This is a genomic window from Paraburkholderia tropica, assembly GCF_914484835.1.
GTDB lineage: Bacteria > Pseudomonadota > Gammaproteobacteria > Burkholderiales > Burkholderiaceae > Paraburkholderia > Paraburkholderia tropica_A.
Genome location: NZ_CAJZAR010000049.1, coordinates 168227 through 221811 on the forward strand (window position 1 = coordinate 168227; position 53585 = coordinate 221811).

At 66.6% G+C, this 53585-nt stretch carries 43 protein-coding genes and 1 pseudogene (1 of these 44 cut by a window edge); 29 read left to right on the forward strand and 15 right to left on the reverse strand.

What is annotated here, in order from left to right; translation table 11 throughout:
• The 12 genes from LDO54_RS16960 to LDO54_RS17015 form a co-directional block, all read left to right on the forward strand.
• A protein-coding gene (locus LDO54_RS16960; protein WP_224011848.1) for a tetratricopeptide repeat protein crosses the window boundary here: on the forward strand, positions 1-232 show its final stretch. 980 nt of this gene lie to the left of the window's left edge; 232 of the gene's 1212 nt are visible here — the last part of the coding sequence; the start codon falls outside the window, past its left edge; its stop codon occupies positions 230-232.
• Between the two features lie 218 nt (positions 233-450).
• The gene (locus LDO54_RS16965; protein ID WP_224011849.1) at positions 451-1026 is read left to right on the forward strand and encodes a helix-turn-helix domain-containing protein; all 576 of its coding nucleotides are present in this window, start codon (positions 451-453) and stop codon (positions 1024-1026) included.
• 363 nt (positions 1027-1389) lie between these two features.
• Positions 1390-4107: a TonB-dependent receptor gene (locus tag LDO54_RS16970; protein WP_224011850.1), complete on the forward strand. Its 2718-nt coding sequence runs from the start codon at positions 1390-1392 to the stop codon at positions 4105-4107.
• A gap of 134 nt (positions 4108-4241) precedes the next feature.
• Entirely contained in the window at positions 4242-6161 is a 1920-nt protein-coding gene (locus LDO54_RS16975) for an extracellular solute-binding protein (RefSeq protein WP_224011851.1), read from the forward strand.
• 8 nt (positions 6162-6169) lie between these two features.
• On the forward strand, positions 6170-7225 hold the full coding sequence (locus LDO54_RS16980) for a microcin C ABC transporter permease YejB (protein WP_065063906.1): 1056 nt from the start codon (positions 6170-6172) through the stop codon (positions 7223-7225).
• Entirely contained in the window at positions 7179-8291 is a 1113-nt protein-coding gene (locus LDO54_RS16985) for an ABC transporter permease (protein ID WP_224011852.1), read from the forward strand. The genes LDO54_RS16980 and LDO54_RS16985 overlap by 47 nt, the downstream gene beginning before the upstream one ends.
• A complete protein-coding gene (locus LDO54_RS16990) occupies positions 8291-9934 on the forward strand; it encodes an ABC transporter ATP-binding protein (protein WP_224011853.1) in 1644 nt (547 codons plus the stop codon). Before LDO54_RS16985 ends, LDO54_RS16990 begins: the two co-directional genes overlap by 1 nt.
• Positions 9931-11367: a TldD/PmbA family protein gene (locus LDO54_RS16995; protein ID WP_224011854.1), complete on the forward strand. Its 1437-nt coding sequence runs from the start codon at positions 9931-9933 to the stop codon at positions 11365-11367. Before LDO54_RS16990 ends, LDO54_RS16995 begins: the two co-directional genes overlap by 4 nt.
• Before the next feature lie 110 nt (positions 11368-11477).
• Positions 11478-12779: a TldD/PmbA family protein gene (locus LDO54_RS17000; RefSeq protein WP_224011895.1), complete on the forward strand. Its 1302-nt coding sequence runs from the start codon at positions 11478-11480 to the stop codon at positions 12777-12779.
• Positions 12780-12947: 168 nt separating this feature from the next.
• Positions 12948-13496, forward strand: coding sequence for a GNAT family N-acetyltransferase (locus LDO54_RS17005; RefSeq protein WP_224011855.1), 549 nt, complete (start codon positions 12948-12950; stop codon positions 13494-13496).
• Positions 13493-14113: a GNAT family N-acetyltransferase gene (locus LDO54_RS17010; RefSeq protein WP_224011856.1), complete on the forward strand. Its 621-nt coding sequence runs from the start codon at positions 13493-13495 to the stop codon at positions 14111-14113. The genes LDO54_RS17005 and LDO54_RS17010 overlap by 4 nt, the downstream gene beginning before the upstream one ends.
• A gap of 15 nt (positions 14114-14128) precedes the next feature.
• Positions 14129-17260 (forward strand): multidrug efflux RND transporter permease subunit, encoded by a 3132-nt coding sequence (locus LDO54_RS17015; RefSeq protein ID WP_224011857.1) that lies wholly within the window; start codon positions 14129-14131, stop codon positions 17258-17260.
• An 87-nt stretch (positions 17261-17347) separates the two neighbouring features.
• Here LDO54_RS17015 and LDO54_RS17020 read toward each other — a convergent pair whose 3' ends face one another.
• Together LDO54_RS17020 and LDO54_RS17025 are read right to left on the reverse strand one after the other, a co-directional pair.
• Positions 17348-17920 (reverse strand): cupin domain-containing protein, encoded by a 573-nt coding sequence (locus tag LDO54_RS17020; protein WP_224011858.1) that lies wholly within the window; start codon positions 17918-17920, stop codon positions 17348-17350.
• A 525-nt stretch (positions 17921-18445) separates the two neighbouring features.
• Positions 18446-18745: a hypothetical protein gene (locus LDO54_RS17025; RefSeq protein ID WP_224011859.1), complete on the reverse strand. Its 300-nt coding sequence runs from the start codon at positions 18743-18745 to the stop codon at positions 18446-18448.
• 144 nt (positions 18746-18889) lie between these two features.
• On the opposite strand from LDO54_RS17025, the gene LDO54_RS17030 reads away from it, so the two are divergent.
• Positions 18890-19810 carry a hypothetical protein gene (locus tag LDO54_RS17030; protein WP_224011860.1) on the forward strand — a complete coding sequence of 307 codons (921 nt, stop codon included), beginning with the start codon at positions 18890-18892 and terminating at the stop codon, positions 19808-19810.
• Positions 19811-20229: 419 nt separating this feature from the next.
• Here LDO54_RS17030 and LDO54_RS17035 read toward each other — a convergent pair whose 3' ends face one another.
• Positions 20230-20424, reverse strand: coding sequence for a hypothetical protein (locus LDO54_RS17035; RefSeq protein WP_224011861.1), 195 nt, complete (start codon positions 20422-20424; stop codon positions 20230-20232).
• Between the two features lie 229 nt (positions 20425-20653).
• Between LDO54_RS17035 and LDO54_RS17040 the strand changes: the two genes are divergently transcribed.
• Both LDO54_RS17040 and LDO54_RS17045 read left to right on the forward strand, forming a co-directional pair.
• Positions 20654-21190, forward strand: coding sequence for a hypothetical protein (locus LDO54_RS17040; RefSeq protein WP_224011862.1), 537 nt, complete (start codon positions 20654-20656; stop codon positions 21188-21190).
• Between the two features lie 95 nt (positions 21191-21285).
• Positions 21286-21901, forward strand: a pseudogene (locus LDO54_RS17045) (IS4 family transposase); the annotation flags it as partial.
• Positions 21902-21961: 60 nt separating this feature from the next.
• On the opposite strand, the gene ilvD reads toward LDO54_RS17045, so the two are convergent.
• Positions 21962-23821 carry a dihydroxy-acid dehydratase gene (gene ilvD / locus LDO54_RS17050; RefSeq protein WP_224011863.1) on the reverse strand — a complete coding sequence of 620 codons (1860 nt, stop codon included), beginning with the start codon at positions 23819-23821 and terminating at the stop codon, positions 21962-21964.
• Positions 23822-24170: 349 nt separating this feature from the next.
• Here ilvD and LDO54_RS17055 point away from each other — a divergent pair, with 349 nt between their 5' ends.
• The gene (locus LDO54_RS17055) at positions 24171-25388 is read left to right on the forward strand and encodes an SfnB family sulfur acquisition oxidoreductase (RefSeq protein WP_224011864.1); all 1218 of its coding nucleotides are present in this window, start codon (positions 24171-24173) and stop codon (positions 25386-25388) included.
• A 292-nt stretch (positions 25389-25680) separates the two neighbouring features.
• A complete protein-coding gene (locus LDO54_RS17060) occupies positions 25681-26034 on the forward strand; it encodes a hypothetical protein (RefSeq protein WP_224011865.1) in 354 nt (117 codons plus the stop codon).
• A 101-nt stretch (positions 26035-26135) separates the two neighbouring features.
• Here the strand turns inward: LDO54_RS17060 and LDO54_RS17065 are convergent, their stop codons facing one another.
• The 3 genes from LDO54_RS17065 to LDO54_RS17075 form a co-directional block, all read right to left on the reverse strand.
• Entirely contained in the window at positions 26136-27611 is a 1476-nt protein-coding gene (locus tag LDO54_RS17065) for an APC family permease (RefSeq protein WP_224011866.1), read from the reverse strand.
• A gap of 81 nt (positions 27612-27692) precedes the next feature.
• Positions 27693-29153, reverse strand: coding sequence for an LLM class flavin-dependent oxidoreductase (locus tag LDO54_RS17070; RefSeq protein WP_224011867.1), 1461 nt, complete (start codon positions 29151-29153; stop codon positions 27693-27695).
• Between the two features lie 5 nt (positions 29154-29158).
• The gene (locus LDO54_RS17075; protein WP_224011868.1) at positions 29159-30424 is read right to left on the reverse strand and encodes an acyl-CoA dehydrogenase family protein; all 1266 of its coding nucleotides are present in this window, start codon (positions 30422-30424) and stop codon (positions 29159-29161) included.
• 301 nt (positions 30425-30725) lie between these two features.
• Between LDO54_RS17075 and LDO54_RS17080 the strand changes: the two genes are divergently transcribed.
• From LDO54_RS17080 to LDO54_RS17115, 8 genes are all read left to right on the forward strand, one after another.
• Entirely contained in the window at positions 30726-32264 is a 1539-nt protein-coding gene (locus tag LDO54_RS17080; RefSeq protein ID WP_224011869.1) for a sugar ABC transporter ATP-binding protein, read from the forward strand.
• Positions 32265-32416: 152 nt separating this feature from the next.
• Positions 32417-33355 carry an ABC transporter permease gene (locus LDO54_RS17085; RefSeq protein WP_224011896.1) on the forward strand — a complete coding sequence of 313 codons (939 nt, stop codon included), beginning with the start codon at positions 32417-32419 and terminating at the stop codon, positions 33353-33355.
• A gap of 96 nt (positions 33356-33451) precedes the next feature.
• Entirely contained in the window at positions 33452-34510 is a 1059-nt protein-coding gene (locus LDO54_RS17090) for a substrate-binding domain-containing protein (RefSeq protein ID WP_436975607.1), read from the forward strand.
• Between the two features lie 160 nt (positions 34511-34670).
• Positions 34671-35741, forward strand: coding sequence for an aliphatic sulfonate ABC transporter substrate-binding protein (locus LDO54_RS17095; protein ID WP_224011871.1), 1071 nt, complete (start codon positions 34671-34673; stop codon positions 35739-35741).
• A gap of 32 nt (positions 35742-35773) precedes the next feature.
• On the forward strand, positions 35774-36700 hold the full coding sequence (locus LDO54_RS17100; RefSeq protein ID WP_224011872.1) for an ABC transporter permease: 927 nt from the start codon (positions 35774-35776) through the stop codon (positions 36698-36700).
• On the forward strand, positions 36697-37464 hold the full coding sequence (locus LDO54_RS17105) for an ABC transporter ATP-binding protein (protein WP_224011873.1): 768 nt from the start codon (positions 36697-36699) through the stop codon (positions 37462-37464). Before LDO54_RS17100 ends, LDO54_RS17105 begins: the two co-directional genes overlap by 4 nt.
• A gap of 124 nt (positions 37465-37588) precedes the next feature.
• Positions 37589-38413, forward strand: a complete 825-nt coding sequence (locus LDO54_RS17110) for a YkgJ family cysteine cluster protein (RefSeq protein ID WP_224011874.1) — start codon at positions 37589-37591, stop codon at positions 38411-38413.
• A gap of 706 nt (positions 38414-39119) precedes the next feature.
• Positions 39120-40298, forward strand: a complete 1179-nt coding sequence (locus LDO54_RS17115) for an aromatic ring-hydroxylating dioxygenase subunit alpha (protein ID WP_224011875.1) — start codon at positions 39120-39122, stop codon at positions 40296-40298.
• Between the two features lie 63 nt (positions 40299-40361).
• Here LDO54_RS17115 and LDO54_RS17120 read toward each other — a convergent pair whose 3' ends face one another.
• From LDO54_RS17120 to LDO54_RS17145, 6 genes are all read right to left on the reverse strand, one after another.
• Positions 40362-40847, reverse strand: coding sequence for a PRC-barrel domain-containing protein (locus LDO54_RS17120; protein ID WP_224011876.1), 486 nt, complete (start codon positions 40845-40847; stop codon positions 40362-40364).
• Between the two features lie 137 nt (positions 40848-40984).
• The gene (locus tag LDO54_RS17125; RefSeq protein ID WP_224011877.1) at positions 40985-41161 is read right to left on the reverse strand and encodes a hypothetical protein; all 177 of its coding nucleotides are present in this window, start codon (positions 41159-41161) and stop codon (positions 40985-40987) included.
• 66 nt (positions 41162-41227) lie between these two features.
• A complete protein-coding gene (gene motB / locus LDO54_RS17130; protein WP_224011878.1) occupies positions 41228-42169 on the reverse strand; it encodes a flagellar motor protein MotB in 942 nt (313 codons plus the stop codon).
• Between the two features lie 74 nt (positions 42170-42243).
• A complete protein-coding gene (gene motA / locus LDO54_RS17135) occupies positions 42244-43113 on the reverse strand; it encodes a flagellar motor stator protein MotA (protein ID WP_224011879.1) in 870 nt (289 codons plus the stop codon).
• Between the two features lie 64 nt (positions 43114-43177).
• A complete protein-coding gene (locus tag LDO54_RS17140) occupies positions 43178-45169 on the reverse strand; it encodes a putative bifunctional diguanylate cyclase/phosphodiesterase (protein WP_224011880.1) in 1992 nt (663 codons plus the stop codon).
• 20 nt (positions 45170-45189) lie between these two features.
• Positions 45190-45375: a hypothetical protein gene (locus LDO54_RS17145; RefSeq protein WP_224011881.1), complete on the reverse strand. Its 186-nt coding sequence runs from the start codon at positions 45373-45375 to the stop codon at positions 45190-45192.
• A gap of 439 nt (positions 45376-45814) precedes the next feature.
• On the opposite strand from LDO54_RS17145, the gene LDO54_RS17150 reads away from it, so the two are divergent.
• From LDO54_RS17150 to LDO54_RS17165, 4 genes are all read left to right on the forward strand, one after another.
• Positions 45815-47722 (forward strand): PAS domain S-box protein, encoded by a 1908-nt coding sequence (locus LDO54_RS17150; protein WP_224011882.1) that lies wholly within the window; start codon positions 45815-45817, stop codon positions 47720-47722.
• A gap of 313 nt (positions 47723-48035) precedes the next feature.
• Positions 48036-48749: a biliverdin-producing heme oxygenase gene (locus tag LDO54_RS17155; protein WP_224011883.1), complete on the forward strand. Its 714-nt coding sequence runs from the start codon at positions 48036-48038 to the stop codon at positions 48747-48749.
• Positions 48750-48848: 99 nt separating this feature from the next.
• Positions 48849-50516, forward strand: a complete 1668-nt coding sequence (locus LDO54_RS17160; RefSeq protein WP_224011884.1) for a sensor histidine kinase — start codon at positions 48849-48851, stop codon at positions 50514-50516.
• A 65-nt stretch (positions 50517-50581) separates the two neighbouring features.
• Entirely contained in the window at positions 50582-50950 is a 369-nt protein-coding gene (locus LDO54_RS17165; protein ID WP_224011885.1) for a nucleotide pyrophosphohydrolase, read from the forward strand.
• A gap of 3 nt (positions 50951-50953) precedes the next feature.
• Here the strand turns inward: LDO54_RS17165 and LDO54_RS17170 are convergent, their stop codons facing one another.
• Positions 50954-51391, reverse strand: a complete 438-nt coding sequence (locus tag LDO54_RS17170; protein WP_224011886.1) for a response regulator — start codon at positions 51389-51391, stop codon at positions 50954-50956.
• 68 nt (positions 51392-51459) lie between these two features.
• On the reverse strand, positions 51460-53585 hold a 2126-nt coding region (locus LDO54_RS17175; RefSeq protein ID WP_224011887.1), incomplete at its 5' end, for an ATP-binding protein.

The window sequence follows — 53585 nt, forward strand, 5'->3', positions numbered from 1 at the left end:
CGATGCGGGCTTCAATCAGGTATTCGCGGGTCAGCAGCAGGCCGGTTTCGCGGCGATGGAAGCGGCGCTCGCCAAGGGCGTCGATCATCCGGATATGGCGCGGTTGCGGCTCGGCGAGGCGTATTACTTCGCGGGCCAGAAAGCGCGCGCGGTGACGGCATTCAAGGCGGTCAAGGGCAATGACGGATCGGCCGATCTCGCGCAGCTCTGGTTATTGATCGCGGCGAAATAAACGCGGAAATGCAGCGGTAAGGGAATCGCAATGTCGTTGCAATGTTATTGCTGACGGCACCCAAAGCAGGCGTTTTACTCAGGACGTTGTTCTCGTTGTGCATTCAAACGGTCGAAATAGAAACGGCTCGCTTTACGGAGCAAGCCGATGGAGGTGTCGCGCCATAAAAAGAGGTTCGATCTCATCAAACAAATTTTGACGCGTTATTTTGTCTTGCTATGGTTTCGCCACTTGACGAGAAGGCCTACGTTGCAGCAACCACCGGCCGCCGCATCCGCGCCTTGCGACAGCGCCTCAGGCGCACGTTGCAGGAGACCGCGGAGCTGGCGGGAATATCCAAGCCTTATCTCTCGCAGGTGGAACGCGGGCGCGCCACGCCGTCGCTGCGTTCGCTGATCGGCATCGCGCGGGCATTGGGCGTGACCTTGCAGTACTTCATCGAAACACCGGCGGAAGAACAGGTCGTGCGCCGCGCCGAGCGCCTGAAGTTTTTTGGCTTCACCGGGTCGGCGAATCAGTATGGACGGCTCACGTCGACGGGCGGCGATCGCAAGCTCGACGCGCAGCTCGTGAGAATGCCGGCCGGTGCGCAACGCTTCGACGTCGTCGCGCAGGCTACGGAAGAGTTCTTGTATGTCATGAGCGGAGAAGTGTCGCTCACGCTGGAAAACACGACGTTCGTGTTGCGCGCGGGTGATACCGCGCATTTCGAATCGGCGGTGCCGCATGCGTGGGCCAATCCCTCCGATACGGAAAGCGTATTCGTCTGGGTGGGTACGCCGAAACTGATTTGAGAAACGCCGTTGCAACAGAACAAAGCGCTTCACGGCAATACAGAAATATTAGTAGTCCAAATGTAATGTGAAGACTTCGCCCGCGCGGCGCGCAAGCATAAACAGGGGTTGCCGCGCGGGCACGAAGGCGTCCGCAACGATTGGCAGGGTAGTGCGATTGCGTGGCGCACATGCTTTGAAAGCCGTTAGTAGTCCGATTTCAAAAGGGGTTTGGGTAGATCGCCGCGACGGACGCAACCGCGCCGCCGGAGCGATTTGCGCAATGGGCGCGACGCGACAGCGTCGTCAATCGACGGCGAGGTTCACAAGACCTCGCTCCGCGTGACGTAAGTGGGCGTGACTGACGAGTGAGAAGGGGAAAAAGTGAAACAGAGGGTTTTGGCGCTAGCCATCAAAAGGATAATCTGGGCTGAACTCGCACTATCGGCGGCCATCGCGGCGCCGGTATTCGCGCAAAGCCAGCCTGCCGCCACGAGCGGCGCGACCGCCGGCGGCGGCACCACCACGGCCGCCGCGCCCACGGGTGCATCGGACGCTGCAACGTCGTCTTCGTCGTCCACGACGACCAAGGCGAACGGCGACAACGTCGCGCAGCTCAAGAAGTTCGAGGTGACCGGCTCGCTGATCCGCCAGTCCGACAAGACCGGCTATCAGGCGGTGCAGACGATCACGCCGGAGCAGATCCAGAATTCGGGCGCGACGAGCGTCTCGGACTACATGCGCACGATCTCGGCGAACTCCGCGAACAGCTGGGGCGAGTCGAACGACGACAGCTTCGCGGCCGGCGGCGCCGGTATCGCACTGCGCGGTCTGAGCGAGAAGTACACGCTCGTGCTCGTGGACGGTCAGCGTGTCGCGCCTTACGGCTTCGCCGTGAACGGCACCGACACCTTCTTCGACCTCAACGCCATTCCCCTGAACGCCGTCGAACGCATCGAAGTGGTCAAGACGGGCGCGGTTTCGCAGTACGGTTCGGACGCGATCGCAGGCGTCGTGAACATCATCACCAAGCACGACTTCCAGGGCCTGCAGCTCGACGGCAGCTACGGCGGCGCCACGCAAGGCGGCGCGGGCACGACCAAGTTCGGCATCCTCGGCGGCTTCGGCAATCTCACGAGCGACCGCTTCAACGTGACGGCCACGGCGAGCTACTACAAGTCGAACGGCTTCACGCTCGCCGACCGCGACACGACCGAAAACCAGGACTTCAGCAACAAGGGCTTCGGCGGCTCGGTCCTCTCGCCGTCATACTGGCTCAATCCGAACACGGGCATGGCCGAAGCGCTGAGCCCCTGCTCGGGCACGGTCCAGCCCTACGGCAGCAACATCATCGCGTCGAACACGGGCGCGGCGTCGGGCGGCACGGTGTGCGGCCGCAACACCGCCGAATCGGGCTCGATCGATCCGTGGACCGAGCGCTGGAACGCCAAGGTTCACGCCGACTTCAAGGTCAACGACAACACCACCGCCTGGGCCGACCTCTGGGAAAGCAACATCAAGACGGTCACCAACGACTTCACGTCGTACCTCGGCAACAAGACGGTCTACGACCCGGCCACCGGCACGCTTTCCGCGTGGCAGGCCGTGGTCCCGGCCAGCAACAAGTACAACCCCTACGGCACTGACGCGACGATCTTCACGACGCTGCCGAACACGGTCTCCGATACCACCGAAGCGAACTTCTACCGCGCGGCGATGGGTATCAAGGGCAACTTCTCGGTCTCGAAGGAAGACTGGGACTGGGCGTTGTCGTACGGCCACTCGCAGAGCACGGTGACCAACACCACGACGGGGCAGCTCAGCGTGGCGGGTGTCGAGAACATGCTCGCGAACAGCACCTACGACTTCGCGAATCCGTCGGCGACGCCTAACGGCCTTGACGGCGTATTCACCGACACCAACAACATCGCGGTGTCGAAGCTCGACGTGGTGGACGCCACGCTGTCCACGCCGAACCTGTTCCACATCCCGACCGGCGACGTGGGCCTCGGCCTCGGCAGCCAGTTCATGCACCAGAGCGAGCGCATCGACCAGGGCGCCAACACGATGGACGGCTCGGTGCTGAGTCCGGCGCTGCAAACGGTGGACGGCGAGCGCAACGTCGCGGCCGTGTACTACCAGGTCGACATTCCGCTCTGGCAGCACATCCTGACCTTCAGCCAGTCGGGCCGCTACGACCACTACAGCGACTTCGGCGGCGCGTTCTCGCCGCGCTTCGCGCTGCGCTTCCAGCCGATTCAGCAGTTGACGATGTACACCTCGTACAACCGCGGCTTCCGTGCGCCGAGCTTCGTCGAGAACACCAACTCGACCAGCACGGGCATCTCGCCGGTCGGTCCGAACGGCGCGGATGAAACCGTCGTCACGACCGGCAACACGGCGCTGCAGCCGGAACGCACGAAGAACTACAACATCGGCTTCGAACTCTCGCCGGCGCGCGGCACCGACATCGGTTTCGACTTCTACAAGATTCACGTGGATAACGCGATCGGTGCGGTGGTCGACCCGAGCAAGACGGTCTACAACTCGGACGGTTCGATCGCCTACATGGTCGAGCCGTACCAGAACCTCGGTTCGTTCGACACGTCGGGCTTCGAAACCACGTTCAGCCAGTCGATCAACACGAAGATCGGCCGCTTCACGCTGTCGGCGGACTGGGCCTACGTCTGGCACTTCAAGATGGACGGCATCGGCGGCGATTCGGGCACGACCGACGGCGCGGGCAACGATGCGACGCTCGCCCAGCCGTTCGGCGGCTCGTTCCCGCGCTGGAAGGGCACGACCGATCTGTCGTGGAACTGGCACAAGTGGAATGCGACGCTCGACTGGCAGTACGTCGGCCCGTATTCGGATGCGCTGGGCTACGACTACTCGACGGGCTCGTACAGCCAGTTCAACCTGAACGTCGCGTACACGGGCTTCAAGCACTGGACGATTTACGGCGGCATCAACAACATCTTCAACAAGGCGCCGCCGTTCGATCCGCTCTGGCTCGGCTCGATCGACCAGACCGGTTACGACCAGTCGCTGTACAACTACGTGGGCCGCTATCTCCAGATCGGCGCGACGTACAAGTTCTAAACGCAGTGGCATAGCAGGAACGGGCCGGGCAACCGGCCCAGTCCTCACGAAGGACGCAGCCAGGCCGCGGCGCGCGCATCATCTGCGCGCGCCGCGTGCCGCCAACGCAAACCATGCGGACAGAAAGACCGAAGATGAGACTGACGAAGTGTGCGCGCGTCGTGGCGGCAGCCCGCGCAGCGCTTGCAGCATGCACGCTCGGAGCGGCGTTTGCCGGCGCCGCGCAGGCGGCCACGGCCATCGCGCAGTACGACTCGCCCAAATATCCGCCCGGCTTCACGCATTTCGATTACGCCGATCCCGACGCGCCCATGGACGGCACGTTGAGCTTCCAGAATTTCGATCAGGCGCAGAGCTACGATTCGCTCAATCCGTTTCTCGTGCGCGGCTCGCCCGCGCCGGACATCAAGAACCTGATGTTCGACACGCTGATGCAGCGTAGCTGGGACGAACTCGCGTCCGAATATCCGCTGATCGCGCAGAGCGTGGACGTGGCGCCCGACCTCACATCGGCGACCTTCCATATCGACCCGCGCGCGCGCTTTTCGAACGGCGATCCCATCACGGCCGCCGACGTGAAGTATTCGTTCGACACGCTCACGAGCCCGCAGGCCTCGCCGCTGTTCAACGCGCAGTTCGAGGTGATCCGCCGCGCCGTGGTGATCGACCCGCACACGGTGCGCTTCGACTTCCGCCGCGCCGAACGCGACGCGCCGCTGATCGCGGGCGACCTGCCGGTGTTCTCGCCGAAGTGGGCGAAGCCGGCCGACGGCAGCACGATTGCGTTCAACCAGCTTTCGAACGTGCCGCCGATTGCGAGCGGCGCGTATCTGATCGAGTCGCGCAAGAACGACAAGCAGATCGTCTATCGCCGCAATCCCGATTACTGGGCCGCGAATCTGCCGACGCGGCGCGGCATGTACCGCTTTCAGCGCATCGTCTTCAATCTCTATCTCGACCTTTATACGCAGCTCGAAGCGTTCAAGGCCGGCGACGCCGACGTGCATGTGGAATACAGCGCGACGCAATGGGCGCGCAAATACGTGGGCAAGAATTTCCGCAACGGCATGCTGGAAAAGCGCGACTTCGCGATCAGCCCCGCGCAGTTCCAGGGCATGCTCATCAACACGCGCAAGGATCGTTTCAAGGACGTGCGCGTGCGCCACGCGCTCTCGCTCGCGTTCGACTACGACTGGATGAACCGCATGATGTTCTACGGTCAGTACACGCGCCTGAAGAGTTATTTCGACGTGAGCCCGTTCGCGGCCACGGGCCTGCCTTCGCCGCAGGAACTCGCGCTGCTCGACCCGTATCGCGCGAGCCTGCCGCCGGAAGTGTTCGGCCCGATGATGCAGTTGCCGAACACGCTGCCGCCCAATTCGCTGCGCGGCAATCTGCGCGAGGCGCGCGATCTGCTCGCGCAGGCGGGCTGGCACTATCGCGACGGCGCGCTGCGCAATGCGGCCGGCGAGCCCATGACCGTCGAGATTATCGACGACGAGCCCGGCATGGATCGCCTGATCCTGCCGTACACGCAGGCGCTCGGCATGCTCGGCATCCAGGCGAATCTGCGCGAGATCGACAGTGCGCTCTATCAGAAGCGCATCGACAATTTCGATTACGACCTGACCACCTATATCTACACGCCCACCACGATTCCGGGCGCGGAACTGGTGCGCCGCTTCGGCAGCGCGGCGGCCAGCCAGGTGGGTTCGGAAAACTATCCGGGCGTGAAGATGAAAGTGGTCGATGCGCTCATCGACGACGTGCAGAAAGCCAGCACGCTCGCCGATCTGGAAACGGCCACGCACGCGCTCGACCGCGTGCTGATGAACGAGTATTTCCTCGTGCCCGAGTATTACGCGCCCAACGAGCGCATCGCCTTCAAGACCACGATCGGGCGCCCGAAGGTCTTGCCGCTGACCTATGTGCCGGAGGAGTGGGCCATCGATTACTGGTTCCGCAAACCCGGCGCGCCCGATCCCGCGCGCGCGGGCGGGGCTTCGTCCACCCAACCCGCCGCGGCCGATAAAACCGCCGCCGCCGCGCAGTAAGGAGCCGCATGTACGCCTATATTCTCAGACGTCTTTTGCTGATGGTGCCGACGCTCATCGGCGTGGTCACGGTCACGTTCATCGTCACGCAGTTCGTGCCGGGCGGTCCGGTCGAACAGGTGCTCACGCAGTTGCGCCACGGCAGCGGCGCGCGCGGCGGCGAAGTGGGCGCGGGCGGTGGCGGCTATCACGGCAGCCAGGGCGTGGACCCGCAGCAGATCGAGCAGATCAAGAAGCAGTTCGGCTTCGACAAGCCGCCGCTCACGCGCTACGTGATGATGCTCAAGGACTACGCGACCTTCGATCTCGGCCAGTCGTACTACCAGCACGCGAGCGTGTGGCAGGTGATCCGCGAGAAGCTGCCGGTGTCGATCTCGCTGGGCTTGTGGACCGTGATCCTCACGTATCTGATCTCGGTGCCGCTCGGCATTGCGAAGGCCGTGCGCAACGGCTCGCGCTTCGACACGGTCACAAGCGTGCTGGTGCTCGCGGGTTACGCGATTCCCGGCTTCGTGCTCGGCGTGCTGCTGCTGATGATGTTCGGCGGCGGCACCTTCTGGCAGGTGTTTCCGATGCGCGGCCTCACCTCCGACAACTTCGACGACCTCAGCGCGATCGGCAAGGTGCTCGATTATCTGTGGCACATGGTGCTGCCGGTCACGGCCTCGGTGGTGGGCAACTTCGCGATCGTCACGATCCTCACGAAGAACACCTTCCTCGAAGAAATCGGCCGCCAGTACGTGCTGACCGCGCGCGCGAAGGGCGCGCCCGAACGCGACGTGCTCTGGAAACACGTGCTGCGCAACGCGGCGATCCCGCTCGTCACCGGTCTGCCCGCCGCCTTCGTCGGCGCGTTCCTCAACGGCAACCTGCTGATCGAAACGCTCTTTTCGCTCGATGGCATGGGCCAGCTTTCGTACGACTCGGTGATCCGCCGCGATTACCCCGTCGTGCTCGGCTCGCTCTTTCTGTTCACGCTGATCGCCCTCGTCACCAAACTCATTGCCGATGTCTGCTATGTCCTCGTCGACCCCCGCATCCAGTTCCACCGGCTGGACCGCTGATTCCGCCACGCTCGCGCACGCGCAGCCGGTTTCGCCGTGGCGTCGCACGTGGCTGCGCTTTCGCGCGCAGCGGCTCGGTTACTGGAGCCTCGTGATCTTCATGGTGCTGTTCGTCGTGAGCCTGTTCGGCGAAGTGCTGTCGAACGACCGGCCGCTCGTGGTGCGCTATGACGGGCACTACTATTTCCCGATCGTGAAGAACTATCCCGAGACCTTGTTCGGCGGCGATTTCCCCGCGCAGACCAATTATCTGGATCCGTACATCCGCTCGAAGCTGACTTCGCACGGCAATTTCGCGGTCTATCCGCCGAATCCGTACCGCTACGACACGATCGACTATTTCGCGGCGCGCCCGTATCCCGCGCCGCCGTCGTCGAGCAACTGGCTCGGCACCGACCAGTTCGGCCGCGACGTGGTCGCGCGCCTGCTGTACGGCTTCCGCCTCTCGGTGCTGATGGCGTTCGCGCTCACGGTCTCGGGCGTGCTGCTCGGCGTGCTCACGGGCGCGGTGCAGGGCTTCTACGGCGGACGCACCGACCTGATCGGCCAGCGCCTGATCGAGATCTGGAGTTCGATGCCGGACCTCTATCTGCTGATCATCTTCGCGTCGATCTTCGAGCCCACGCTGTGGCTGCTGTTCATCCTGCTCTCGATGTTCGGCTGGCTCGTGCTGTCCGATTACGTGCGCGCCGAATTCCTGCGCAACCGCTCGCTCGATTACGTTAAGGCTGCGCGCACGATGGGCCTGACTAACTGGCAGATCATGTGGCGACACGTGCTGCCGAACAGTCTCACGCCGGTCATCACGTTCCTGCCGTTCCGCATGAGCGCGGCGATTCTCTCGCTGACGAGTCTCGATTTCCTGGGCCTTGGCGTGCCGCCGCCGATGCCGAGCCTCGGCGAGCTGCTGCAAGAGGGCAAGAACAATCTCGACGCATGGTGGATTTCGATTTCCGCGTTCGCTGCGTTGGTGATTACGCTGCTGCTGCTGACCTTCATGGGCGACGCGCTGCGCAATGCGCTCGACACGCGCGCACGCGGCTCGGCATTCGGCGGAGGCAAATGATGAGCGCACCGTTGCTGGATATTCAGGACTTTTCCGTGCGCTTCGGCGACAAGCTGGCCGTGCGCGATCTGAGTCTTTCGATCGGGCGCGGCGAGCGTGTCGCGCTGGTCGGCGAGTCGGGTTCGGGCAAGAGCGTGACGGCGCTGTCGATTCTCGGTCTCGTCGCGCAGGCGGAACTAGGCGGGCGCATGCTGCTCGACGGCGTGGACCTGTTGCAGCAAAGCGAGCGCCAGATGCGCGGCATTCGCGGCGGCGACATCGCCATGGTGTTTCAGGAGCCGATGACCGCGCTCAATCCGCTGTTCACGATCGGCAAGCAGATCGCGGAAAGCCTGCGCCTGCACGAAGGCCTGCGCCCGAACGCGGCGCGCGCGCGCGGCATCGAACTCTTGCGGCGCACCGGCATTCCCGAACCGGAGCGCCGCATCGACAGCTTCCCGCATCAACTCTCGGGCGGCCAGCGCCAGCGCGCGATGATCGCGATGGCGCTCGCGTGCCGTCCGCGCCTGTTGCTCGCCGACGAACCGACCACGGCGCTCGACGTGACCGTGCGCCAGCAGATCGTCGATCTGCTGCTCGAATTGCAGGAGCAGGAAGCGGCCGCGCGCGGCATGGCCGTGCTGCTGATCACGCACGATCTGAATCTCGTGCGCCGTTTCGCGCAGCGCGTGGCCGTGATGGAAAAGGGCGTGCTGGTGGAAACCAACACGACCGAGGCGCTGTTTTCGAATCCGCAGCATCCGTACACGCAGCGTCTGCTCGACAGCGAGCCGTCGCGCGCGGTGCAGCCGGTCGCGCCCGACGCGCCCGTGATTCTCGACGTGAAAGATCTGGCCGTCGATTACCGCACGGCGGGCAAAGGCTGGCGCTCGCTGTTCGGCGGCGATACCTTCCGCGCCGTGCACGAAGCGAGCCTCACGCTCAAGCGCGGCGAAACGCTCGGCGTGGTTGGCGAATCGGGTTCCGGCAAATCGACGCTGGCCTCGACGGTGTTAGGCTTGCAGGGCGCGGCGGCGGGCGAGATCCGCATCGACGGGCAGCCGCTCGCCGCGCTGCGCGGCGCGGGCGAACGCCTCTCGCTTTACAAGCGCATGCAGGTCGTATTTCAGGACCCTTTCGGTTCGCTCTCGCCGCGCATGACGATCGAGCAGATCGTCGGCGAAGGGCTCACGGTGCATCAGCCGCAACTGAAGGGCGAGGCGAAGCGCCGCCGCATCGGCGGGTTGCTGGAGGAAGTCGGGCTGCCTGCCGAGTCGATGCTGCGTTATCCGCACGAATTCTCGGGCGGCCAGCGCCAGCGCATCGCGATTGCGCGCGCGCTCGCGGTCGAGCCCGAGATGATCGTGCTCGACGAACCGACCAGCGCACTCGACGTTTCCATCCAGAAACAGGTGCTGACGTTGCTCACGGACCTGCAAAAGCGGTATCGTCTGAGCTATCTGTTTATCACGCACGATCTCGCGGTGATGCGCGCGATGGCGCATCGCGTGATCGTGATGAAGGCGGGGCGCATCGTCGAGCAGGGCGACACGCTCGCGGTGCTCGACGCGCCCACGCATCCCTATACGCAATCGCTGCTCGCGGCATCGATGCTGGCGAATCCCGCCACGCGTCCCGTCGCGCTCAAGGAGAACATTGCATGATCGATGAAAGCTGGACGTTGGCTGCGCGCGGACTGCGCAGCGCGGCCGACTTCTGGTCGGTGCGTTTCGTGGACGAACGCAAGGACGATCACGTCGTGCGCAACGACGTGGCGCTGCCGCTGCGCATCGCGCGCGAACGCGGCGCGATGGTGACGGCGTGGGCCGGCGCGGGTGCGGGCTACGCGGCCACGGCGGACCTCACGGCGAGCGGCCTGCAGCGCGCGCTGGAGATCGCCACGGCGCGCGCGCAGGCAAGCGCGGCGCACGGGCTGATCGACCATCGCGAGATCGCGCGGCCCGCGCAGAGCGGCGAATACGTCTCGCCGAACGCGCAGGCGGCGCTGCCGTCGCGGCGCGAATGGCTCGAACGCCTCGCGCACGAATGCGCGGCGGCGAAGCTCGATGCGCGCATCGTGCAGCGCGTGGCGGGCATGGAAGTCACGCAGAGCGACCAGCTTTACCTGACGAGCGACGGCGTGCGCATCGAGCAGCGCTTCCGCTTTTTGATGCCCAATGTCGCGGTGGTCGCGCACGACGACGGCGACACCCAGGAGCGCACGCTCGGCGGCCACTACGGCACGCTCGCGCAGGGCGGCATGGAAATTCTCGGGCGCTATGGCTTCGACGGCTCGGGCGCGCGCGTCGCGAATGAGGCGCTGCAACTGCTCGCCGCGCCGAACTGCCCCACGGGCAAGCGCGACCTGCTGCTGATGCCCGACCAGATGATGCTGCAGATTCACGAGTCGATCGGCCATCCGCTCGAACTCGACCGCATTCTCGGCGACGAGCGCAATTTCGCGGGCTGGAGCTTCGTGAAGCCGGAGATGTTCGGCAGCTACCAGTACGGCTCCGAACTGCTCAACGTGACCTTCGACCCGGACACGCGCGAGGAAGCCGCCGCCTACGCCTTCGACGACGACGGCAGCGCGGCCAGCAAGCAATATCTGATTCGCGAAGGCGTGCTGGAGCGTCCGCTCGGCGGCGCGCTTTCGCAGCAGCGCGCGGGCCTGCCGGGCGTGGCGAACTCGCGCGCGGCGAACTGGAATCGTCCGCCCATCGACCGCATGGCGAACCTCAATATCGAGCCGGGCGACCAGCCGCTCGACGCGCTGATCGCGGGCATCGAGCACGGCATTCTGATGAGCACCAACACGTCCTGGTCCATCGACGATCATCGCAACAAGTTTCAGTTCGGCTGCGAGTTCGGTCAGCTGATCGAAAACGGCAAGCTCACGGAGATCGTCAAGCGGCCGAGCTATCGCGGCATTTCCGCGAGCTTCTGGCGCAGCCTCGCGGCCGTGGGCGACGCGTCCACGCGCGAGGTCTATGGCACGCCGATGTGCGGCAAGGGCGAGCCCGCGCAGGTCATCCGCGTGGGCCATGCGTCGCCGGCCTGCGTGTTTTCCAACGTCGAAGTCTTCGGAGCCGCCTGATGAGCGACACGCTTTTTGCCGGTAAGGACGCCCGCACCGAGGCCCGCACCGAAGCCCGCACAGGCACGCGCGCAGCGGGCGCGTCGATCGACTGGCACGCCCACTTCGCGATGCTCGCCGACGCCATCGAGCGTCAGCGCCAGCCCGGCGAGACCGTGCTCAGCGCGTTCGCGGGCGAGCAGTCCGATTTCATCCGCTTCAACGCGGGCAAGGTGCGCCAGAGCGGCCAGGTGGAGCAGGGGCGTCTGACGCTGCGGCTCGTGCACGGCGCGCGCCAGGCGTATTCGACGCTCGACCTGAGCGGCGACGCGAACGCCGACGTGCGCCACGTCGCCGAGGCGCTCGCAGCGCTGCGCGAAAGCCTGCTCGACGCGCCCGACGATCCGCACGTGCTGTTCGACACCACGTCGTGGTCGCGCAGCACGCGCCGCAACGGCAAGCTGCCGCAGCCGCAGGCGCTCGTCGAACTCGTCGCGCAATGCGCGCAAGGGCTCGATTTCGTGGGCTTCTACGCGGGCGGCACGCTCTCGCGCGGCTTCGCGTCCACCACGGGCAGCCGCGGCTGGTACGAAGTGGAGAACTTCAATTTCAGCTGGTCGCTGTATCAGCCGAACGGGCGCGCGATCAAGACGCGCTACGCGGGCGACGCGTGGGATGACGCCGTGTTCGCGGCGAAGGTGAGCGAGGCGGCGGCGCGTTTGCCGGTGCTGCTGCGCGCGCCGCGCGTGCTCACGCCGGGCGGCTATCGCGCGTGGCTCGCGCCGTCGGCGCTCGCCGAATTCGTGGAGTCGATGGCGTGGGGCGGCTTTTCGGCGCGCGCCCAGGCGGCCTCGACGAGCCCGCTCTACAAGCTCAACACGGGCGCTGCTGCGTTCGATCCGCGCGTGTCGCTGGCGGAATCGCTCGAACTGGGCATCTCGCCCGCCTTCAACGACGACGGTTATCTGCGCGCGAGCGTGCCGCTGATCGAAGGCGGTCGCGGCGTGGGCCAGCTGACGAGCGCGCGTTCGGCGCGCGAGTATGGGCTCGAACCGAACGGCGCGTTGCCGGAGGAAAGGGCGACCACGGTTTCGATGGCGACTGGCGACCTCGCGCCTGAGGACGTGCTCGCGCGGCTGGGTACGGGGCTTTACGTCGGCAATCTCTGGTACGTGAACTTCTCGGACCGCATGAATTGCCGCCTGACCGGCATGACGCGTTTCGCGACCTTCTGGGTGGAAGACGGCGAGATCGTCGCGCCGGTCGACGCCATGCGTTTCGACGACAGCCTGTACGGCCTGCTCGGCGAGCGTCTGGAAGCGCTGGGCGCAGAGTCCGAACTGCTGCTCTCCGATTCCACCTGGGGACAGCGCGCGACCGGCGGCCTGCAACTGCCGGGCGCGCTAGTTAAGTCGTTCGAACTGGTGTTGTAGCCCGCGCGAGCGGGACGGGAGGTCACGCGGCGCGCACGAGGGCGCGCGCCGCGCGTGCATTTCGGCGGTGGAGGAAAGCAGGAAAGCCGGAAAGCAGAAAAGCAGAAAAGCAGTAAAGAACGCGCAGTACGGAAGTGCAGCAAAACGTAAAACAACAAGGATGCACAGATGTCGAATAACGCAAATCCGCAGACGGGCGGGCCGCTCGTGCTGCGCGGCATACGGGAGCGCGACGCGGAGCAACTGCACGCGCTGATCTACTCGCCGTCGATGGCGCACGGCGATCCGCAAACGCCGTTTCGCACGCTGGAATCCACGCGCGAATGGCTCGCCAAACGCACGCCGCAACTCGTCATGATCGGCGCCTGGATGGGCGAGGAACTGGTCGGCGAAGGCCAGGTGCAGATCGGCCGCATGCGCCGCGCGCACGTGGCCGAAATCGGCGTGGGCGTGCACGGCGACTGGCAGCGGCGCGGCGTGGGCACGCGGCTCGTCGAAGAGATGCTCGATCTGGCCGACAACTGGCTCGGCCTGCGCCGCCTCGAACTCAGGGTCTTCGTCGACAACGCGCCCGCCATCGCGCTCTATCGCAAGAGCGGCTTCGAGATCGAAGGCCGGCTGCGCGGCAACACGCTGCGCGACGGCGCTTACGTCGATTCGTTTCTGATGGGGCGTCTGCGCGCGCCGCTTCCTTACGTCGAAAGCGAGGCGTCATGAATCTTCTCCACGATGCCGCGGCCGAGCGCGCCGCATTCGCGAAAGCGCTGCGCGTGCGCGCCGCCGAAGTCGACGACGCCGACGCGATGGCGGCGCTCATGAACCTGCCGGGCGTGCGTCCCGGCACGCTCTCGCACGGCTACCGCACGGGCGAAGCCGTGCGCGCCTGGCTCGCGAGCCAGAAGGCCGACTCGATGACGGTCGTGGCCGAATACGAAGGGCAGATCGTCGGGCAGTCCGAACTGCGGGCGCACGACGGGCGGCGCGCGCATTGCGGCTCGCTCGGCATTTCGGTGCACGACGCGTATCACGGGCGCGGCGTGGGTTCGCTGCTGCTCGCCGCGCTGCTCGACGCCGCCGACAACGCGTTCGGCCTGCGCCGCATCGAACTGCAGGTGTTCGCCGACAACGCGCCTGCGCTCGCGCTCTATCGCAAGTTCGGTTTCGAGGTGGAGGCGTGCGCCCGCGCGGACGCGATCCGCGACGGCGCGCTGCACGACGTGCTGCACATGGCGCGGCTCGTCGATGCGCCCGCGTTCGCGCCGCCCGCCGACACGACAGGCGAGAACGCAAGCGCAAGCGCAGACACCACCCCGGACTCCCCGACAGCCCTCTAAGCCAGGACGCCTCGCGTGCCCTTCTTCTTTATCGACCGGCCGGTCTTCGCGTGGGTGATCGCGCTCGCCGTCATGGTGGCGGGCGCGCTCGCCATCACGCAACTGCCCATCGCGCAGTATCCGCGCCTCTCGCCGCCGCGCATCGTGATCGTCGCGCAGTATCCGGGCGCGTCGGCGCAAACCGTCGACGACAACGTCGCGAGCATCATCGAGGAGAGTCTCGACGGCGCGGACGGCATGCTCTACTACGAAACCACCAGCGACGGCCTCGGCAATCTCGAGATCGACGTGACCTTCGCGCCCGCCACGAATCCCGACATCGCGCTCGTGGACGTGCAGAACCGCATCAAGCAGATCGAGGCGCGCCTGCCGCAAGCGGTGGTGCAGCAGGGCGTGAATGTGGTGAAGGCGTCGAACACGTTCCTGATGCTGGTGGCGCTCACTTCGACCGACGGCTCGCGCGACTCGGCGCAGCTCGCCGACTATCTGAACCGCTACGTGCTGCGCGAACTCAAGCGCGCGCCCGGCGTGGGTTCGGCGGAGCTATGGGACGCCGACGAAGCGATGCGCATCTGGCTCGATCCGTACCGGCTGCGCGAATACGGGCTGGCGGCCAGCGACGTGACCACGGCGATCAGCGCGCAGAACGCGCCCGTCACGGCGGGCACGATCGGCGACGCGCCGTTCGCGGCGGGCCAGCAGACCAACGCCTCGGTCGACGTGAAAGGCCAGCTGGAGACGCCCGATCAGTTCGGCGAGATCGTGCTCAAGGCGAAAACCGACGGCTCGATCGTGCGTCTGCGCGACATCGCGCGCGTGGAAATCGGCCGCAGCGATTACTCGTTCTTCTCGCGGCTCAACGGACGGCCCGCCGCGACCGTCGGCATTCAACTCGGCCCGCGTGGCAACGCGCTCGAAACCTCGGACGCGATCCGCGCGCGCCTCGCCGAACTCTCGAAGCGCATGCCGCCCGGCATCACCGTCGAGATTCCATTCGACAGCGCGCATTTCGTGCGCGTGGCGATCCGCGAAGTGATCATCACGCTGCTCGAAGCCATCGTGCTCGTGTTCTGCGTGATGTGGCTGTTCCTGCGCGATCTGCGCGCGACGCTGGTGCCCACGGTCGTGATTCCGGTCACGCTGATGGGCGCGTTTCTCACGCTCTATATCGGCGGCATGTCGATCAACGTGTTCACGCTGTTCGGCCTCGTGCTCGCGATCGGCATTCTCGTCGACGACGCCATCGTGGTCGTGGAAAGCGTACACCGCGCGATGCACGAAGAAGGGCTGCCGCCGCGCGAAGCTACGCGGCGCGCGATGTCGCGCATCGGCGGCGCGATCGTCGGCGTGACGGCGGTGCTCACGGCCGTGTTCGTGCCGATGGCGTTCTTCACCGGCAACGTGGGCGGCATTTATCGTCAGTTCGCGGTGGCGATGATCGCGTCGATGCTGGTGTCGTCGTTCATGGCGCTCTCGCTTACGCCTGCGTTGTGCGCAAGTATGCTCAGGAAACCGAAGCATATTGAAGCGCACGGCACCTCGCGCGTGGCACGCGTGTCGCGTGGCTATCGCGGCATCGTGATCAAGCTGCTGCGCCGCAGCCGCCGCGTGCTCGCGATTTACGCGGTGCTGCTGGGCGCGGGCGCGTGGCTCTACTGGCAGATGCCCGAAGGCTTTTTGCCCGCCGAGGACGAAGGCCAGTTGCAGGTCATGATCGAGTTGCCGGCGGGCGCGAATCAGGCGCGCACGCTCGCGGTGCTGCAACGCACGGAGGCCATCCTGCGTAGCGAAAGCGCGGTCGAGAACGTCACGGGCGTGGTGGGCTGGAGCTTCGCGGGCAGCGGGCAGAACGTGGGCATGGCCTTCGTCGATCTCAAGGACTGGGACCGCCGCTCGATCAGTGCGCAGGCGCTGCGCGACCGCCTCAACGACAAATTCGCCGCGATCCTGGACGGCGATGTTGAGGCCACCTTGCCGTCGCCGGTGCCGGGCATCGGCCACTCGGAGGGCTTCACGTTCCGGTTGGAGGATCGCGGCGGCGTGGGCATGGACGCGCTCAAGGCGGCGCGCGGCCAGTTGATCGACGCGGCCACGCGAAGCCCCGTGCTCGCGGGCGTGCATTCGGAGGATCTGCCCGATGCGCCGCGCGTCGATCTCGACATCGACCGCGCCAAGGCCTACGCGTTCGGCGTGCCGTTCGACCGTATCGCCGATGTGCTGAGCACGACCTTCGGCTCGACCTACGTCGACGACTTTCCGGCGGGCGGGCGCATGCGCCGCGTGATCGTCTCCGCTGACGCGAACGCGCGCATGGCCGACCGTCAGTTGCTCGACCTGCCGGTGCAGACCAGCACGGGCGCGACCGTGGCGCTTTCGTCGCTGGCGAGCACGCGCTGGACGCGCGGCCCTGTGATGCTCGCGCGCTATAACGGCTATCCGTCGCTCGACGTGAGCGGGCGCGAATCGCACGGCCACAGTTCCGGCGAGGCGATGGGGGAAATGGAGCGGCTCGCGCTCGATCTGCCTCAGGGCGTGGCCTACGAATGGACCGACACCGCGTTCGAGCAAATCGAAGCGGCGCGCGATACGCCGCTGCTGCTCGGCCTTTCCGTGCTCGCGGTGTTCATGGTGCTCGCGGCGCTTTACGAAAGCTGGATCACGCCGCTCGCGGTGCTGCTGGTCGTGCCGCTCGGCACGCTCGGCGCGGTCACGGCGATGCTGCTGCGCGGCCTGCCCAACGACATCTATTTCAAGGTCGGGCTCGTGACGGTGGTCGGGCTCACGGCGAAGAACGCGATCCTGATCGTGCAGGCCGCGAACGCGCGGCGCGAGCGCGGCATGCGCGTGGGCGGGGCCGTGGTGGCGGGTTGCGCGGAACGGCTGCGGCCGATCGTGATGACGTCGGCGGCCTTTGTGCTGGGCGTGGTGCCGCTCGCGCTTTCGCACAGCGCGGGCGCGGAGAGCCGTCACTCGATCGGCACGGGCGTGCTCGGCGGCGTGCTGGCGGCGACGGTGCTCGGCCTCGTGTTCGCGCCGGTGCTCTATTGCGCGGTGGCCGCGCGCTCGCCAGTGCGGCGCGTGCGCCGTCCGCGACGCCCACGCGGTCCGGCGCGCGGCGAGGCGGTGTTCGAGGAGAACGCGCAGTGAAGGCGCAGTGAGGGCGCGCGAAGGCGCGTGAGTGGAGGCGCGCGAACGCGCGTGCAGCGACGCGCGCGCCCGCGCGCTTCGCGGCGCTTAAAACAGCCGCGGCGTGCCGACCCAGACCAGTACGGCTTCGTCGTCGCGCGCGTTGGTCCAGCTATGCGGCACCGTCGATTCGTAGTGCGCGCTGTCGCCCGCGCCGAGCACGAACGACTTGCCTTCGAGCGTGATCGTCACTTCGCCGCTGAGCACGTGGACGAATTCCTCGCCCGCGTGCGTGGTCACCTCGCTCGGACGCTCGCCGGGCGGCATGCGCACGAGAATCGCCTCGAGCTGGCGGCCGCCCGACTGATTCGACAGCCGCGCGAACAGATCGGCGGAATCGGCGAACGCGAAATACTGCAGGTCCTTGCGGCGGCGCACGCAGCCTTCCTCGGTCGGCGTATCGACGAAATAGCTCACGGGCACGCCCAGCGCCTTCGCGATGCTCACGAGCGAGGTGATGGACGGGCTCGCGTGGTCGCGCTCGACTTGCGAAAGAAAGGGCTTGGAAAGCTGCGAGACGGTCGCGATGTCGTCCAGCGTGCGCCCCTGGCGCTGGCGCAGTGAGCGGATCTTGCTGCCGACGGAGACGACGCTCTGGGTTTCGACGGTTTTCGATGCCATGTTGGGGGCGAGTCGTTGGAATGGGTGCGAGAAGTGGTCATCCGCCTGCCGGCGCGCTAGCGGGAATGATTTGTCTGATGGATGCGAATGCGTGCGCATTCGATGCGGATTGTTGCGCGCAGCGCTGAAAAAAACGCGCATTCCGGCTGGATTTCCCCGCTGCGAATCAATTCGCTTCTCTCCATGGATTTCGTTCTAGTAAATGTGCGCGTAAAAAAACCCGCCGACGCACATTAGTGAAAATCAACGATGTCGTATGCATCGGGATCACTTCACTGTGTCTCAAGCATAACATCGCCATTTTTCTGAGGATATCGGAGTTTGTTTCTTATTCTTTCTCTTACATGTGAGCGATGTGCAGGTTCTTGCGCGCCGACTTTCGCGCCGTTTCTGCCCGCTCCCCGCGAAACGCACGCTGCAAGCCGCATCGCGCGTTATTCGGCAGCGCCTGAATGATAAGTCGGCAGCACCCGCATAAATCGGCAATTCAATCGAACTGAATCTCGTCCCGGTTTCGCCCCGGTTTCACCACAGTCGCGCATATTCTCCGACGAACTGTGTTCCAGCGAACGCCGTTCTGTAATTCGATGTGACAGCCGCGCCGCGCCAATATTCAGATTGATTTTTATTCTGCGCGCTGTCCGCATTGCGGCGCTCAGCGGCGAGGGTTTCATGGGGCGTCATCCAGATCCGCCATCGTGGCCGAATCCGCCGATTGATCTTCACGCGGAAGTGGCTCATATTCGTTTCCACTTTCTCGCCCATCCTCCTTCGCGTTGTTCGCGCATCCGGCGCAGCGGCACGCAAATTGCGGCGCTTCGCCATTCGTCATCCGTCGCATGTCGCCTTCGGGCCGCGGCGGCCCTTGAAGCTTTCGAATCGCTAGCTCTTCCCATGTTTAACGAACCAGGTCGAGGCGCCCCCGGTCCGAGGCAGTGTCCCCACTGCGGCAACCGGCTGAATGCGCCATTGATATTTTGTCCCCAATGCGGCGCGAACCAGCTTGCCGGTGCGTCGCGAGGCGGCGAGGGCGGCACGCCCGAGCGGCCGCGCGTCGTCTCGCAGCGTTTCCATACCGAGCGCGGCGCGGTGCCGGCGGGTTTCGGGCGCGAACGTTTTTACGCCGATTACGACGGCTATCGCGCGCACGAATCGCACGGCGCGCGGCGCTCGCGTCTGCCGCTCTACGCGTTCGGCGCGGTGGCGCTGGTCGCGGCCGCGCTGGCGGGCTATGTGATTTCGCATCGCGATGCGCCGGCGGGCGCGATGATCGGGCAGTCGGTGGAGGGCGCGGTGTCGTCGCAGCAGGACGGCACGCGCGCGCCCTCGGCCACGACGGCCACGGTGCATGCAGCGCCGTTGGCCGGACCCGCACCCGCGCATCGCGACGCGACGGCGCGCGCGGTGCCTTCGGTCGCCGCGGTGCCGACCCAATCGGCTCACGCCGCGCCCACACCGCGTAATGGGGCCGTGGACGCTCGCGCATCGGCGGATCAATCCGCGGAGAAAAACGGCGGTACGGCCACGCGCGCTGATGTCGCGCGCAATCTCGCCGTGGCGCGGACGAATCTCGACAAGAACCGCTTGTGGCCCGCGCGCCGCGCGATCACGAGCGCGCTCGCCGCGCAGCCCGGCAACGCCGAGGCACAGCAGATGAAGGCCGATTTGCAGGCGCGCGAACAAGAGCGCGATGCGCTTCTCGGTTATGGGCGGCTTTGCGCGCGCGAGGGCAAGTGGTCGTGCGCGTGGCAGAACGCGGGCCATGCGGTGACGATCGACGCGTCGAGCCAGGAAGCGAAGCGGCTGCTTGCGCGCTCCATCGCCGCGCAGGGCGTGGGGACGGCGGGCCATATCGATTCGGGCTCGCCGGGACCGGATGACGATCAGTGAGTAAGCGAGCGGGCGCGTGCGCGTAGTTGATGTGCGCTCGCGCCGCTCGATGGCGTGGATGTCTGCGCGATCAGTTGCGCGTGGCGCGCCTGCGTGCGCTCGTCGACGCGCAACGTCTGCGCGGCCACATGCTGTGGCGTGTCGAGCGTGCTGACCAGCGAAAAAAAGCGCAGCAGTTCGCTCGCTAGCTTTAAGCCTGCGCGTCACCCAAGGCTCCATTTCAGATGCGGCAGCATAGATCACCATGAACTGCTCTTGCGTGAGTCACGCTCGGCCGACCTTAAAGTTCGGTTTCTGGTGACGGTCACGGGATTTTTCCCATGTCGGGTTGACTTCTTGTTTCTGCCCAACGAAAGGCGTCGGCTAATATCCCGCGCACGAGGGCAGCCATATTCGAGCCTCGCTCCGATGTTGCGTGCTCAGGGCGGGAGCGTAACGATGGCCGATAGCATGAGGAGATTGGCCGGCGGAACGCCTTTCGGTTTGTTCTCGTCAGTGTAGTCGCGCCACCGATGCGGGCTCTTGAGTCCGAGAATCTGCGCCATCTGAATGGACGAGTAGCCGACCGTTTCCTTCCAGAGCTTGATGATGAATTCCTTTCGGATGCCGGCCACGCGATTGCGCTTCCTATGCCTCGAAGCCCAGGCGGATACCGACTGGGCTTCAAGCGAAACGATGCGCCGGCTTCGGGCGATCGATTCTTTGGGGTCACCAAACCTCCAGGGCACGGTGCCTGCGAATAAATGGTAATCCGCACAATTCGCGCATTCTCTTCCCGTGCGTTGGCATTTGCCGTGTGCTTGCCGATAATCACGGCATCAAACAGCGACTACGGGGCGTGTAATGAAAAAAATATGGAACATTGCGGGGCTTCTCATCTTCTATCTGGCCACGTCTGCTTTGCTCGCCGACGTGGATGAAATCTTTCGAGAACTTACGGAGACATTTGGAGCAAAGATCGTCTTCTATGCCGCATTGATTGCAGCAACGGGAATGCTCTGGGACGTCACGAAAGGGGTTCTGATTGATGAGCTTTCGATCGATGTTGGGTGGTTGCTTGCGATGGTCGGATTTGGTCTCGTATCCATAGGCTTGATGAAGGCCGGGCATCGAATCGGCTTCGGGTTTTTCGCGTTCGTGTGCGGGTGTGCCGGGGTGTCTGTGCTTCGGGGAATCGGGACGGCGCGATCGAATGCCGAGAAGGTAAGGGCGCAGTTCGCGCAAGAGAAATTGATTGAAGAAATCGACGCGGTGATTAATGCAGCCATGCAGGATGAAGGAGTGCAGGCACCACGGAAGCTTCCTCCAACAGCGAAGACCAGCGCGAGTAAGGTCGGCGCCTCGCCTTCGAGATCGATAGCTCTTGAACGTATGTTTTGACCACTCCGGTTGACTTTGTGATGTGCTCAGATTCGGAATTGCTAAAGGGTTGAGCACACCCCCAAAACCGTCCAAGGCCGCTTTGGGGCCTCAGGTCGACCAGCGAGGTGGTCCATTGCTTCGATCCGGTTTTACCCAACGAAGCCACGTTCGTCGGCATGAGCGCTATCGCGCAGGCGCGTCAGCGCCTGGGTGATGCGGCTATGGGCTGGCTCCGCCGGCAGGCCGCTGCGCGCGCGACTTCAAGCGGCTGAGCTTGTGGGCAATGGTCGGCACCACGCTGCGTAACCCGGACAGCTCGGCCAATCACGAGCCCTTCGGCGCCCAGGGTTACGCGGGCGGCAAGGTGGCAAGCTACCCGCAGGTGCGGGCTGTGACGCTGATCTTGATTCCGATACATCTCGTTGCGAACCTTGTATTCGGCCGCTACGACATGAACGGGATGATCTATGCCAGGGCCTTGCTGTGCCTTTGAGGCGAAGTGCGAGCCAATCGAACTCGGCTTTGTGCGTTCCCTCCATCTCATCCGGCACGAGATGATGCGGGCTGCGCGCGCCAGCACTCGCCAAGCTCGCCGCCGTTCTCAAACGACTGCGTGAACACCTCAAGCTGCTCACCAATGGAAAACGGCCCGGTCGACAATGCGACTGGGCCGTCAAGTTCCGTCATGCTCGTTATACCGTTCGATATCTTCGGAAAGACCTCAACTGAACGGCATTACTCCCAAGAGCGGCTTTTTCATCAGCGATCCAGCAAAAGATCGCGCAAGCTTCAGTCGTCGAGCTGCGAAAGATCGCGCACGGCGCCCTTGTCGGCCGACATCACGAGCTTGGCATACGCCTTGAGCGCCGCCGAGACCTTGCGCGGACGCGGCTGCACCGGCTTCCAGCCCTTGGCGTTCTGCTCCTCGCGACGGCGCGCGAGTTCCTCGTCCGACACCAGCACGTCGATCGTGCGGTTCGGAATGTCGATGCGGATCTTGTCGCCATCGCGCACGAGGCCGATCGCGCCGCCCGCTGCCGCTTCCGGCGAGCAGTGGCCGATCGAGAGGCCCGAGGTGCCGCCCGAGAAGCGGCCGTCGGTCAGCAGCGCGCAGGCCTTGCCCAGACCCTTCGACTTGATGTAGCTGGTCGGGTAGAGCATTTCCTGCATGCCGGGGCCGCCCTTCGGGCCTTCGTAGCGCACGATTACCACGTCGCCGGCCTTGACCTTGTCGGCGAGGATGTTCGCGACCGCTTCGTCCTGCGACTCGGTCACGTGCGCCGTGCCTTCGAACACGAGGATGCTGTCGTCGACGCCCGCGGTCTTCACCACGCAGCCGTCGAGCGCGATGTTGCCCGTCAGCACGGCGAGGCCGCCTTCCTTCGAGAACGCGTGCTCGTACGAGCGGATGCAGCCTTCGGCGCGGTCGCTGTCGAGGCTCGGCCAGCGCGTGTTCTGGCTGAATGCGACCTGCGAGGGCACGCCCGCCGGACCCGCCATGTAGAACGTCTTCACGGCTTCGTCGTCGGTGCGCACGATGTCCCACTGGTCGAGCGCGTGCTTGAGCGAAGGCGCGTGCACGGTCGGCACGTCGGTGTGCAGCTTGCCGGCGCGATCCAGCTCGCCGAGGATGCCCATGATGCCGCCCGCGCGATGCACGTCTTCGATGTGGTACTTGTTCGTGTTCGGCGCGACCTTGCAGAGCTGCGGGACGACGCGCGAGAGGCGGTCGATGTCGGTCATGCCGAAGTCGATGCCCGCTTCCTGCGCGATAGCCAGCAGGTGCAGGATCGTGTTGGTCGAGCCGCCCATGGCGATGTCGAGCGTCATGGCGTTCTCGAAGGCCTTGAAGCCCACCGAGCGCGGCAGCACGCGTTCGTCTTCTTCCTCGTAGTACTGGCGCGCCAGTTCGACGATGCGGTGACCCGCGCGCTTGAACAGCTGTTCGCGGTCCGCGTGCGTGGCCACCACCGTGCCGTTGCCCGGCAGCGAGAGACCGAGCGCTTCGGTCAGGCAGTTCATCGAGTTGGCCGTGAACATGCCCGAGCACGAGCCGCAGGTCGGGCAGGCCGAGCGCTCGACTTCAGCGACTTCGGCGTCGCTGTACTTCGAGTCGGCGGCGATCACCATCGCGTCGATCAGGTCGAGCTTCTTGACTTCGATGGCCTTCGTGACCGGGTTCGCGAGGCGCGTCTTGCCCGCTTCCATCGGGCCGCCCGAGACGAAGATCACGGGGATGTTCAGGCGCATGGCGGCCATCAGCATGCCCGGGGTGATCTTGTCGCAGTTCGAGATGCAGACCATGGCGTCGGCGCAGTGCGCGTTGACCATGTACTCGACCGAGTCGGCGATGATGTCGCGGCTCGGCAGCGAGTAGAGCATGCCGTCGTGGCCCATCGCGATGCCGTCGTCGACCGCGATGGTGTTGAATTCCTTGGCGACGCCGCCGGCGGCCTCGATCTCGCGCGCGACGAGCTGGCCCAGATCCTTCAGGTGCACGTGGCCGGGCACGAACTGGGTGAACGAGTTGACCACCGCGATGATCGGCTTCTGGAAGTCTTCGTCTTTCATGCCGGTGGCGCGCCACAGGGAGCGCGCCCCCGCCATGTTGCGGCCGGCGGTGGAGGTTTTGGAACGGTATGCGGGCATCGTGGGTGCTATGAAAAGGTCGAAAAGGTCGCAGGAAAACAGCGGGCCACGGGAATAAAGGCCCTTCGCGCGCCCGTGCGGACAACCTTTTGAGCTGCGCTTTGGGCAAACTCAGCGATTATCCCACACCCGCAGCAGGGCCGCCCGGCCCGCCCGCCGGGGCGTTTTTCGGCGCCGCCGCGCCTTTTTCCCCGCATGCCGCCGCGCATCCCCGAACGGGATTAGTCCCGCGCGGAATATCGATGTGCCAATCGCTCGGTTGGGCCGCGCCGGGCGCGCTGCTAGATTGGTCCCGCGTGCCAGGCGCACGCCATCCATCAACGAACGACCTCATCACGCGGAGCCATCCATGGCAGAGACCGGAGACCGGGCCGCGCGCACGACCGCGCGCGTCATCGCCGACGACAACGAAGCGCTCGACGCCGCGCGCGAACTGGCCGCGCGCCTCGCCGAAGACGCCGCGCTGCGCGACCGCGAGCGGCGGCTGCCGCGCGAGGAAATCGAATGGTTCTCGCAGTCGGGCCTCTGGGGCATCACGGTGCCGAAGGCTTATGGCGGCGCGGGCGTCTCGTTCGTCACGCTGACCGAGGTCGTCAAGTTGATTTCGGCCGCCGACCCGTCGCTCGGGCAGTTGCCGCAGAACCATTTCGGGCTCGTAGACGTGATCGCGCTCACGGGCACCGAGGAGCAGAAGCGCTTTTTCTTCGGCGAGGTGCTGGCGGGCAAGCGCTTCGGCAACGGTTTCTCAGAAAAAGGGACGAAACACGTGCTCGACCTCAGGACGCGCGTGCTGCGCGACGGCGACGATTACGTGGTCAACGGCACCAAGTTCTATTCGACGGGCGCGCTGTTCGCGCACTACGTGCCGGTGCTCGGGCTCGACGCGGACGGGCGCGGCTGGCTCGCGTGGATCCCGCAGGGCACGCCGGGCCTCGCGATCACCGACGACTGGTCGGGCTTCGGCCAGCGCACCACGGCGAGCGGCACGGTCACGCTGGACAACGTGCGCGTCGGCGCTTCGCACGTGTTCCCGGCGCATCGCGTCTCCGAGCAGCCGACGCTGAACGGCCCGGTTTCGCAGATCATCCAGGCGGCCATCGACGCGGGCATCGCGCGCGCCGCCGTCGCCGACACGCTGACGTTTGTGCGTGAGCGCGCGCGTCCGTGGGTCGACAGCGGCGTCGAGCGCGCCGCCGACGATCCGCTCACGCTGCGCGAAATCGGCCATCTGCATATTCAGCTGCACGCCGCCGAAGCGTTGCTCGAACGCGCCGCGAGGCTGTTCGACGCGATCGCCGCACAGGACACGATTAGCGAGGACGACGTTGCGCGCGCCTCCGTCGCCGTGGGCGAGGCGAAGGTGTTGACGACCGAAGCCGCGCTGCTGGCGGGCGAAAAGCTGTTCGAACTGGGCGGCACGCAGTCGACGCTGGCGGCGCACAACCTCGACCGCCACTGGCGCAACGCGCGCACGCACACGCTGCACGATCCGGTGCGCTGGAAGTATCACCTCGTCGGCAATTACTATCTGAACGGGAAAAAGCCCGCGCGCCATGCGTGGAATTGAGGGACGGGCGATCGCGCCGCTCTCGCGCTGAAGGCGCGGGAGCCTGACAAGAACGGCACACGCGGGCGGAATGTCCGTCGCGTGTGCCGTTTGCTTTGGGGCGCATTTTTTGGGGCGGCATGCCGAGGGTTTCCCGCCATATGGCGGCGCGCGGCGCTTTTGCGCCGTCGCTGTAGAATGAGGGCACCCCACGAGCCGTTGAAAGCCGGCCGCCGAATCCCATTTATTCGTCGTGAATTCGCGTATCCCTGACCCCTTGCCGCCCGCGTGGCCGTTCCCGCCGACTCGCGATGTGGCTGGCCGCACCTACGGCCAGCTCGTCGCGCTGCGCTATCGCGGCGCGGACGTGTGGCTCTGGCGCTGCCGCTGCGGCGGCCATGTGAGCGCGCGGCTCGATGCGGTGGAGAGCGGCCAGACGCGCGATTGCGGCTGCCGCGAGCAGCGCCAGGTCTGGCGCTCGCGCCCGGGTTCGCCGTCGTTGAAGGGCGGCGAGGTGTTCGGGCAGTTGACGACCGAGCGCTATGCGGGCGATGGCGTCTGGGTGTGCCGATGCGAATGCGGCGCCGAAGTGACGGTCAGCGCCGGACGCCTGCGGCTCGGCCAGGCGCGCTCATGCGGACGGTGCTCGGGTGCGTCGGCGGCTTGAGTTTTAGGCTGAGCGGCGCCTCGGTCAGCGGATTGGCCGGCGCTTCAATCTGTGCCTGAAGGCGGCGCGTTCAAGCGCCGCGACAAGTCATCAAACCGCCTTCAAGCCGCCGACACGCCACGCGCATCGGCGAGCGTCGGGCCTTCCTCGCGCGTCGAATCCGCATCCGCGAGTTCCGCTTCGATCTCGCGCAGCCGATGCGGCGCGACCACGCGCAAAGCCAGAAACCAGCCGAGTCCCGCCGCGAGCAGCGCGCCGAACACATAGGGCAGCACCGCATACACGCCGGGCGCCGCCGGATAGATGCTGCCGACGAACGGAATGCCGATCAGCACGGTGGCCGCCGCGCTGATCGCCACATGGCGCGGCTTGAGTTCGCCGCGACGGCGCAGGAAGCAGGGCGCGGCGACCGCCACGATCACATAGGTCAGCAGGAAGCCAAACGTGGCGATCGTGCTCAGATAGCCGTACGCGTCGAATAGCGACGTCCCCGCGAACTGGAACGTCACCGCGACGATCAGCGAAAGCACCACGAGCAGCGTGACCGCGACGTGCGGCGTGGCGTTGCCCGCGTGCGCGCGGCCCGTTGCTGCGTGCAGCAGGCCCTGGCGCGCGAAGGTGTAGAGCAGCCGAGCGGCGGCGTTGATCGACGAGAAGAACGCGGCGAAGAAGCTCAGCGCCACGCCCGCGTCGATCAGCACGCCGAGCGCGCCCAGATGAATGCCGTGCGCGACTGCCGAAAGCGGCGCACTCGCCTGGTCGAGCGGCGTGGCCGCGCCCTGGAACAGCGCGACGAGACCATACGATGCGGCGAGAAACAGCGCCGCCGGGCCGAGAATGCTGACGATCACGGCGCGCGGAATCAGGCGGAACGGTTCGCGCGCTTCCGCGCCGAGCGCGGTCACGCTTTCGAAGCCCGTGAAGCTGAAGAAGGCGAGCACCATGCCGAGCCGCAACTGATCGGGCTTCACGGCGGCCAGCGTGAGCTGATGCGTATCGACCCAGCGATGCTGCGCGAACAGCGCCGCGACGATCACGAACACAATCAGCGCCACGGTGCTCAACTCGATCCACAGCGTGGTGCGCGTCGAGAGCCGGATGTCGCGCCACGTGATGAACCACGCGCCCAGCGTCACGAACACGGTGATCGCGACCGTCACGGCGAGCCCCGCGCCCGAGGCCACGCCGATATCCTTGAACAGCACCACGATCTCGTTGACCGTGCCTTGCAGAATGCCCGCCGCGCCCACGCCATAGGCGATCAGCAGCGACCAGCCCGCCACCGCGCCCCAGATCGGGCCGAGGCCGCGCGCGGCATAGGTGTAGAGCGCGCCGGGCGAGGCCGTGCGTTTGGCGAACTGCGTGATGCTCCACGAGGCGAACAGCAGGCCCACGGTCGCGAACAGATAGGCGAGCCAGGTGCCGTTGCCCGCTGTGGCGAACACCGCGGGGATCAGGAGCCCCGCGCCGCCCGCCGCGCCGACGAGTCCGATCGATTGCGCAATCAGTTCGGATAACGAAAGATAGCCGCGACGCAAGGTGCCGTCGCGCGCCGCCGTGGCCGCGAGTTCAGTCATAGGTGTGGTCCGGTGAGTGTAGGTGTCGGGATGAGACGCGCCCGGGCCGCCATGGCGCGGGCGCGTGATGAATCCGGCCGCTCAGGCCGTGGCTTCCGCCTGCACGCTGTTCGCGGATGAATGTGTGGATGACTGCGCGTCCGCTTGCGCGTTCACTTGCGCGGCAGCTTCACGCTTCACCCGCTCGATATCGCGAAACTGCGCCGCAGGATGATCAAGCGGCAGACGCGCATCCGCGCCGAACAGCTTCTCGCGCAGCGTGCCGCTCGCATAGGCGCGCGGATACACGCCGCGCCGCTGCAATTCCGGCACGAGATGCTCGACCACGTCCTCGAAGGTTTCGTGCGCGATGGCATACGCGAGATTGAAACCGTCGACATCGGTGGCCTCGACCCATTGCTGGAGAATGTCCGCGACCGTGGACGGCGAGCCCACGAACACCGGGCCGAGTCCGCCCACGCCGCCCCAGCGCGCGAGTTCCTCGATGGTCCACGCCTTGTCGCCGCCCGCCAGATGCTCGACGGCGGAGACGATCGCATTGGTTTCCACGCGCTTCACGGTATCGGTCGGCAGATACTGGCCGAAGTCGATGCCGGTCCAGCCCGACATGAACACGAGCGACCCGTCGTACGAGACGTGCCGCTGATACTCCTCGAACTTCGCCTGGGCCTTGGCGTCGGTTTCGTCGACGATCACGGTCACGAGGTTGTAGATCAGCAGCTGGCGCGGATCGCGGCCCGCGAGCGCGGCCTGGCGGCGCACGTCGGCCACATAGTCGCGCAGCAGCGTCTGGGTGGGCGCGGCCACGAACACGCATTCGGCGTGTTCGGCGGCGAAGCGCTTGCCGGGACCGGATGCGCCCGCCTGGAACAGCACCGGCGTGCGTTGCGGCGACGGCTCGCACAGGTGATAACCTGGGACTTCGAAATATTTCCCCTTGTGGCCGATTTCATGCACGCGCTCGGGATGCGTGAACACGCGGTTCTCGCGGTCGCGCACCACGGCGCCGTCTTCCCAGCTGCCTTCGAAAAGCTTGTAGAGCACTTCGAGATATTCGGCGGCCACCGCATAACGGTCGTTGTGATCGCGCAGGCCCAACTGGCCCACGTTCTTCGCGCCGCTTTCGAGGTACGAGGTCACCACGTTCCAGGCGAGCCGCCCCTTGGTGTGATGATCGGCCGTGGACAGACGCCGCGCGAACGTATACGGATGCTCGAAACTCGTCGACGCCGTGATGCCGATGCCCAGATGCTCGGTGACCATCGCAATCGGCGCGGCGAGCTGCAGCGGATCGTTCACGGGAATCTGCGCGGCCTGATGCAGCGCGTGATAATTGCCGCCCTGATAGACGTCGTAATAGCCGATCACATCGGCGATAAAGATCGCATCGAAAATGCCGCGCTCGAGAATCTTCGCGAGATCGGTCCAGTATTCGAGGTCCTTGTATTGCCACGAGCGGTCGCGCGGATGCGTCCACAGCCCCGGCGACTGATGGCCCACGCAGTTCATTTCGAAGGCGTTCAGGCGGATGGTTTTACTCATGACGTTCACTTGCTCCCACGGCCCGGACCGTTGCCGATCTGCCAGACGAAGGGCGGCTCGGTGCCATTGATGGCCCAGTCGCCGACGATGCGCGCCTTGTAGACGAGCGGATTGTGCGAGGACACCGTGCGCGCGTTGCGCCAGTGCCGGTCGAGTGCGAGGCGCGTGCTGGTGGCCGAGGCGCCGAGCGCGTCGAACAGATGCGTCGCCGCGCGCAGCGCGAAGTCCGACGCCGTGAGCTGGCTTTGCGCCGACGCGATTTCGGCTTCGACGTTGGCGGCGCGTTCGACCGCTTCGTCGCCGCCGAAGCGCGCCTCGTAGGCGCGTTGCGCGGGTTCGGCCGCCAGTAGCGCGACCGCGCGCGCGGCATAGGCCCACGACGCGATTTCGCCGACCACCTGCTGGATCTGCGCGTCCTCGCTCACGTGCGGCGCGTTGCCGTGGCTGTAGACGCGCTTGCGCGTGCGCACGAGTTCGGCGGCGTCGCGCTGCACGGCCTCGGCGATGCCCGCGAGCGTGGCCACGTGAAAGAGCTGATAGAACGCGGTCTGATACTTGAAGCGGCGCGCGAAGTCGATCACGTTGCGCGGTTCGACCACGGCATCGTTGAAGCGCGTCGTGCCGCTGCCGGTGGTGGTCTGGCCGAAGCCGTCCCAGTCGTCCTCGCGCACCACGCCCGGCTGATGCGTGCTCACGGCGGCGATCACGTCGCTGCCATCGGCTTCGCGCTGCGCGTAGACGTCGATCCAGTCGGCGTAGATCGTGCCGGTGCTGTAGTACTTCGCGCCGTTCACGACGAAGCGGCCGTCGCGCTGCGAGACCTGGGTCTGCACCTGGCCGACGGCCACGTTGCCGACTTCGGACCACGCGCTGCCCACGATCTGGCCGCTCGCGAAGCGGTCGAACCACGCGCGCTGATCTGCGTCGGGCGGCACGTTGAGCCAGTCTTCGACGAAAGCGAAATGCGCGCGCAGCGCTTGCGGCAGATTCGAATCGGCTGCGGCCAGTTCGATCAGCAACTGGAACAATTGCGGAATGGACGCGCCCGCACCGCCGTCGCGCACGGGCAGACGCACTGCGCCGAAACCGGCTTCCTTCAAGGCGGCGATGGCCTCGTGCGGCAAGATGCGTTCGCGGTCGCGTTCGGCCGCGCCGCGCGCGATCTCCGCGAAGATCGGGCGAAAACGCGCGGCGAGCGTTTCGTAGTCCGTGCCGGTCGAGAGCGCGGCGGCGTGAAGGTCGGGAATGGGAGCGGATCGCGATATTGTCATGGTGTTCCTCCGGGTTTCTCCATCGGGACTCGGCCTCGGATGGCGTGAAGGGCCAGTATAGAAATGCGCATCGCGGCGCTCCAATAACGGATTCTCGAATCGATATCGGCGGCGCGTATTTGTGCGCGATGCATCGCGTTATCACGGATAAAACGCCGTAAAAACAGCGCTCGCGGGGTTTTGCCGCGTTCAGCCGCCTTATCGATGGCGCGCGGATCAATATGAGCATCGCTTCGTTGGGCGCAACGAAGCGTCTCGCTACGATGACGCCATCCTGTGCCTGCGAGACCGAGACGCCCGCATGTCCGCTCCGAATTCTTCCGCCCCGATTTTCTCCGCCCGCGCGATCGACAAGCGCTTTGGCGCGACCGTCGCGCTTTCGCATCTGGACTTTTCGATTGGCGCGGGCGAGGTGGTCGCGCTGATGGGCGCGAACGGCGCGGGCAAATCGACCTTCGTGAAGATCGTGAGCGGTGTGCAGGGCGCCGACGCGGGCGCAATGCAGCTCGACGGCCAGCGTTACGCGCCGGCTTCGCCGCTGGCCGCGCGCCAGTTGGGCGTGGCGACCGTGCATCAATCGATCGCCGATGCCGTGGTGCCCGCTTCGTCGATCGCCGATAACCTGCTGCTCGACGAACTCTGCGGCGGCGCGCAAAGCTGGTGGACGCCGCGCGCGACGCGGCGCGAACGTGCCCGTGAACTGGCCGCGCGCGTGGGGCTCGATGCCGATCTCGATGCGCCGCTCGGCACGCTCGCGCTGGCCGCGCAACAACGCGTCGTGCTGGCGCGCGCGCTGGCCACGCGGCCGCGTCTCTTGATCCTCGATGAGCCCACGGCCAGCCTGTCCGCCGCCGAGGCCGCGCGCCTGCACGCGCTCGTCGACACCTTGCGCGACGAGGGCGTGGCCGTGTTGCTGGTCTCGCATCGGCTCGCGGATCTGCGCCGTCTCGCGACGCGCGTGGCGGTGCTGCGCGATGGCCGCGTCGTATCGCAGCAAAGCGCGCCGGTCGACTTCGACGCCGCGCTCGAAACGATGATCGGCCGTCCTTTACCGCCGCCGCGTATTGATTCGTATGACGAACTAAATAATGGAGAGGCGATTCTGCAGTTGCGCCAACTGCGTCTCACCGACCGTACCGCTGCATTCGATCTCGACGTGCGCGATGGCGAAATCGTCGCCGTGGTGGGGCCGGTGGGCGCAGGCAAGTCGCGGCTCGCGCAGACGATCTTCGGTGCGACGCGTGCGTTCGCGGGCGAGATGCGGCTCGACGGCGCGCCGTGGCGTCCGCGCACGCCCGGCGACGCGATCCGCGCGGGTGTGTTTCTCGCGGGCGAGGACCGGTGGCGCACCTCGCTGTTTCCTGATGCCGTGCCCTTCGCCTCGATTGCGGGGACGATCGGCTTTCCGTTTCTGTCGCGCTGGAGCCGGGGCGCCTTCGTCGCGCGCGAGCGCGAGCGCGCCGCCGCGCGTGCGGCCATCGACGCGTTCGGCATTCGCTGCGCGGGGCCGGACGATCGTCTGCCGCGACTGTCCGGCGGCAATCAGCAGAAAGTGCTGCTCGCGCGCTGGCACGCCGAACCCGCGCGCGTGCTGCTGCTCGACGAACCGTTTCAGGGCGTGGACGCGGGCGCGCGCGCCGATATCGCGGCGACGCTGCGGCGCGAAGCGCCGGGCCGCGCGACCCTCGTATTGGTGAGCGATCTGGAGGAGGCGCACGAAGTCGCCGACCGCATCGTGTATTTCGATCGGGGCGCGTTAGACCTTGGCGCGTTAGAGACCGCCGATCCGTTTGAAGCCAGCCATCCTGCCGAAGCCATCGAATCGCAATCGACACACTAAGCAACTCAAAAGCGACCATGAAAAGCGCCGCCACTCCGCTCGTCACCGATGTCACCGATCAACCGCTGCCGCACGCGGCATCCGGTACATCACAACCGCGCCGCCTGCTCGTACTGCTTGAACGCAGCGGCCTGCTGCTCGTGCTCGCCGCCATGCTCGTGCTGTTCACCGCGCGCGAGCCCGCGTTTCTGAACGTCGCGAATCTCTTCAGCATCCTGCAGGCGGTCTCGATCGTCGCGCTGCTCGGCATCGGCGTGACGATCACGCTGGCGGCGGGCGGCTTCGATCTGTCCGTCGGCAGCGTGGCGGCGTCGGCGCAAATGGCGGCCAGCTACGTGCTGGTGGTCTGGCACGGCAACGCGTGGGAAGCGGCGGCGGCCTGCCTCGCGCTGGGCGTGGCGGCGGGGCTGTTCAACGGCGTGCTCATCACGCGCTTGCATGTGCCCGATCAGCTCGCGACGCTTGGCACGCTGTTTCTGCTCGCGGGCCTGCAACTGATCCCCACGGGCGGACGCTCGCTCGCCACCGGCACGATCCTGCCCGACGGCAGCGAAGCGAGCGGCACCTTCCCCGATGCCTTTCTCGCGCTGGGCCGCGCGCGTTTCTTCTTCGACGTGGTGCCCGCGCCGGTGCTCGTGCTCGCGGTGCTCACGGTGTTCGTCTCGGTCGTGATGGCGGCCACGCGCTGGGGCCGCGTGATCTACGCGATCGGCGGCAACGAAACGGCGGCGCGGCTCGCGGGCGCGCCCGCCGCGCGCTATCGCGTGGCGGCGTATGTGGCCTCGGGCGCGCTGGCGTCGCTCGGCGGTCTGCTGATCGCGGCGCGCGTGGGACGCGGTGACGTCAGCGCGGGCCATTCGCTGCTGCTCGACGCCGTGGCGGCCTCGCTGGTCGGCTACGCGGTGTGGGGCGCGAAGCGGCCCAACGTGCCGGGCACGGTGATCGGCGCGGTGTTCGTCGGCGTGCTGCTCAACGGCTTGACGATGCTGAACGCGCCGTACTACTTGCAGGATTGCATCAAGGGCGCGCTGCTGGTGGTGGCGCTGGCGTTCACCTTCAGCATCGGCCGCAGAAACGACGCCCGCGCGTGAAGCGTGGGGTCAGGTAGAGAAAATGCGTTTGAATAAAAAGTGGGTCCGATAAACATAGGAAACCTGAATAACAAGAGGAGCAATATGAACAAGTCGATGTCCCGTACCGGCCGCCGTGCGATCGGCGCAATCAGTGCAATCGCCTTGAGCGCGGCGGCGCTGTTCGGCGCCGTCTCCGCGCAGGCCGCGCCGCTCAAGGGCGCGCCCGCGCCGTTCGACAAGGGCGGCGTGAAGATCGCGCTCGTCAACTATCTCTCGGAAGGCGACTTCTTCCAGGCCTACGAGGCGGGCGCGCAGAAGCAGGCGAAGGCGCTCGGCATCGACCTGCGCATTTACGAAGGACGTCAGGACGCTGCGCAGCAGCGCGATCAGATCCAGCAGGCGATCAATCTGGGCGTGTCCGCGATCATCGTCAATCACGGGCTGCCCGAGTCGCTGAAGGACGTCGTGCAGCAGGCGCTCGACAAGGGCATCAAGGTCGTGGCCTTCGACGTCGATCTCGCCAATCCGAAGATCCCGCAGATCGAACAGAGCGATCACGACCTCGCCACGCTGCTGCTCGGCCAGGCCGTGAAGGACAACGGCAACGCGTTCTCGGCGGGGTATGTCTACGTGGCGGGCTTCGCGCCGCTCGATCGCCGCGACGCCGTGTGGCAGGCGTTCAAGCAGGCGCATCCGGGCGTGCGCGAGCAGGCGCGCTGGGGCACGGTCGACAATCCGATCGCGCAGTCGGTGGCGAATCAGGCGGCGGCCGCGTATCGCGCGCATCCCGACATTCGCGTGGTGATCGCGCCCTACGACGAGTTCGCGCGCGGCGCGAGCCTCGCCGCCGACGAGGCCAACGTCGCCAGCAAGCTGCGCATTTACAGCGCCGATATTTCCACCGCCGATATCGAGGCGATCCGCGCACCGGGCAGCGCCTGGGTGGCGACGGCGGCGACCAATCCCGCCGTGGTGGGCGCGGTCTCGGTGCGCGCGGCGGCGCTCGATGTGGCGGGGCAGCCGCTCGCGCATCACATCGTCGTGAAGCCCACCCTGGTCACGCGCGACGATCTCGTGAAAAACGACATCCACACGATCGCCGAGCTGGGCGCGAAATTCCCGGCGTTCCGCGTCAGCGACGCGGCGACGGCGGCGTGGATTCCGGTGGACTGATCGGCCACTTCTACGCTCCCGCTTCGCGCGGATATTCCTTTCGCTGCTTACGATCTGAGCGATTGTTGGTTCGTTCTGGCGTCCGCGCTTCTTATGCTTGGCGAATTCGGGAGGCACATTGCGTGCCTCCCCATGCAGCCAGACAAACAGGGGAAAGCCGATGCGGGACCACACGATCAACCAATTCACGAACACGCACGACGACGCACGCGGGAACACGCCGCTCTGGCGCCGATTGACTTCCGCGTTGCGCGCCGCCGCCGCGCTTGCGCCGCTGGCGTTGCTCGCCGTGTCGCCCTCGCACGCGCAGGCCGCGAGCGCCGCGCCCGCCGAACTCAAGCTCGATTACGCCTACTACTCGCCCGAAAGCCTCGTCATCAAGCGCAACGGCTGGCTCGAACAGGCCTTCGCGCCCGATCACACGCAGGTGCGCTGGGTGCTGAGCCTCGGCAGCAATCGCGCGCTGGAATACCTCAATAGCGGCGCGATCGACATCGGGTCGACCGCCGGTCTCGCGGCGGTGCTCGGCAAGGCCAACGGCAATCCGATCAAGACCGTTTATATCTTCTCGCGCCCCGAATGGACCGCGCTGGTCGTGCGCAAGGATTCGCCGATCAAGACGCTCGCGGACCTCAAGGGCAAGAAGATCGCGGCGACCAAGGGCACCGATCCGTATCTCTTCACGCTGCGCGCGCTGCATACGGCGGGTCTCACGCGCGACGACGTCGAGATCGTCAATCTTCAGCATCCCGACGGACGCACCGCGCTCGTCAACGGCCAGGTCGATGCGTGGGCCGGGCTCGATCCGCACATGGCCGCTGCGCAGATCGACAATGGCGCGCGTCTGCTGTACCGCAACGTCGACTTCAATACGTGGGGCTTTCTGAACGTGCGCGACGATTTCCTCAAGCAGTACCCGGATACCGTGGCACGCGTGCTCAAGGTCTACGAACGCGCGCGCGTGTGGATCGGCGAACATCCGAACGAGGCGGCGCAGATCGTTGCAGAGGATTCCAAAGTATCGCTCGCGGTCGCGAAGCTGCAACTGAGCCGCAACGATTTCAGCCAGCCGCAGCCGGGCGCGAAGCAGATCGAGGCGCTCGAAGCCGCCGCGCCGATTCTCGCGCAGGAAAACCTCGTGAAGCCGGGGACGAATCTGAACCAGGTGATCGAGTCGCTGATCGATACGCAGGCATCGGAGTCGGCGCTGGCATCGGCGCAGCGCCAGTAAGCGCACATAAGCGCAGGTTAAGAGGATTCGCGATGGCTATCGACGAGTTGAGCGTGCCCACCCTGACGCGCGCCGCCGCCGCGCCGGGCTCGCCGGGCGCTCACGCGCCGCGCGTATTGCAGGGCGGGGCGCATGAGGCCGAGCACGCCGATACGCAAACCGGTCAGCAGGAGCATGCAGCGGCAGGCGCGCCGCGTCGCTGGCGCATCGCGGGCGCGCTGCTGCCGTTTGCGTTTCTCGCACTGCTCGAAGCGCTCGTGCGCGGCGGCGTGCTGCCCGACAACCTCGTGCCCGCGCCCAGCGAAATCGCCCAGGCGCTCTGGCAACTGGGCGGCGCGCGGCTTTCGCTGCATATCGCCGCGAGCACGGCGCGCGTCGCGCTGGGTTTCGGCTGCGGCGCGGCGCTCGCCATCGCGGTGGGCGCGGCGATGGGCCTGAGCCGACGCCTCGACGCCTTACTCGACCCGAGTTTTCAGGCGCTGCGCGCGATTCCGTCGCTTGCGTGGGTGCCTGTGCTGCTGCTGTGGATGGGGATCGACGAAGCGCCGAAAATCACGCTCGTCGCGATCGGCGCGTTCTTTCCCGTGCATCTGAGCGTGGTGTCCGGCATCCGCAACGTGGACCGCAAGCTCGTCGAACTCGGCGCGGTCTACCGGCTGCCGCCGTGGCGTCTGTTCACGCGCATTCTGCTGCCCGCCGCGCTGCCGCAGATTCTCACGGGCCTGCGCACGGGGCTCGCGGTCTCGTGGATGTTCGTGGTTGCCGCCGAACTGATCGCGGCCACGCGCGGCCTCGGCTATCTGCTCAGTGACGGACGCGAAACGGGCCGGCCCGACATCGTGTTCGGCGCGATCCTGCTGCTCGGCCTGTTCGGCAAACTCACGGACAGCGCGATGCGTCTGGTCGAAACCCGCGTGCTCGCATGGCGCGACACGGCACACGACGGAGCGCGCGCATGAACGCCCCCGCATTGCTCGATCTCGACATCCGCAGTAAACGCTATGGCGCGCGGCCGATTCTCGACGCGCTGCGGCTTACGCTCGCGCCCGGCGAAGTGGTCGCGCTGCTCGGCCCGAGCGGTTGCGGCAAGAGCACGCTGCTGCGCATCGCGGCGGGACTCGACCGCGACTACGCGGGCACGGTCGCGCTCGACGGCGCGCCGCTGCGCGGGCCGTCGCCGCTCGCGGGCGTGATTTTTCAGGAGCCGCGTCTGCTGCCGTGGCTGCGCGTCGCCGACAACGTCTGCTTCCCGGAGCGCGCGCGTGGCGCGGCGGCGGCGCGCGTGGCCGCGCTGCTCGACGAAGTGGGCCTGCACGCCGACGACGGCGCGCGCTGGCCCAAGCATCTTTCGGGCGGCATGGCGCAGCGCGTCGCCATTGCGCGCGGCCTGTTCGCGCAGCCGCGCCTGCTGCTGCTCGACGAACCGTTCAGCGCCGTCGACGCGATGACGCGCATGCGTCTGCAAGACCTGCTGCTGACGCTCGTGCAGGCGCATCGCATGGCGGCGCTGGTGGTCACGCACGATATCGACGAGGCGCTGTATCTCGCCGACCGCGTCGTGCTGCTGGAACCGGCGAAGGGCGCGGCCACGCGTGCGACGAGTCACGTATTCGACGTGACGCAGCCGCGCGCGCAGCGCCGCGAGCAGGGCGCGGACCGCGCGTTGCGCGCGGAGCTGATGGCGCGGCTGGAGGCCTCGGTGGGGGCGCCGCTGGCGGCTTGACGTGGCGTTGGAGAAGGCGGGCGGCGTGTCACGCTTTCAGGCGATCGTAAGGCGCGCACGTTAGCATCGGTGCCTTGGGTGTGCGCTCGCGCGCGAGCCACGCCGCTTCACCGCTGTCAAAACGATGTCCACCCACTTTTCATGCACGATGTGTGGCCGCTGCTGCCACGATCTGCGCATTCCCCTCAGCCTGGCCGAAGCGCGCGTGTGGCTGCGCGACGGCGGCGACGTCCAACTCTTCTGCGAGGCCTTGCCCTGGCCGGTCGAACCCTCCGCCGACGACGCCCACGCCGCGTACAAACGCGCGCGCTCGTTCGCCGCGATGAGCGGCACGTTGCCGGTGCGCATCGTCGCGATGGTGGTGGCCGCGTTCGACGGCCCGTGTCCGAATCTGCTGCCCGATCTGCGCTGTGGCGCCTACGATCACCGGCCGCGCGTGTGCCGCATCTATCCCGCCGAAGTGAATCCCTTCGTGGCGTTCGATCCGTCCGCGAAGGGCTGTCCGCCCGAAGCGTGGGAATCGCGCTATCCGGTATTTGAAATCGCGGGGCGTTACGTCAATGAGACGGTGCAGGCCGATATCGCGCTGCGCCGCGGTTCGGATGTCGCCGATGTGCCGGGCAAGCGCGCGCTCTGCGGCGAACTCGGCGTGCGCATGGCCGCGCTCGCGAATGAAGGTTTCGTGATCGTCAATCCGGGCCGCGACGCGATGGATGCGGCGCTGGCGGCCGCCATCGCGCACGTCGAAACGTCGGGGCAAAACGCGGCGCAGTGCACGGCGCAGTACACGGATGAAATCGACTCCGGCGCATGGACGGTGATTTCGAACCGGCACGCCACGCGCGCGACGCTCGCTTCAGTGGACGCCGAAGCCGCGCCGCCCGATGCATTGATGACATCGCCGACGCCCCAGCACTACCTGGGTTTTCATGCCGCGAGCGAGGCGTGAGTGACGCGCGACTGACGCATCATAGAAGCGCGTCACAGGAGCGCCACAGCAGCGTGCGAGCCGGGCGGCCCGCGTCGCGTTCAGCACGACATCAGCGCAAGCTCAGCACCACACCACGCGATCGTAGTCCACGGTCCGGCGATAGATGTTCTTGCCGCGCCAGCTCGAAAATTCCATGTAGGCACATTCGAGCACCAGGATCCAGTTCGTCACGCCCATTGCCATTCCCCATTGTTAGTTTGAATGCAAGGCCAGTCTAGGAGCGAGCCCCTGCAGACGAAGCGTCGAGCACAACCGGATTGACCGGTCAGTTCGGGCATTCATGCCAGGTGCCGCGCCGCCCTGGCTTCTTACCTGCATGTTGCGCCGCAACTCGGGTACCTGAAAAGGACTGCGCGCCGAGTTGTTGCGGTTTGCACACACGCGTGCGGGTTATGGGGATGGTTGTGCGCGTGCGTGTTCAGCAAACCTAGCTTCGCGCATGCGCGCGTGACGTTCCGTGCGTTGGCGGACGTTACGGCGCAGGGATTTCGCGTCGTCTGCGTGGCACGCGACATGCAGCGGCTGCAACGGTTAGACTGCTGCCATGACGCGCTGGCCCTTTTTTCGACGGTGCCGTCCGCAACGCAGCATCGATCACGTCTTACCTGCTGTAACTTTTGCCGCTTCATTTGCCGCTTTTTTGTCGCCGATTTTTGCCGATCCCATGCTGAAAAATCTCTGGTACGTCGTGGCCGCATCGGCCGATCTGCGCGACGCGCTGTTGCCGGTCACGCTGCTCGGTCATCGCTTCGTCGCGTTTCGCGACACCGAAGGCCGCGCGCGCCTGCTCTCCGATATCTGCGTGCATCGCGGCGCGTCGCTCGCGGCGGGGCAGCGCGTGAACGGCGAAGTGCAATGTCCGTATCACGGCTGGCGTTATGGCGGCGACGGCGTCTGCACGCATATTCCCGCGCAGCCGCAGGCGCGCATTCCGGCGCGCGCGCGCGTCGACGGCTATCCGGTGGTCGAGCGTCATGGCTGGATCTGGGCGTTCCTCGGCGATCTGCCCGAAGCGGAACGGCCGCCGCTGCCGCCGCTCGATTGGGCCGACGATCCCAACGTGCGCGTCGTGCACGGCACCTTCGACTGGGACGCGAACTGGGAACGCATCGTCGAGAACGGGCTCGATTTCGCGCATGCGCCGTTCGTGCACGGCACCTCGTTCGGTGCGCCGGACCGGCCCGAGATCGACGGTTTCGACGTGAGCGCGCCCGATGCGTGGAGCGGCCACGCGCGGCTCGTGATGCAGCGTCCCGTGCGCCGTGGACTGCTGCGCCGCCGACCGAGCGGCGAGCACGTGGAAGTCGTCACGCAGACGGGTTATCACCTGAGCGGCCCGTGCGCGACGCTCGAATTGCAACTGGGCAACGGCTGGCGCATCTATATCGTGTCGGCGCATGTGCCGGTGGATGCGCTGCACACGCGCACGTACTGGATGATGGGGCGCACGTTCCTGAAGAGTCCGCTGCTCGACGCGCGGTTTCGCGCGCGCAATCTGCGCATCTTCGAGGAGGATCACGCGGTGTTGCGGCGCGTGCGTCCCGAGTGCGTGCCGGATGGCTGGCAGAGCGAGGTGTCGGTGAAATCGGATGCGTTGCAGATTGCGTTTCGCCAGCGCGTGCGTGCGCTTGAAAAGCAGGGCTGGCTCGCGGCGCCGCCGGGTTCCGCTGAAGCGTCAGGTCATGTCGAGAGCAAACGCGCGATCAACGTGATCGCGTGTCCCGCGCGGCGCGAAGTATCGACGTGGGCGCTCGACGGCGCGCTTACGCCAGGCGCGACGACTGTGCCGACTGTGCCAATTGTGCCGATCACGGGCGACAACGCAGCGCCATCGCGCGACTAGAAAAATCACGCGCGGGCGCCTGAAAAACAGCGCCCGCGCGTGTCGATCACCTGTCAAACGTGATCAGTGACGCCCCAGATCGTCGCGCGGCGGCACCACGGGTTCGACGCCTTCCCAGTACGGCTCGCTGCCGTAATAGGCGTGCACGGTGCTGCCCCACTTGGCGTCGGCCATCGCGGGCCAGTGATCCTTGTCGAAGCCCGGTGCGTTGCGCACGCGTTCGGACGACACATTGAGCAGGAAACACTTGCGGTTGGTATCGAGCGTGAGCGCATTCCACGGAATCGCGAGCAGCTTGTCGCCGATGCCGAGAAAGCCGCCGCTCGACAGCACCGCATAGGCGACGCGTCCGCCTTGCACGTCGAGCATGATCTCCTTGATCTTGCCGATTTCCTCGCCATCCGAACTCAGCACGCGATCGCTGTCGAGCGTGCTGGCGGCCATGATGTCGGGGCCGGGACCGGCGGCTGTTTCGCTGCCTTTGCCGACGATGCGCGCGCCCTCGCTGCCTTGGCTCGTGGGCATGTTGCTGGGGGTGAAGGTGGGCATGATCGCCTCCTCTGAAGTGCGTTGAGTTCGGCCGGCGCGTGTGCAATGGTGCTTGATGCGTCCGGCCGTCGTGTCTTCACTTGAGCAATGCCCGTGCCGCGGATATCGCGCGTTGCGGCCTGTTCGAACCCGTCAGTTCAACTGACCGACGGCTCGCCTTCGCCCGGCTGCTTGCCGGGACGGTCGGCGGGCGACTGCTTGCGGTTGCGGTCGTCGCGCTCGGGCATCCTGCTGTGCACGTTGTCGCTGTGCTGCGCGGGCTCGGGATGGCGCAGGTCCTTGGGTTGCGGATTGTGCGGGTCTTTCGCGGTCATGGCGTCGCTCCTGTCGAAGTGGACGTGCCCGATACCGCAAAGTCCGCGCCCGCCGGGAACGCGGTTTTACGACGCCTGCCCCGGTTTCTGCCCGGCCACGGTGTAGCGGTGCGCGTCCTGGAAGAACGCGCGCTCGGCGGCCTGGTTCATCACGAGGATGCTGATGCGGCGGTTCAGCGGACTATCCGCGCTGCCCTGTTCGAGCGGCAGCACGTCGGCGAGCCCGCGCACCTGGAGCAGACGGTCCTCACTCAGATGACCGGCCACCAGCGCGCGCCGCGCCGCGTTCGCGCGCTCGCTCGACAGCTCCCAGTTCGAGTAGCCCGCGAGGCCGCCCGAATACGGGACCGAATCGGTGTGGCCCGCGATCGAGACGCCGCTCGCCACGTCGTTGAGCGCGCTGCCGATCTCGACGAGGATCGCGTACGCATAGTCTTCGAGCTTCGCGCTGCCCGTGGCGAACATCGGCCGCTTGAGCGAATCGACGAGTTCGATGCGCAGCCCTTCGTCGGTGATCGTCACGCGGATCTGGTCCTTGAACGCGCTCAGCGCGGGCTTCTGCTCGATCAGCGACGTGAGCTTCGCCTTCAGTTGCTGCAGACGCGCCTTGTCGGCGGCGTCGGCGGGCGCGACGGCGACCGGTATCGCCCGCGCCTGCGACGGCTGTGCGTTCGCGCCGCCCACGGCGGGCAGCTTGTTCGACAGATCGTGGCCGCCGCCGTTGATGACGCTCGGGCTCGGGTTCGCCGAATTCGGCTTGCCGCCCAGCATGCTTGACAGCGGCGTGTTGAAGTATTTCTCGATGCCGTCGCGGTCGTACTGCGAAGTGGAGCCGAGCAGCCACATGAGCAGGAAGAACGCCATCATCGCGGTCACGAAGTCGGCATACGCGATCTTCCACGCGCCGCCGTGATGCGCGTCGTGGCCGCCGCCTTTCTTCACGCGGCGTATGACCGGCGCGGGCTTGCTGTTCTGGCTTTCTTGCGCGGCGCGCTGTCTTTGCGACATGTCGTTCTCTCCCCGGGTGTTGCGGTGTGCCTGCGTGGCGCGTGCGCCGTGCTTATGTGGCGCTTACCTGGCGCTTACGCGGCCTTCGGCGTCTTGGTGGCGCGCACGGTTTCGTCGAGTTCCTGGAAGCTCGGACGATCGGCGGTGAACAGCACCTTGCGGCCGAACTCCACGGCCACGGGCGGCGCATAACCCGCGAGCGAGGCGAGCAGCACGGCCTTCACGCACTGATACGGCTTGGTGGCGGCGCGGCCCTTGGCGTTGAGCAGATCGGCGATCGGACCGACGAAACCATAGGCCAGCAGAATGCCGAGGAAGGTGCCGACGAGCGCGCCCGCGATCATTTCGCCGAGCACGGCGGGCGGCTGGCCGACCGAGCCCATCGTATGCACCACGCCCATCACGGCGGCCACGATGCCGAACGCGGGCAGGCCGTCAGCCATCTTCTGGATCGCGTTGGGCGCGACCGAGACTTCGGCGTGATGCGTGTCGAGTTCCTCGTCCATGAGGTCCTGCATTTCCATCGGATTGACGTTGCCGCCCGACATCATGCGCAGATAGTCGACGATGAAGTCGAGCAGATGATGATCGGCCAGCACGCGCGCGTACTTCTGGAAAATCGGGCTGTTGTCGGGCGCTTCGATATCGACTTCGAGCGCCATCATCCCTTCCTTGCGGGCCTTTTGCAGCAGTTCGTAGAGCAGGGCGATCAGCTCCAGGTACTGAGCCTTGGTGTAGCCGCCGCCCTTGAAGCACGTGGGCAGCGCCTTGATGGTCTTGCCGAGCGTGGACTTCGGGTTGCTCACCACGAACGCACCGAGCGCCGCGCCGAAAATACACAGGAGTTCGAACGGTTGCACGAGCGCGGGCAGATGGCCGCCCACGCCGACGAAGCTCCCGATCACCGATCCGAGGACCACGATCCAGCCGATTGCGACAAACATGATTTTCCCTTGCTTACCAGAGTGTTGAAACGGATCCGACGCCGATGTGACGCCTGCGCGACACCTACGCCGCGTTTTGCGCGAGCGCGTTGGGACGGTCCACGTTCAGCAGCGCGTCGATGTCCCGCGCGGCCATTGCCTTGCCGAAGTAATAGCCTTGTGCGTACTCGCAGCCCTTCAGACGCAGCATGCGCGCGAGTTCCTGGGTTTCGACGCCTTCGGCCACGGTGGCCATGCCGAGATTCGAGGCCAGCGCGACGATGGCGTCGACGATCTTCGCGCTTTCGCTGCACGACGACATCGAGAGCACGAACGAGCGGTCGATCTTGATCTTGTCGAACTTCAGTTCGCGCAGATGCTGCAAGCTCGAATAGCCGGTGCCGAAATCGTCGAGCGACATGCTCAGACCCGCGCGGCGGAACTGCGCGAGCACGGCGCGCGCGATATCGAAATCGCCCATCAGCGCCGATTCGGTGATCTCGATTTCGAGCCGCTCGGGCGGAAAGCCCTCGTCGGCGAGAATCGGCATCAGCAGCGACACGAGCTGTTCGTCCTTGAACTGCGCGGGCGAGATATTGAGCGCGAGGTGATAGCGCGCGGGCCAGCGCAGCGCGTCGCGGCAGGCGCGGCGCAGGATCGCCGCCGTGAACACCGGCGCGATGCCCATCTGTTCGATCAGGGGTACGAACAAATCGGGCGGCACCCAGCCGCGTTCGGCGTGATGCCAGCGCGCGAGAATTTCGAAGCCGGCGGTCTGGCCGTCGTCGAGCCGCACCAGCGGCTGATAGTACGGGCGGATCTCGCCGCCCGCGAGCGCGCGGCGCACCTCGGATTCGAGCGTGGCCTGCTCGCGCAGCTCGTCGTCCATTTTCTGCTCGAAGAAGCGGTAGGTGCCTTTGCCTTCGCATTTGGCGCGATACATGGCGATATCGGCGGCGCGCAGCAGGTCGTCGGCATCCTGGCCGTCGCGCGGGCAGCAGGCGATGCCGATGCTCGCGTCCACGTTCAGGCGCACGCCGCCCACGTCGATCGGCGCGCGCACGGCGGCCAGCAAACGCTGTGCGAGTTCGCGTGCGACGTCGGCCTGTTCGTCGTGCGGCGCGAGCGCGAGCACCGCGAATTCGTCGCCGCCCAGACGCGCGACGGTGTCGCGTTCGCGCACCGTGCGGCGCAGGCGCGCGGCGATTTCGCAGAGCACGGTGTCGCCCGCCGCGTGACCGTAGAGGTCGTTCACGGGCTTGAAGCGGTCGAGGTCGATCACGATCACCAGATAGCCGCTGCCGCGCCGGCGCGCCTGCTCGAACGCGGCGCCCATCTCGGCCGCGAGCAGGCGGCGGTTGGGCAGCCCCGTGAGCGGATCGTGACGCGCGAGCGCCTGGGCGTGCGCCTCGGCGGCGCGCGTGGCTTCGTGCGCGTCCTTCAGCTCGCGCGACTTCGCGCAGAGCGCGTCGAAGGCCTTCGCCATCGCGCCGATTTCATCGCTGCGTTCGAGCTCGGGCAGCGTCTCCAGGTCCTCGCCGCGCGCGAGGCGCACGAGCGAATCGGTGATCGCGAGCAGCGGCTGCAGCATGGTGCGCTCGACATGGCGGAACAGCGCCACGCCGAGCAGGAGCGTGAGGCAGGCAATGGCGAGCGCCGCTTCGAGCGTGCGCTTGACGAGCCGGCGCGCGTGGCGGGCCGCGTCGTGCACGCCTGCGACGCCCTGATCGTCGTGCAGGCCGGGCGCGCTTTCGGCGCTGACCGTACGCAGGCCGTCGGTGTCGTGCTCGCCTTGACGCGCGGCGAGCACGAGCCGCGCGGGCATGGCGTGCACCGCGTCCACGGTGTCGAGCGCGTGCTCGGGCAGGTCCTGTTCGGCGTGTTCGAGCGCATCGTTGACAGCGACCAGCTGGCTCGTGAGCAACAGCGTTTGCGCGGCAAACAGCGCGATGAAGATGCCGATGTGCAGCTTCGTGCGCGTGCGGACCGAGCGGCGCAACGCAGCGGTCGCGCTGCGCAGCGACCAGGCGTCGCGCGCTTGCGGCGCTCGGGAGACGGGCTTCATCGTGTGGTCCATAGACTTCGTCTCGATGAGCCTCAGGCGTGCCGGGTGCGTTGACGCGCGAGCAGACGACGCGTGGCGAAATTGGTGGCGGCGTCGCTGCCGCGGCCACGGCGAGCGGCGGCCGCACGGCGTGCGTGCGGCGCGGCGCTCACGCGGGCCGCGGGCGTGCGGCGGCCCGCGAGACGCGCGGCGCTGGCCCACGAAGAGGGTGAAGTCAATTTTGCAGCTTGGGCGAGTGATCTCATGATTGTTGCGCGAACATGAAGCTTGGCCATTTTTACGGCGGCGTCGCCGCTTGCTGAAGTCGTCCTGCGAGTTTTTTTTCGGGGGCGCGATCATTGTGTGTCGCATCGGGTTCGTGTTGATTAATCAGGTATCCGTACTAATGGAAGTAAATTGCCGAATACCCATGCGCGCCGCCATTCGGATGAAATCGCGCGCCGCGCTCGATGCGGAGATACCCGTATCGCGCCGCTTGTTTTTGCGTGAACGATCGCGCACGCACGTGCGCTTTTATTCAGCGTTCGCCGGGAAAACGTTTGGCCGGAGCTGGGGTCAGGTTTGCCGCCCGCCTGCCGTTAACGTAGCCGAGACCCGTGTTCGAGCCCCGGCCACGGCGTCACGCGCGACGCGTCCGCCATTGCGAGATCCCGACCCATGATTACTGCTCCGCTTCCGCTCGACGAGGACATCCGCCTGCGCGCCTTGCACCGGCTCGATATTCTCGACTCCGAACCGGAGGAGGCGTTCGACCGCATCGCGCGCCTGGCCGCGCGCGCGTTCCGCGTGCCGATCGTGCTGGTCTCGCTGGTCGACGAAGACCGTCAGTGGTTCAAGTCGCATCACGGCATCGCGGCCTGCGAAACGCCGCGCAGCATGTCGTTCTGCGCGCACGCGGTGCTCAGCAAGCGTTTGCTCGTGGTCGAGGACGCACTCGACGACGAGCGCTTTCTCGACAATCCGCTCGTGCTGGGCGCGCCGCATATCCGCTTCTATGCGGGAGCGCCGCTGCGTCTCGCGGATGGCGAGGTGGTCGGCACGCTCTGTCTGATCGACACCGTGCCGCGCGCCTTCGAAGCCGAGGACGTGCAGACGCTCATCGACTACGCGCAACTCGTCGAGCGCGAACTCGATGTGCGCCGCAGGCTGATCCGTTCGCGCACGGCGCACGAACGCGACCGCCGCTCGCTCGCGATCAGCGAGGCGCGCTTCACGACCGTGTTTCGCGAAACGCCGATCGGCAATGCGCTGGTCGCGCTCGACGGGCGTTTTCTCGACGTCAACCCGACCTTCTCCGAGATCATCGGCTACGACGAGGCGACGCTGCGCAAGCTCACCTTCGCCGAAGTCACGCATCCCGCCGATGTGGCCGCCGACCTCGCGCTGGTGTCGGAACTGCTCGCGGGCAAGCAGTCGACCTACACGATCGAAAAGCGTTACATGCGGCCCGATGGCAAGGCGATCTGGGTGAATCTCGCGGTCACGCTGCTGCGCGACGCGGCGGGCGTGCCCGCGCATTTCATCGCGGCCGTGCAGGACATCGACAGCCGCAAGCGCAGCGAGGAAGCGCTGCGCAACTATCACGCGGAACTCGAAGAACGCGTGCGCGAGCGCACTGGCGAACTGCGCCGCAGCCGCGACGCACTCCAGACCATCACCGACAATCTGCCCGTGATGATCGCGGTGGTGGATCGCGATCTGCGCTACCGCTTCTATAACGACACGTTCAAGCGCGTGCTCGGTCCGCGCGCGCCCGGCGAGGTGGGCGCGAACGTGGCCGAAACGCTGCGCCCCGAGGTGTTCGCGCAACTGCAGCCGCATTTCACGCGCGCGCTCGCGGGCGAGCGCGTGACCTGCGACGAGGTGCAGTATCGCGAGGACGAGGACCGCGTCTGGTGCACAACTTATATTCCGGCGAAGCGCGACGGCCGCGTGACGGGTTTTTACGTGATGGCGCACGACGTGACCGAGCAGCGGCGCACGGAGCAGCGTCTGCGCGAAAGCGCGCTGGTGGACGCGCTCACGGGGCTCGCGAACCGGCGCGCGCTCGAAGAGGAACTGGCGGCGGCGCGCCTCGGCGCGTGCCGCTTCGCGGTGTTCTTCGTCGATCTCGACGGCCTGAAAGGCATCAACGATCGCTTCGGCCACGACGCGGGTGACGCGCTGTTGCGCGAGGCTGCGCGGCGGCTGGCCGCGACCGTGCGCGCGGGCGACTTCGTGAGCCGTCTCGGCGGCGACGAATTCGTCGTGGTGAGCCGTGGCGTGGCTGACGCGCAGGCCGCCGGACGCATCGCCCAGTCGATCTGCCACGCGCTCGCGCGGCCCTTTGTGACGGGCGGCATGCGGGTGGAAGCCAGCGCGAGCGTGGGCGTGGCGATCCGCGAGCCGGCGGGCGCAGGGAGCGCGTTGGGGGCATTAGGCGACGATCTGCTCGCGGTCGCCGATAGCGCGATGTACGAGGCCAAACGCGCCGGGCGCAATACCTGGCGGCTCGGTGGCGCCTGGGTGCAGGGTGCGGACGCTGCGGACGGAACGCTCGCGGCGCTTCCAGTCGTTTCGGCCTAGCCGGGGCGTTCTTCTTCGGTTTTCTCTCTCGCACCTTTCTTTCGCGCGGCGCGGCCACGTTCCGCCCCGCGCTTGCTTCGCCCGCTCGGGCACGGAACCTGCTCAACGACGAACCGTGGTGGCGCGCCTGCGCGCGTCCACGCATGAACGCCCCCGCGACGCGATAATTGGGGCGCGCCAGATGTGCCTGGCGTTGCCGCGCCGGTATCATGCTGGCGAACCCGTTCATCGCCGTGATGGGGCGCTGTCGTATGCTGCGGTTGTGCTGCCGCTTTGTTGCCGTTTGGCTTGATTTGCTTACCAGGACCCGACCGTGACCGCTATCCGATCCGCCGCCGAATCTTCGTTCGTCGATGTCCTCGGCGCCCTGCGTCTCGCGACCGCCGCGCGCCACGAGGCCGTCGAGGGCGCGATGCCGCTCGCCGGTGACGCGCCCTCGCTCGCGCATTACCGGCTGCACCTTCAGGTGCTGCGCGACTGGCTCGCGCCGCTCGAAGCGTGGCTTGAGCGTTTCGCCGATGGTCCGCAGAACGCCGCGAGCCTGCCGCAACTCGCGCGGCTGCCGCTGATCGAGCGCGACCTCGCGCATCCGGCGCTGCGCGCGCATGCGCGGGAAGCCGCCGAACTTGCCGATGCATTTGCTGATTCACGTGCGGATTCACGCAGCGGGCAGCGCGCCGAAGCCCCTGCGCCGTCCGCCGCGCTCGCCGCCGACGTCGCGTGGCGCTGGGGCGCGTGCTACGTGATCGAAGGCTCGCAACTGGGCGGCGCGGTGCTGCTGCGCAAGCACGCGCTGGCTTTCGCGCCGCATCCGCTCGATTATCTGAGCGGCGACGGCAACGCGCCCGGCCCGCGCTGGCACGCCTTCATCGCGGCGATGCGGCGCGACGTCCATACGCCCGCCGACGTCGATCGCGCCTGCGCGGGCGCGCGCGCCGCGTTCGACCGGCTGATCGCGCTGCTGCCGCAAGCGTCGCAGACCGAAGCCGCGACGGCGATGCCCGAGGCGCGCGTGGCCGCGGCCTGAGCGGCACGCGGCGTGGGCGCTTCATCGCGTCATCGCCTCATCGCCGAGCCCGAGCCCTTGCCCCTGTCCCCGCCGATTTCCGAATCGATCCCCGAGCCGATGTCCGAACCTCTATTCGATCCCGAGTCCATCGAGTCCGCCGAGTCCGAGTCCACGGCGGCGTTCGATGTCGCCGATATCTTCGAGGCGCTGCCCGATGCGTGGCTGATCCTCGACGCCGACGCGAACGTCGTCGCGGCCAATCGCGCCTATCTGACGCTGGTTTCATGCGAGCGCGAGGTGATCGTCGGGCAGTCGGTTTATGCGATCAATCAGGCGGGCTCGGCGACGCAGCGCGAGGCGCGCCGCCAGTGGCTCGAAAGCCTGCTTGCGCAAGGCGCGCCCGGCGAGAGCCGCCTCGCGCCGCCGCTGCGTTACGACCTCGCGCTCGACGGCGTCGGGCCGCTCGTGCCGCGCTACTGGCAGGTGCGCGCGACGCTCATGCGCACCGCGCGCGGCGAGCCGCTCTATGGGCTTTGCGTGCACGACATCACCGAACGCATGGAAGAAGAAGCGCGCGAGCAGCGCGAGCGCGCCAAGCTGCGCTCGCAGGCGCGGCTGCGCCAGGTGCTGGTGGACGAAGCCAACGAGCAGCTGCGCATGCAGCAGGAACAGTTGCAGCACGCGCTGGCGTTCGCGAGCGTGGGCGCGTGGGAATTGCAGACGCGCACGGGCGTGTTCACCTGCAACGAGCAGTTCAAGACGCTGCTGGGTCTGCCGGGCGCGGCGACCATCACCGAGCGCCGTCTCTTCGAGGAACTGATCGACGAGGCCTATCGCGAGCGCGTGCGCAGCGCGTTCGACGCCGCGCGTCACACCGATATGCCCGTGGAAGTCGACTTCCGCGTGACCTGGCCGAACCGGCAGCGGCGCTGGATCCTGCTGCGCGCGACGCGTCCGCGCGGGATCGAAACCATCGAGGGCATCGAGCAGCCGGGCGCGGCGGTGTCGATCATCGGGCTCGCGCTCGATATTTCGATGCGCAAGGAGTCGGAGCTCGAACACCAGGCCGCCGCCGTGACCGAGCGCGCCGCGCGCGAGCGCAGCGAGGAGGCCACGCGCGCGATGGATCATTTCGTCGCCGCCGTGAGCCACGAACTGCGCTCGCCGCTCGGCGCGATCCAGTCGTGGGCCACGCTGCTGCAACGCTCGGCCGACCTCGCGCACATGGCGCGCGCGGGCACGGTCATCGAGCGCAACGCGCGTCAGCTCGCGCTGATGGTCGACGACCTGCTCGACAGCGGCGCGATCGCCACGGGCAAGCTGTCGATCGAACCCGCGCCCGTCGATCTCGGCGCGCTCGCGGGCAATATCGCCGAGGACATGCGCATGCGCATCGAGGAAAAGGGCGTGCGCCTCATCGCCGACGATCTCGAATCCTGCATCGTGATGGCCGACGAAAAACGGCTGCGCCAGGTGATCTGGAATCTCGTGTCGAACGCGCTCAAGTTCACGGAAGCGGGCGAGATCGCGGTGAGCGTCGGCGTGCGCGGCGAGCAGGCCGAACTGCGCGTGCGCGATACCGGACGCGGCATCGGCGCGGATGTGCTCGAACGCATTTTCGAACGCTTCTATCAGGCGGGCGGCAGCGGCCGCGCGTCGGGACTCGGGCTCGGCTTGTGGCTCGCGCGCAGCATCGTGCGTTTGCATGGCGGCACGATCCACGCGCAAAGCGAGGGCGCGGGACGGGGCGCGACGTTTGTGGTGGTGGTGCCGCGGTATCGGTGAGGGCGCGCAATGGGTACGACGCGCGGCGGTACAATCGCCGCTCCGATTCCTTGAGCGCCGCCGACATGACCGACTCCACTCCCACGCCGCTCGACGCGCTCATCGCGCAGGTGCTCGCGTTTCGCGAGGCGCGCGACTGGCGGCAGTTTCATACGCTGCGCAATCTGATCGTGTCGACGAGTATCGAAGCGGGCGAACTGCTCGAAACGATTCAATGGAAAGACGATGCGCAGATCGCGGCGATGCTCGACGATCCCGCCGCGCGCGCCCATCTCGAACAGGAATGCGCGGACGTGTTCATCTATTTGCTGCTGACCGCGCACACGGCCGGTTTCGATCTGGTGAAAGCAGCAGCGGACAAGGTGCGCGTGAACGAAACGCGCTATCCGGTCGAGAAGGCGAAGGGCAACGCGAAGAAGCACTCCGATCTGTGAAGATCAGCGCGTATAAGGCGGCGGCTCGTTGAGCACGGCCCAGAACACGCCGAGATCGTTGATCGCTTCCATGAAGTCGTCGAATTCGACGGGCTTCACCACATACGCATTCACGCCGAGATCGTAGCTGCGCAGCAGATCTTTTTCCTCGCGCGACGACGTGAGCATGACCACCGGAATGCGCCGCAAATGCGCGTTTTCGCGCACGACTTTCAGCACTTCGTGGCCGTCGAGCTTGGGCAGTTTCTTGTCGAGCAGAATGACGGCGGGGTTTTCGTCGGGGCGATCGGCCCACTGACCTTCGCGGCGCAGATAGTCGAGCGCTTCGGCGCCGTCGCGCAGCGCCACCACCGGGTTCGCGAGGCGCGCCTTTTCGAGCGCGATCAGGGTGAGCTCGATATCGTTCGGATTGTCTTCCACGAGCAGGATGGGTCTCAGCACGACGGTGTCCTCTTTCTCCCGCGCCTCAAGGCGCGTTGGTATGGGTGCACGGTGTTGGCGGCATGCGGCTAGTCCGGCTTGCGCACGTTGCGAAACGGCTGCGCGCCGGGCGTCACCGACGCGAGCCGCGCCACGGCCGCCGCCGCCGATTCATCGTTGCGCGCGCCGTCCTGCATGATGCCTGGCGCAGTTTGCGCGGCCCGCGCGAGCGACACGCGCGGCATCGCGAACGACACGGTAGTGCCCACGTTCAGTTCGCCGTCGGCCCACGCGCGTCCGCCGTGACGCTCGACGATGCGCTTGACGCTCGCAAGTCCGATGCCCGTGCCCTCGAATTCCTCGAAGCGATGCAGGCGCTGGAACACGCCGAACAGCTTGTCGACGTAGCGCGCATCGAAGCCCACGCCATTGTCGCGCACGAACACGATATCGTGATCGGCGAGTTCGCCTTCGCCCGGCGCGCAGCCGATTTCGACGATCGCGCGCTCGTCGGCCTCGTCGCGATTGCGCGTGAACTTCACGGCGTTGTCGATCAGATTGCGCAGCACCACATGGATCAGCACCGGGTCGGCCGTGAGCGTGCAGAGCGTCGCCACGCGCCAGTCGATCGCGCGCGCGGGATGCTCGCGCTGCTGATCGGCGATCAGTTCCTTGACGAGCCGGTTCAGATCGACGGCCTGCTTGTGCAGCGCCGCGCGTCCCATGTGCGAGAACGCGAGCAGGTCGTCGACGAGCTTGCCGCCGAAACGCGCCGACGCCGCGATGCGCTCGACGAAATGCTTTCCGCGCGTGGAGAGCGCGTCGGCTTCGGTGTGCGCGAGCAGATCGGCGAAACCGGCGATATGGCGCAGCGGCGCGCGCAGATCGTGCGAGACCGTGTACGAGAAGCCTTCGAGTTCTTCGTTCGCGCGGCCCAGTTCGAGCGCGAGTTGCGCGAGTTCCTCGGCGCGTCGCAACACGATATCGAGCAGTGCGGCGCGGAATTCGCGCGCGATGTCGACTTCGGCGGCGCGCCACGGCAGCGCGCGTTCGCGCACGATTTCGGTCCAGACGTCGAAGCTTGCGCGCGGCGAAAGCGCGTGCGAGGCCGTGGCATTGTCCGCGTCCGCTGTGGATGGTGCGAGCTTCTCGCGCGGATCGCCGGCCCACTTCACAGCGCGCACGACCTCGGGGCGGAACCAGATCACGTAATTGCGAAAGAGCCGCGAGATCGAGACCGCGAGCATGCCGGCCGCGTCGTGATGGAACGCGGTGCCCGTGTCGCGCGCGAGCTGTTCGCTCGCGTGCACGTCGCCGTGCTGGTTGTCGAGCCAGTTGAGGATCCGTTCGAGCTGCGTCTTGTCGGGCGTGACGCCGACCGTCACGATGCGTCCGTCGAACACGATGGCCGCGCCGCTCGCGCCCGTGAGGCCGAGCAGTTCGTGCGGCTCGGCGGCCAGTGCGCTCACGAAGTGCTCGCTGTTCGCCATGCTCGCGAGCAGGCGCGAGAGCCGGCGGCGCAGCGCGAGTCCGTATTCTGCCTGGGCGCCGTCCTCGCGCGCCTTGATCTGCAAGGAAAGCATCTGCGCGATGTGCTCGCAGGCGGCGCGCACTTCGAACGCGGGCAGGCGCGCGCTCGCGTGATGGCACGAAATCAGGCCCCAGAGCTGGCCGCGCACGACGATCGACATCGACATCGACGAACCGGTGCCCATGTTCTTCATGTATTGCACGTGCACGGGCGAGACGCTGCGCAGCGAGGCCCACGTGAGATCGGTCGGGCGTCCCGTGGCGGGATGCAGCGGCGGCACGAGCGGCACGCTCGCATAGTCGGCGTCGGCGATCAGGCGAATGCGGTTGTGCACGTAGAGCGCGCGCGCCTGGGACGGAATGTCGGCGGCCGGAAAACGCTGGTCGAGATACGAGGCGTAGCCGGGATCGAGCGCTTCGGCGATCACGTGGCCGTTGCCCGCTTCGTCGAATCGGTAGACGAGCGTGCGCCCGTAGCCGGTGATGCGCTTCACTTCGCTGGCGGCGAGGCGCGCGAGTGCTTCGACGCTGGGGCTCGTTTGCAGGCCGCGCAGGAAGGTGCGCACGAGCGGGTAGAGCGAGGAGAACACGTCGCCGGTGCCGAGCGCCGGTTCGAGTTCGACGATGGCGACGCCGTCGTGGCGGTGCGCGACCACGGCGAGCGGCGCGCGTTCGCCGCCGCGCG

Bases quoted from the DNA above. Each gene is read 5' to 3' on its own strand.
- motB (WP_224011878.1), bottom strand. From the start codon at position 42,169: ATGTCGCAAAGACAGCGCGCCGCGCAAGAAAGCCAGAACAGCAAGCCC.
- LDO54_RS17065 (WP_224011866.1), bottom strand. From the start codon at position 27,611: ATGACTGAACTCGCGGCCACGGCGGCGCGCGACGGCACCTTGCGTCGC.
- LDO54_RS17165 (WP_224011885.1), top strand. From the start codon at position 50,582: ATGACCGACTCCACTCCCACGCCGCTCGACGCGCTCATCGCGCAGGTG.
- LDO54_RS16990 (WP_224011853.1), top strand. From the start codon at position 8,291: ATGAGCGCACCGTTGCTGGATATTCAGGACTTTTCCGTGCGCTTCGGC.
- LDO54_RS17020 (WP_224011858.1), bottom strand. From the start codon at position 17,920: ATGGCATCGAAAACCGTCGAAACCCAGAGCGTCGTCTCCGTCGGCAGC.
- LDO54_RS17090 (WP_436975607.1), top strand. From the start codon at position 33,452: ATGTCCCGTACCGGCCGCCGTGCGATCGGCGCAATCAGTGCAATCGCC.
- LDO54_RS16980 (WP_065063906.1), top strand. From the start codon at position 6,170: ATGTACGCCTATATTCTCAGACGTCTTTTGCTGATGGTGCCGACGCTC.
- motA (WP_224011879.1), bottom strand. From the start codon at position 43,113: ATGTTTGTCGCAATCGGCTGGATCGTGGTCCTCGGATCGGTGATCGGG.
- LDO54_RS17075 (WP_224011868.1), bottom strand. From the start codon at position 30,424: ATGACAATATCGCGATCCGCTCCCATTCCCGACCTTCACGCCGCCGCG.
- LDO54_RS17120 (WP_224011876.1), bottom strand. From the start codon at position 40,847: ATGCCCACCTTCACCCCCAGCAACATGCCCACGAGCCAAGGCAGCGAG.
- LDO54_RS17070 (WP_224011867.1), bottom strand. From the start codon at position 29,153: ATGAGTAAAACCATCCGCCTGAACGCCTTCGAAATGAACTGCGTGGGC.
- LDO54_RS17105 (WP_224011873.1), top strand. From the start codon at position 36,697: ATGAACGCCCCCGCATTGCTCGATCTCGACATCCGCAGTAAACGCTAT.
- LDO54_RS16985 (WP_224011852.1), top strand. From the start codon at position 7,179: ATGTCCTCGTCGACCCCCGCATCCAGTTCCACCGGCTGGACCGCTGAT.
- LDO54_RS17005 (WP_224011855.1), top strand. From the start codon at position 12,948: ATGTCGAATAACGCAAATCCGCAGACGGGCGGGCCGCTCGTGCTGCGC.
- LDO54_RS17055 (WP_224011864.1), top strand. From the start codon at position 24,171: ATGGCAGAGACCGGAGACCGGGCCGCGCGCACGACCGCGCGCGTCATC.
- LDO54_RS17150 (WP_224011882.1), top strand. From the start codon at position 45,815: ATGATTACTGCTCCGCTTCCGCTCGACGAGGACATCCGCCTGCGCGCC.
- LDO54_RS17080 (WP_224011869.1), top strand. From the start codon at position 30,726: ATGTCCGCTCCGAATTCTTCCGCCCCGATTTTCTCCGCCCGCGCGATC.
- LDO54_RS17010 (WP_224011856.1), top strand. From the start codon at position 13,493: ATGAATCTTCTCCACGATGCCGCGGCCGAGCGCGCCGCATTCGCGAAA.
- LDO54_RS17100 (WP_224011872.1), top strand. From the start codon at position 35,774: ATGGCTATCGACGAGTTGAGCGTGCCCACCCTGACGCGCGCCGCCGCC.
- LDO54_RS17110 (WP_224011874.1), top strand. From the start codon at position 37,589: ATGTCCACCCACTTTTCATGCACGATGTGTGGCCGCTGCTGCCACGAT.
- LDO54_RS17095 (WP_224011871.1), top strand. From the start codon at position 34,671: ATGCGGGACCACACGATCAACCAATTCACGAACACGCACGACGACGCA.
- LDO54_RS17140 (WP_224011880.1), bottom strand. From the start codon at position 45,169: ATGGACCACACGATGAAGCCCGTCTCCCGAGCGCCGCAAGCGCGCGAC.
- LDO54_RS17125 (WP_224011877.1), bottom strand. From the start codon at position 41,161: ATGACCGCGAAAGACCCGCACAATCCGCAACCCAAGGACCTGCGCCAT.
- LDO54_RS16965 (WP_224011849.1), top strand. From the start codon at position 451: ATGGTTTCGCCACTTGACGAGAAGGCCTACGTTGCAGCAACCACCGGC.
- LDO54_RS16975 (WP_224011851.1), top strand. From the start codon at position 4,242: ATGAGACTGACGAAGTGTGCGCGCGTCGTGGCGGCAGCCCGCGCAGCG.
- LDO54_RS17000 (WP_224011895.1), top strand. From the start codon at position 11,478: ATGCTCGCCGACGCCATCGAGCGTCAGCGCCAGCCCGGCGAGACCGTG.
- LDO54_RS17115 (WP_224011875.1), top strand. From the start codon at position 39,120: ATGCTGAAAAATCTCTGGTACGTCGTGGCCGCATCGGCCGATCTGCGC.
- LDO54_RS16995 (WP_224011854.1), top strand. From the start codon at position 9,931: ATGATCGATGAAAGCTGGACGTTGGCTGCGCGCGGACTGCGCAGCGCG.
- LDO54_RS17040 (WP_224011862.1), top strand. From the start codon at position 20,654: ATGAAAAAAATATGGAACATTGCGGGGCTTCTCATCTTCTATCTGGCC.
- LDO54_RS17160 (WP_224011884.1), top strand. From the start codon at position 48,849: ATGTCCGAACCTCTATTCGATCCCGAGTCCATCGAGTCCGCCGAGTCC.
- LDO54_RS17085 (WP_224011896.1), top strand. From the start codon at position 32,417: ATGCTCGTGCTGTTCACCGCGCGCGAGCCCGCGTTTCTGAACGTCGCG.
- LDO54_RS17025 (WP_224011859.1), bottom strand. From the start codon at position 18,745: ATGGCGAAGCGCCGCAATTTGCGTGCCGCTGCGCCGGATGCGCGAACA.
- ilvD (WP_224011863.1), bottom strand. From the start codon at position 23,821: ATGCCCGCATACCGTTCCAAAACCTCCACCGCCGGCCGCAACATGGCG.